58 protein-coding genes (1 of these 58 cut by a window edge) are annotated in these 54,829 nt (G+C 75.1%); 33 read left to right on the top strand and 25 right to left on the bottom strand.

Annotated features, from left to right (window positions below):
* The 3 genes from ABTW95_RS21910 to ABTW95_RS21900 all read right to left on the bottom strand — a co-directional run.
* Positions 1-485, bottom strand: the 5' portion of a protein-coding gene (locus tag ABTW95_RS21910; protein WP_500227235.1) for a response regulator transcription factor. Its footprint begins 262 nt before the window's first position; only the first 485 of its 747 coding nucleotides appear in the window; it begins with the start codon at positions 483-485; its stop codon lies beyond the left edge, outside the window.
* A gap of 85 nt (positions 486-570) precedes the next feature.
* Positions 571-2,010, bottom strand: a complete 1,440-nt coding sequence (locus ABTW95_RS21905; RefSeq protein ID WP_500227234.1) for a hypothetical protein — start codon at positions 2,008-2,010, stop codon at positions 571-573.
* A gap of 88 nt (positions 2,011-2,098) precedes the next feature.
* Positions 2,099-2,398 carry a hypothetical protein gene (locus ABTW95_RS21900; protein ID WP_500227233.1) on the bottom strand — a complete coding sequence of 100 codons (300 nt, stop codon included), beginning with the start codon at positions 2,396-2,398 and terminating at the stop codon, positions 2,099-2,101.
* 318 nt (positions 2,399-2,716) lie between these two features.
* On the opposite strand from ABTW95_RS21900, the gene rsgA reads away from it, so the two are divergent.
* Positions 2,717-3,871, top strand: a complete 1,155-nt coding sequence (rsgA, locus tag ABTW95_RS21895; protein WP_500227232.1) for a ribosome small subunit-dependent GTPase A — start codon at positions 2,717-2,719, stop codon at positions 3,869-3,871.
* A gap of 69 nt (positions 3,872-3,940) precedes the next feature.
* Here the strand turns inward: rsgA and ABTW95_RS21890 are convergent, their stop codons facing one another.
* Both ABTW95_RS21890 and ABTW95_RS21885 read right to left on the bottom strand, forming a co-directional pair.
* The gene (locus ABTW95_RS21890) at positions 3,941-4,774 is read right to left on the bottom strand and encodes an ABC transporter permease (protein WP_500227231.1); all 834 of its coding nucleotides are present in this window, start codon (positions 4,772-4,774) and stop codon (positions 3,941-3,943) included.
* Positions 4,771-5,772, bottom strand: coding sequence for an ATP-binding cassette domain-containing protein (locus tag ABTW95_RS21885; protein ID WP_500227230.1), 1,002 nt, complete (start codon positions 5,770-5,772; stop codon positions 4,771-4,773). Before ABTW95_RS21885 ends, ABTW95_RS21890 begins: the two co-directional genes overlap by 4 nt.
* A gap of 96 nt (positions 5,773-5,868) precedes the next feature.
* Between ABTW95_RS21885 and ABTW95_RS21880 the strand changes: the two genes are divergently transcribed.
* The 5 genes from ABTW95_RS21880 to ABTW95_RS21860 all read left to right on the top strand — a co-directional run bounded on the left by ABTW95_RS21880 (position 5,869) and on the right by ABTW95_RS21860 (position 9,132).
* Positions 5,869-6,606 (top strand): TetR/AcrR family transcriptional regulator, encoded by a 738-nt coding sequence (locus ABTW95_RS21880; RefSeq protein WP_500227229.1) that lies wholly within the window; start codon positions 5,869-5,871, stop codon positions 6,604-6,606.
* A 73-nt stretch (positions 6,607-6,679) separates the two neighbouring features.
* The gene (locus ABTW95_RS21875) at positions 6,680-7,123 is read left to right on the top strand and encodes a helix-turn-helix domain-containing protein (RefSeq protein WP_396453833.1); all 444 of its coding nucleotides are present in this window, start codon (positions 6,680-6,682) and stop codon (positions 7,121-7,123) included.
* Positions 7,116-7,484, top strand: a complete 369-nt coding sequence (locus ABTW95_RS21870) for a DUF4180 domain-containing protein (protein ID WP_396453834.1) — start codon at positions 7,116-7,118, stop codon at positions 7,482-7,484. The genes ABTW95_RS21875 and ABTW95_RS21870 overlap by 8 nt, the downstream gene beginning before the upstream one ends.
* Before the next feature lie 225 nt (positions 7,485-7,709).
* The gene (locus tag ABTW95_RS21865; protein ID WP_500227228.1) at positions 7,710-8,663 is read left to right on the top strand and encodes an alpha/beta hydrolase; all 954 of its coding nucleotides are present in this window, start codon (positions 7,710-7,712) and stop codon (positions 8,661-8,663) included.
* 154 nt (positions 8,664-8,817) lie between these two features.
* Complete coding sequence (locus ABTW95_RS21860; protein ID WP_500227227.1) at positions 8,818-9,132, top strand: hypothetical protein; 315 nt, start codon at positions 8,818-8,820, stop codon at positions 9,130-9,132.
* Positions 9,133-9,197: 65 nt separating this feature from the next.
* On the opposite strand, the gene ABTW95_RS21855 is transcribed toward ABTW95_RS21860, so the two are convergent.
* From ABTW95_RS21855 to ABTW95_RS21845, 3 genes are all read right to left on the bottom strand, one after another.
* Positions 9,198-10,856 (bottom strand): DUF885 domain-containing protein, encoded by a 1,659-nt coding sequence (locus ABTW95_RS21855; RefSeq protein ID WP_500227226.1) that lies wholly within the window; start codon positions 10,854-10,856, stop codon positions 9,198-9,200.
* A 66-nt stretch (positions 10,857-10,922) separates the two neighbouring features.
* Positions 10,923-11,630 (bottom strand): LysE family translocator, encoded by a 708-nt coding sequence (locus ABTW95_RS21850; RefSeq protein ID WP_500227225.1) that lies wholly within the window; start codon positions 11,628-11,630, stop codon positions 10,923-10,925.
* 99 nt (positions 11,631-11,729) lie between these two features.
* On the bottom strand, positions 11,730-12,530 hold the full coding sequence (locus tag ABTW95_RS21845) for a hypothetical protein (protein WP_500227224.1): 801 nt from the start codon (positions 12,528-12,530) through the stop codon (positions 11,730-11,732).
* 256 nt (positions 12,531-12,786) lie between these two features.
* Here ABTW95_RS21845 and ABTW95_RS21840 point away from each other — a divergent pair, with 256 nt between their 5' ends.
* From ABTW95_RS21840 to ABTW95_RS21805, 8 genes are all read left to right on the top strand, one after another.
* The gene (locus ABTW95_RS21840; RefSeq protein ID WP_500227223.1) at positions 12,787-13,803 is read left to right on the top strand and encodes an AAA family ATPase; all 1,017 of its coding nucleotides are present in this window, start codon (positions 12,787-12,789) and stop codon (positions 13,801-13,803) included.
* Entirely contained in the window at positions 13,800-14,834 is a 1,035-nt protein-coding gene (locus ABTW95_RS21835; RefSeq protein ID WP_396449531.1) for a DUF58 domain-containing protein, read from the top strand. Before ABTW95_RS21840 ends, ABTW95_RS21835 begins: the two co-directional genes overlap by 4 nt.
* Positions 14,831-15,778 carry a VWA domain-containing protein gene (locus tag ABTW95_RS21830; RefSeq protein WP_500227222.1) on the top strand — a complete coding sequence of 316 codons (948 nt, stop codon included), beginning with the start codon at positions 14,831-14,833 and terminating at the stop codon, positions 15,776-15,778. Before ABTW95_RS21835 ends, ABTW95_RS21830 begins: the two co-directional genes overlap by 4 nt.
* A 14-nt stretch (positions 15,779-15,792) precedes the next feature.
* The gene (locus ABTW95_RS21825; protein ID WP_500227221.1) at positions 15,793-16,407 is read left to right on the top strand and encodes a class I SAM-dependent methyltransferase; all 615 of its coding nucleotides are present in this window, start codon (positions 15,793-15,795) and stop codon (positions 16,405-16,407) included.
* The gene (locus ABTW95_RS21820; RefSeq protein ID WP_396449534.1) at positions 16,404-16,973 is read left to right on the top strand and encodes a TrmH family RNA methyltransferase; all 570 of its coding nucleotides are present in this window, start codon (positions 16,404-16,406) and stop codon (positions 16,971-16,973) included. Before ABTW95_RS21825 ends, ABTW95_RS21820 begins: the two co-directional genes overlap by 4 nt.
* A 166-nt stretch (positions 16,974-17,139) precedes the next feature.
* Positions 17,140-17,484 carry a TraR/DksA family transcriptional regulator gene (locus tag ABTW95_RS21815; protein WP_500227220.1) on the top strand — a complete coding sequence of 115 codons (345 nt, stop codon included), beginning with the start codon at positions 17,140-17,142 and terminating at the stop codon, positions 17,482-17,484.
* Positions 17,481-18,308 carry a rod shape-determining protein gene (locus ABTW95_RS21810; RefSeq protein WP_500227219.1) on the top strand — a complete coding sequence of 276 codons (828 nt, stop codon included), beginning with the start codon at positions 17,481-17,483 and terminating at the stop codon, positions 18,306-18,308. The genes ABTW95_RS21815 and ABTW95_RS21810 overlap by 4 nt, the downstream gene beginning before the upstream one ends.
* 95 nt (positions 18,309-18,403) lie before the next feature.
* Complete coding sequence (locus ABTW95_RS21805; RefSeq protein ID WP_500227218.1) at positions 18,404-19,039, top strand: SAM-dependent methyltransferase; 636 nt, start codon at positions 18,404-18,406, stop codon at positions 19,037-19,039.
* Positions 19,040-19,043: 4 nt separating this feature from the next.
* On the opposite strand, the gene ABTW95_RS21800 is transcribed toward ABTW95_RS21805, so the two are convergent.
* The gene (locus tag ABTW95_RS21800) at positions 19,044-19,265 is read right to left on the bottom strand and encodes an EF-hand domain-containing protein (protein WP_500227217.1); all 222 of its coding nucleotides are present in this window, start codon (positions 19,263-19,265) and stop codon (positions 19,044-19,046) included.
* 102 nt (positions 19,266-19,367) lie between these two features.
* On the opposite strand from ABTW95_RS21800, the gene ABTW95_RS21795 reads away from it, so the two are divergent.
* On the top strand, positions 19,368-20,177 hold the full coding sequence (locus tag ABTW95_RS21795) for a glycerophosphodiester phosphodiesterase family protein (protein ID WP_500227216.1): 810 nt from the start codon (positions 19,368-19,370) through the stop codon (positions 20,175-20,177).
* 21 nt (positions 20,178-20,198) lie between these two features.
* Here ABTW95_RS21795 and ABTW95_RS21790 read toward each other — a convergent pair whose 3' ends face one another.
* Positions 20,199-20,471: a type II toxin-antitoxin system Phd/YefM family antitoxin gene (locus tag ABTW95_RS21790; protein ID WP_396449540.1), complete on the bottom strand. Its 273-nt coding sequence runs from the start codon at positions 20,469-20,471 to the stop codon at positions 20,199-20,201.
* Positions 20,472-20,647: 176 nt separating this feature from the next.
* Between ABTW95_RS21790 and ABTW95_RS21785 the strand changes: the two genes are divergently transcribed.
* The 3 genes from ABTW95_RS21785 to ABTW95_RS21775 all read left to right on the top strand — a co-directional run bounded on the left by ABTW95_RS21785 (position 20,648) and on the right by ABTW95_RS21775 (position 22,349).
* Entirely contained in the window at positions 20,648-21,241 is a 594-nt protein-coding gene (locus ABTW95_RS21785) for a ClpP family protease (RefSeq protein ID WP_396449558.1), read from the top strand.
* Positions 21,238-21,843 (top strand): ATP-dependent Clp protease proteolytic subunit, encoded by a 606-nt coding sequence (locus ABTW95_RS21780; protein ID WP_500227215.1) that lies wholly within the window; start codon positions 21,238-21,240, stop codon positions 21,841-21,843. The genes ABTW95_RS21785 and ABTW95_RS21780 overlap by 4 nt, the downstream gene beginning before the upstream one ends.
* A 107-nt stretch (positions 21,844-21,950) precedes the next feature.
* Positions 21,951-22,349, top strand: coding sequence for a helix-turn-helix domain-containing protein (locus ABTW95_RS21775; protein WP_396449542.1), 399 nt, complete (start codon positions 21,951-21,953; stop codon positions 22,347-22,349).
* Positions 22,350-22,361: 12 nt separating this feature from the next.
* Here the strand turns inward: ABTW95_RS21775 and ABTW95_RS21770 are convergent, their stop codons facing one another.
* Together ABTW95_RS21770 and ABTW95_RS21765 are read right to left on the bottom strand one after the other, a co-directional pair.
* Positions 22,362-22,967 (bottom strand): ClpP family protease, encoded by a 606-nt coding sequence (locus tag ABTW95_RS21770; RefSeq protein ID WP_396449559.1) that lies wholly within the window; start codon positions 22,965-22,967, stop codon positions 22,362-22,364.
* 2 nt (positions 22,968-22,969) lie between these two features.
* Positions 22,970-23,593, bottom strand: coding sequence for a ClpP family protease (locus tag ABTW95_RS21765; RefSeq protein WP_396449543.1), 624 nt, complete (start codon positions 23,591-23,593; stop codon positions 22,970-22,972).
* Between the two features lie 635 nt (positions 23,594-24,228).
* Here ABTW95_RS21765 and ABTW95_RS21760 point away from each other — a divergent pair.
* On the top strand, positions 24,229-25,797 hold the full coding sequence (locus tag ABTW95_RS21760; RefSeq protein WP_500227214.1) for a TROVE domain-containing protein: 1,569 nt from the start codon (positions 24,229-24,231) through the stop codon (positions 25,795-25,797).
* Positions 25,798-26,020: 223 nt separating this feature from the next.
* Positions 26,021-26,365, top strand: coding sequence for an RNA polymerase-binding protein RbpA (locus ABTW95_RS21755; RefSeq protein WP_067802035.1), 345 nt, complete (start codon positions 26,021-26,023; stop codon positions 26,363-26,365).
* A 74-nt stretch (positions 26,366-26,439) separates the two neighbouring features.
* On the opposite strand, the gene ABTW95_RS21750 is transcribed toward ABTW95_RS21755, so the two are convergent.
* Positions 26,440-27,102, bottom strand: a complete 663-nt coding sequence (locus tag ABTW95_RS21750) for a response regulator (RefSeq protein ID WP_500227213.1) — start codon at positions 27,100-27,102, stop codon at positions 26,440-26,442.
* On the bottom strand, positions 27,099-28,103 hold the full coding sequence (locus ABTW95_RS21745) for a sensor histidine kinase (protein ID WP_500227212.1): 1,005 nt from the start codon (positions 28,101-28,103) through the stop codon (positions 27,099-27,101). The genes ABTW95_RS21750 and ABTW95_RS21745 overlap by 4 nt, the downstream gene beginning before the upstream one ends.
* Before the next feature lie 136 nt (positions 28,104-28,239).
* Between ABTW95_RS21745 and ABTW95_RS21740 the strand changes: the two genes are divergently transcribed.
* Genes ABTW95_RS21740 through ABTW95_RS21730 form a run of 3 tightly spaced genes read left to right on the top strand, consistent with a single transcriptional unit; the run spans position 28,240 to position 31,441 of the window.
* A complete protein-coding gene (locus ABTW95_RS21740; protein WP_500227211.1) occupies positions 28,240-29,169 on the top strand; it encodes an ABC transporter ATP-binding protein in 930 nt (309 codons plus the stop codon).
* Positions 29,166-30,605, top strand: a complete 1,440-nt coding sequence (locus ABTW95_RS21735; protein WP_500227210.1) for a DUF1349 domain-containing protein — start codon at positions 29,166-29,168, stop codon at positions 30,603-30,605. Before ABTW95_RS21740 ends, ABTW95_RS21735 begins: the two co-directional genes overlap by 4 nt.
* 50 nt (positions 30,606-30,655) lie before the next feature.
* Entirely contained in the window at positions 30,656-31,441 is a 786-nt protein-coding gene (locus tag ABTW95_RS21730) for an ABC transporter permease (protein WP_396449550.1), read from the top strand.
* Between the two features lie 26 nt (positions 31,442-31,467).
* Here the strand turns inward: ABTW95_RS21730 and ABTW95_RS21725 are convergent, their stop codons facing one another.
* The 6 genes from ABTW95_RS21725 to kamD form a co-directional block, all read right to left on the bottom strand.
* Positions 31,468-31,998: an FxsA family protein gene (locus ABTW95_RS21725; protein ID WP_396449551.1), complete on the bottom strand. Its 531-nt coding sequence runs from the start codon at positions 31,996-31,998 to the stop codon at positions 31,468-31,470.
* A 106-nt stretch (positions 31,999-32,104) separates the two neighbouring features.
* Positions 32,105-32,851: a polyprenol monophosphomannose synthase gene (locus ABTW95_RS21720; RefSeq protein WP_396453841.1), complete on the bottom strand. Its 747-nt coding sequence runs from the start codon at positions 32,849-32,851 to the stop codon at positions 32,105-32,107.
* A gap of 5 nt (positions 32,852-32,856) precedes the next feature.
* Entirely contained in the window at positions 32,857-34,575 is a 1,719-nt protein-coding gene (lnt, locus tag ABTW95_RS21715; protein ID WP_500227209.1) for an apolipoprotein N-acyltransferase, read from the bottom strand.
* Positions 34,576-35,169: 594 nt separating this feature from the next.
* On the bottom strand, positions 35,170-35,565 hold the full coding sequence (gene kal / locus ABTW95_RS21710; RefSeq protein WP_396449554.1) for a 3-aminobutyryl-CoA ammonia lyase: 396 nt from the start codon (positions 35,563-35,565) through the stop codon (positions 35,170-35,172).
* The gene (gene kamE / locus ABTW95_RS21705) at positions 35,558-36,421 is read right to left on the bottom strand and encodes a lysine 5,6-aminomutase subunit beta (RefSeq protein WP_396449555.1); all 864 of its coding nucleotides are present in this window, start codon (positions 36,419-36,421) and stop codon (positions 35,558-35,560) included. The genes kal and kamE overlap by 8 nt, the downstream gene beginning before the upstream one ends.
* Entirely contained in the window at positions 36,418-38,034 is a 1,617-nt protein-coding gene (kamD, locus tag ABTW95_RS21700; protein WP_500227208.1) for a lysine 5,6-aminomutase subunit alpha, read from the bottom strand. Before kamD ends, kamE begins: the two co-directional genes overlap by 4 nt.
* A 272-nt stretch (positions 38,035-38,306) precedes the next feature.
* Here kamD and ABTW95_RS21695 point away from each other — a divergent pair, with 272 nt between their 5' ends.
* Together ABTW95_RS21695 and ABTW95_RS21690 are read left to right on the top strand one after the other, a co-directional pair.
* Entirely contained in the window at positions 38,307-39,071 is a 765-nt protein-coding gene (locus tag ABTW95_RS21695) for a bestrophin-like domain (protein ID WP_396449557.1), read from the top strand.
* Positions 39,068-39,649, top strand: coding sequence for a hypothetical protein (locus ABTW95_RS21690; RefSeq protein ID WP_500227207.1), 582 nt, complete (start codon positions 39,068-39,070; stop codon positions 39,647-39,649). The genes ABTW95_RS21695 and ABTW95_RS21690 overlap by 4 nt, the downstream gene beginning before the upstream one ends.
* A 172-nt stretch (positions 39,650-39,821) precedes the next feature.
* Here the strand turns inward: ABTW95_RS21690 and ABTW95_RS21685 are convergent, their stop codons facing one another.
* The gene (locus ABTW95_RS21685; RefSeq protein ID WP_396446797.1) at positions 39,822-40,622 is read right to left on the bottom strand and encodes an SAM-dependent methyltransferase; all 801 of its coding nucleotides are present in this window, start codon (positions 40,620-40,622) and stop codon (positions 39,822-39,824) included.
* Between the two features lie 99 nt (positions 40,623-40,721).
* Between ABTW95_RS21685 and ABTW95_RS21680 the strand changes: the two genes are divergently transcribed.
* Positions 40,722-42,314 carry a PP2C family protein-serine/threonine phosphatase gene (locus tag ABTW95_RS21680; protein WP_500227206.1) on the top strand — a complete coding sequence of 531 codons (1,593 nt, stop codon included), beginning with the start codon at positions 40,722-40,724 and terminating at the stop codon, positions 42,312-42,314.
* Between the two features lie 20 nt (positions 42,315-42,334).
* On the opposite strand, the gene ABTW95_RS21675 is transcribed toward ABTW95_RS21680, so the two are convergent.
* Positions 42,335-43,666, bottom strand: a complete 1,332-nt coding sequence (locus tag ABTW95_RS21675; protein WP_396446795.1) for a DUF2252 domain-containing protein — start codon at positions 43,664-43,666, stop codon at positions 42,335-42,337.
* 52 nt (positions 43,667-43,718) lie between these two features.
* Complete coding sequence (gene kdd, locus ABTW95_RS21670; protein ID WP_396446794.1) at positions 43,719-44,774, bottom strand: L-erythro-3,5-diaminohexanoate dehydrogenase; 1,056 nt, start codon at positions 44,772-44,774, stop codon at positions 43,719-43,721.
* A gap of 139 nt (positions 44,775-44,913) precedes the next feature.
* Between kdd and ABTW95_RS21665 the strand changes: the two genes are divergently transcribed.
* From ABTW95_RS21665 to ABTW95_RS21640, 6 genes are all read left to right on the top strand, one after another.
* A complete protein-coding gene (locus tag ABTW95_RS21665; protein ID WP_500227205.1) occupies positions 44,914-46,308 on the top strand; it encodes a KamA family radical SAM protein in 1,395 nt (464 codons plus the stop codon).
* A gap of 63 nt (positions 46,309-46,371) precedes the next feature.
* Positions 46,372-47,541: a cytochrome P450 gene (locus ABTW95_RS21660; RefSeq protein WP_500227204.1), complete on the top strand. Its 1,170-nt coding sequence runs from the start codon at positions 46,372-46,374 to the stop codon at positions 47,539-47,541.
* 61 nt (positions 47,542-47,602) lie between these two features.
* Positions 47,603-48,670, top strand: a complete 1,068-nt coding sequence (locus ABTW95_RS21655; protein ID WP_500227203.1) for a DUF3616 domain-containing protein — start codon at positions 47,603-47,605, stop codon at positions 48,668-48,670.
* 109 nt (positions 48,671-48,779) lie between these two features.
* The gene (locus ABTW95_RS21650) at positions 48,780-49,997 is read left to right on the top strand and encodes an acyl-CoA dehydrogenase family protein (RefSeq protein WP_396446789.1); all 1,218 of its coding nucleotides are present in this window, start codon (positions 48,780-48,782) and stop codon (positions 49,995-49,997) included.
* A gap of 157 nt (positions 49,998-50,154) precedes the next feature.
* The gene (locus ABTW95_RS21645; protein ID WP_396446788.1) at positions 50,155-50,694 is read left to right on the top strand and encodes an FHA domain-containing protein; all 540 of its coding nucleotides are present in this window, start codon (positions 50,155-50,157) and stop codon (positions 50,692-50,694) included.
* Between the two features lie 204 nt (positions 50,695-50,898).
* Positions 50,899-51,801 carry a TIGR03619 family F420-dependent LLM class oxidoreductase gene (locus ABTW95_RS21640; RefSeq protein ID WP_500227202.1) on the top strand — a complete coding sequence of 301 codons (903 nt, stop codon included), beginning with the start codon at positions 50,899-50,901 and terminating at the stop codon, positions 51,799-51,801.
* Here the strand turns inward: ABTW95_RS21640 and ABTW95_RS21635 are convergent.
* Together ABTW95_RS21635 and ABTW95_RS21630 are read right to left on the bottom strand one after the other, a co-directional pair.
* Entirely contained in the window at positions 51,798-52,238 is a 441-nt protein-coding gene (locus ABTW95_RS21635) for an Lrp/AsnC family transcriptional regulator (protein WP_396446786.1), read from the bottom strand. The genes ABTW95_RS21640 and ABTW95_RS21635 overlap by 4 nt on opposite strands.
* A 72-nt stretch (positions 52,239-52,310) precedes the next feature.
* Positions 52,311-53,330 carry a LacI family DNA-binding transcriptional regulator gene (locus ABTW95_RS21630; RefSeq protein ID WP_396446785.1) on the bottom strand — a complete coding sequence of 340 codons (1,020 nt, stop codon included), beginning with the start codon at positions 53,328-53,330 and terminating at the stop codon, positions 52,311-52,313.
* A 146-nt stretch (positions 53,331-53,476) separates the two neighbouring features.
* Between ABTW95_RS21630 and ABTW95_RS21625 the strand changes: the two genes are divergently transcribed.
* On the top strand, positions 53,477-54,715 hold the full coding sequence (locus ABTW95_RS21625) for an ABC transporter ATP-binding protein (RefSeq protein WP_396446784.1): 1,239 nt from the start codon (positions 53,477-53,479) through the stop codon (positions 54,713-54,715).
* The last annotated feature ends 114 nt before the right edge of the window (positions 54,716-54,829 follow it).

Raw genomic sequence — 54,829 nt, 5'->3', positions numbered from 1 at the left:
TCGCGGGTGAGGGTGTCCATGCGCAGGTCGCCGAACGCCAGCACGGCGCCGGTGCTCCCGGCGGCGGCTCCGGCGGGGGTGGGCGCGGTGTTCATGGCGGCGCGGCGCAGCAGGGCGCGGACGCGGGCGAGCAGCTCGTCGAGTTCGAACGGCTTGGCCAGGTAGTCGTCGGCGCCGGCGTCCAGGCCGGTGACGCGGTCGCCGACCATGTCGCGGGCGGTGAGCATCAGCACCGGCATGGTGGCGCCGAGGGCGCGCAGCCGGCGGCAGGCGGTCAGGCCGTCCATCCGCGGCATGAGGACGTCCAGGACGACCAGGTCGGGGGCCCGCCGTTCGACCTGGTCGAGCGCCGCGACGCCGTCGGCGGCCCCGGCGACCAGGTATCCCTCGAACTCCAGGCTGCTGGTCAGCGACTCGCGGACGGCGGGTTCGTCGTCCACGACCAGGATCCGCGCGGGCCCGGCTCCCCGGGTGTCGGGCTGCATGCACACACGGTAGACAGTGCCGGTGGGCGGCCCGTCCGCCGGAGGCGGTTTCTCATGGTTCTCTCAGAATGTTCTGAGCGCCGTTTCAGGACCCGGGCGGCGTGTCCGCCCCCGCGCCGGCCCCTGCGCCGGCCCCTGTGCGGGCATCTGTGTCGGCCTGGGTCTCCGCGGTGATCTCCACGGTGGCGCGAGCGGTGGCCTCGGCGGTGGCCTCGGCGGTGGCCAGGGCCCAGGGGTCCCCGGTCGCGGAGGCCGTGCCGACCGCGGCTCCGGCGGTCGTGACGGTGGTCTCGGCGGTGGCCAGCGCCCACACGTCGCCCTCGACGACGGTGGCCCTGACGGTGCTCTCGACCGGGGCGGTGCCGGGGGCGGGGCGGGTCGCGGCGGTCCAGGTGGTCTTGGCGACGTCCACGACGACGTCGCGGGAGACGTCGAGGATCATGCCGCGCAGCCGTTCCCGCATGGCGAGTTTGAGCGCGTCGCGCAGCAGTTCGCGCAGGACGGCCTCCATCGCGGCGGCGGCGGTGCGGGACGCGGCGCGGGCGGCCAGGTCGCGGGCGGTGCGGGCGACGGCGCTGCCCGCGGCGGCGGTGAGCACGCCGGCGGCGGTGCGGGCGGCCTCGGACCCGGCGGCGCGGGTGGCGAGCCCGGCGGCGGCGCCGGCGAGCGGTTCCAGCTCGGCGGCCAGGCCCGTCTCGCGGGCGGTGTCGCGGGCGGTGTCGCGCAGGGCGGCGGCGACGTCGCGGGCGGCCTGCTCGGCGGTCTCGCGGACGACCCGGGCGACGACGTCGCGGGCGGCGGTCATGGCGGCGTCGGCTGCGGCGCCGGCGACGGTGTCGATCGCGGCGTCCACGACGAGCCGGGTGGCGGCCTGCACGACGGGCGCGGACGCGGTGCGGCCGGCGACGTCGCGGGCGGTGTCCAGGGCGGTGGCGGTGGCGGCGCGGGCCAGCGGGCTCTCGGCGGCGAGGCGCCGCGCGGCGGCCGCCACGGGGTGCCGGGCGGCCTGCTCGGCGAGCTGCTCGGCGAGGGTCATGGCGGTGGCGGCGGCCTCGAACGCGCCGGCGGCGGCGGGGTTGGCGGCCGCGGCGGCGCGGGCCTCGGCGACGGCCCGCTCGGCGGCGGCGCGCGCGGCGCGGACGGCGGCGTCCCGCGCGGCGCCCTCGATCGCCTTCATGGCGGGGGTGCCGGCCACCTGCTCCAGGATGCGGTCGGCGGTGAGCGCGGCGGCGTCCCGCGCGGCGTCGCGGACCGGCTGCCCGGCGTGCGCGGCGGCGCGCGCGGCGGACGCGGCGGCCGGGGCCAGCCCGTCCCAGATCTCCTCCAGCAGCTGCGCGGCGTCCCGGTCGGCGCGCCGGGCCCGCTCGGCGAGCCCCGCCTCCGGCCGGTCGGCGCCCGGCCGCTCCTCGCGGCGGTCGTCGCGCCGGTCGTCCTGCCGGTCGTGCTCGCGCCGGTCGTCCTGCCGGTCGTCGTGCTGGTCGTCGTGCTGGTCGTCGTCGTGCCGGTCGTTGTCGTCCACGGCCATGCCCCTCATCGCGATGCGCCCCCCAAATCACCATAACTTCCGTCCGGCGCCGTCACTCCCCCGGCCGCGCGGCCGGCGGTGTCGGCGGTCACCGCCCGCAGGCGCGGCACGGGCGGCGGGTGCGGCGGGCGTAGCCGCGGGCGGCGGCGGCCATCCCGGCGCCCCAGGCCAGGTAGGCGGGGACGGCGACCCAGAAGAACGCCTCGGGAAGGTCCAGGCCGCCGCCGGGCGGGAACGGGTCGCGGCCGTGCAGCCGCTCCCAGATCATCTGCAGCAGCCCGACCCCGAAGTAGACGGTGAGGCCGCCGGAGATCGCGGCGGCGGTCAGGCGCCGCCCGGGGGGCGGCGCCGCGGGGGCGCGGGTCTGCGCGGGCGGTGCGGCGGCCATGGCGACGATGCTGCGCCGTCTCGGCGGGCGGCGCCTCCCCGCCGCGGCCGATCCCCCTCCCCCGCGCGGGTGATGCCGCCCGGCCGGGCCGCGGTGCGCACGTGCGCGGGTTAATGGTTGGCGCGGCGGCGGGGCGGGCGGGTAGTGTCGCGCGTGAGCGTGAAGGAGGTGGGGACGCATGGCCGTCGTCTCGGTCGCTGCTGCGCGCAGCGCTCAGCCAGTCCCCATCCCCGGGGCCGCCGGCTGACCTGATCCCGCACGTACGGTGCGGCGTCCTCACGCCGGGGTCCCCTTTTTCACGCAAAGGGTTCCAAACCAGTGTCTTCTTCTTTCTCGGGTCCGTCCCTTCTGGCCGCCTACGGCTGGGACGAGGCCCTGGACGAGGTGTTCTCCTCTTATCGCGCGGCGGGTCTGGTGCCCGCGCGCGTGGCCGCGGTGGACCGCGGCCTGTGCGACGTGGTCGCCGAGGACGGCCCGGCCCGGGCGTCCACGGCCGCGCTGTCCACGACGGCGCTGTCCACGACGGCGCTGTCCACGACGGCGCTGTCCACGGCGGCCGTGCCGGGTGATCCGCCGGCGGCGCCGTGCACGGGCGACTGGGCGGCGCTGCGCCCGGACGGGCCGGGCGGGCGCCCGGCGGTGGCGGCGCTGCTGCCGCGCCGGACCGCGATCGTGCGGGCGTCGGCGGCGCGCGATTCGCGGGGCCAGGTGCTGGCCGCCAACGTCGACACCGTCGCGGTGACGGTGCCGCTGGACGCCCGCCCGGCTCCGGGGCGGATCGAGCGGCTGGTGGCGCTGGCCTGGGAGAGCGGGGCGCGGCCGGTGGTCGTGCTGACCAAGGCCGACCGTGCGCCCGGCGCGGCCGGCGCGGCGGCCGAGGCCGCCGCCGCGGCGCCGGGCGTTCAGGTGGTGGCGTGCAGCGCCGCGACCGGCGCCGGCGTCGACGCGGTCCGCGCGGCGCTGACCGGGACGGTGGCGCTGGTCGGGCCGTCGGGCGCGGGCAAGTCCACGCTGGGCAACGCGCTGCTGGGCGCCGAGGTCCTGGCGACCGGCGCGGTGCGCGAGAGCGACGGCAGGGGCCGGCACACCACGGTGCGGCGGGAGCTGCTGCCGCTGCCGGGCGGCGGTGTGCTGATCGACACGCCGGGGCTGCGCGGTGTCGGCCTGTTCGGTGCGTCGGAGGGCCTGGAGCGGACGTTCGCCGACGTGGAGGAGCTGGCCGCGGGGTGCCGGTTCGGCGACTGCGCGCACCTGTCGGAGCCGGGCTGCGCGGTGCTGGCCGCGGTCGAGGACGGGACGCTGCCGCGCCGCCGCCTCGACAGCTACCGCCGGCTGCTGCGCGAGAACGCGTGGGCGGCGTCGCGCACCGACGCGCGGCTGCGCGCCGAGCGGGAGAACCGGTGGAAGTCGGTCAGCAGGGCGCAGCGCCGCATGTACCGGGACCGCGACCGGGGGCGGGGGCGGGACCGGTGAGGCGGCCGGCCGCGCGGGTGTGAGGGCACCCCGCGGCCCGCGGTCTGGGCGTCCGCGGGCCGCGGGGTGTCACCGGTCGCGGTGCCGGTAGGTGCGCACCGACAGCGGCACGAACACCGCGAGCAGCAGCAGCGCCCACCCGGCGGTGGCGGCGACGGGGTGGGCGATCGGCCATGCCTGGCCGGCGGCGGCCGCGCCGGGGTTGCCGAACAGGTCGCGCAGGGCGGCGGTGAGGGCGCTGACGGGGTTCCAGTCGGCGACGACCTGCAGGGCCGTGGGCATGCCGCCGGTGGGGACGAAGGAGTTGGACAGCATGGTGACGGGGAACACCAGCGGGAGGAGCTGGTCGGCGGTCTGCTCGTTCTTGACCACCAGGCCGAGGTAGCAGCCGGCCCAGCTCAGCGCGTACCGCATGAGGCCCAGCAGCGCGAACGCCTCGACGGTGGGCCAGATCCCGTTGTGGGCGCGCCAGCCGACGATGAGCCCGGCGGTGGCCATGATGACCATGCCGAGGATCCCGTTGAGGATCTCGGCGCCGGTGTGCCCGAACGGGACGGCCGAGCGGGCCATCGGCATGGAGCGGAACCGGTCCATGACGCCGCGGGAGGCGTCGGTGGCGACCCGCATGGCGACCGCCATGGTGGCGGTGAAGGTGACCATGGCGAACAGGCCGGGCATGAGGTACTCGCGGTAGTCGCCGCCGCCGGGGACGGCGATGGCGCTGCCGAACACGTACCCGAACAGCACGACCATGACGGCGGGGAAGATCAGCGCGGCGATGAGCTCGCCGGGTTCCTGGCGGATGCGCGACAGCTCGCGCCCGATGAGGGTGAGGCCGTCGGCGAGGGTCCAGCGCAGCCGCCCGGCGCGGGTGGGCGGGGCGGGCGCGGTGAGCGCGGTCATCGGACGGTCTCCTTCTCCCGGTGTTCGCCGGCGGCGCCGGTCGCGGTGGCGCCGGTGCCGGCGGCGGCGTCGGAGGCGGTGAGGCGCAGGAACACCTCGTCGAGGGTGGGGCGGCGCAGCCCGGCGTCGGCGGCGGCGACGCCGGCGCGGTCGAGTTCGCGGACGACGTCGGCGAGCCGGACGGCCCCGGCGGGCAGCGCGACCGAGAGGCGGTCGCCGTCCAGGACGGGGTGGGCGCCGGCGAGGGAGCGCAGGACGGCGGCGGCGGCGCCGGCGTCGGCGGGGTCGTCCAGGACGACGTCGAGGCGGTCGCCGATGGAGGACTTCAGCTCGTCGGGGGTGCCGGTGGCGATGACGCGGCCGTGGTCGACGACGGCGATGTCGTCGGCGAGCCGGTCGGCCTCGTCCAGGTACTGGGTGGTGAGCAGGACGGTGGTGCCGTCGGCGACCAGGCCGCGGACGGCGTCCCAGATCTCGCCGCGGCTGCGGGGGTCCAGGCCGGTGGTGGGCTCGTCCAGGAACAGCACCTGGGGCCGCAGGATCAGGCTGGTGATCAGGTCGAGGCGGCGGCGCATGCCGCCGGAGTAGCCGGCGACCTGCCGGTCGGCGGCCTCGGCCAGCCCGAACCGCTCCAGCAGCTCGTCGGCGCGGCGGCGGGCCTCGCGCCGCGGCAGGTGGTAGAGGCGGCCGAACATGCGCAGGTTGCCGCGGCCGGTGAGCTTCTCGTCGACGTCGGCGTGCTGCCCGGCCAGCCCGATGCGGGCGCGGACCTCGTCGGGCCGGCGGGCGACGTCGTACCCGGCGACGCGGGCGCGGCCGGAGTCGGCGTCGGCGAGGGTCGCCAGGATCCGCACGGCGGTGGTCTTGCCGGCGCCGTTGGGGCCGAGGAGCCCGCAGACGGTCCCGGCGGGGACGGCGAGGTCGAGGCCGTCCAGGGCCTGGGTGGCGCCGTAGCGCTTGCGCAGCGCCTCGGCGGCCACGATCGGTTCGTCGGTCACGACACCCTCCTCTGGGTACGGTGTACGCAGACCACGGTAGACAACCGGGTACGGTGTACGCAACTAGGATGCTCATGAAGACGACGAGGAGGTCCGGTGGCACGCGCCGAGCGGCAGGTGAGCATCTGGTCGATCCCCGAGCGGCAGGGCCGGGGGCCGAGCCCCGCCTACAGCCGCGCCCAGATCACCGAGGCCGCGGTCCGCATCGCCGACGCCGACGGCCTGGAGGCCGCCTCGATGCGCCGCATCGCCGCCGAGCTCGGCACCGGCGCGATGTCGCTGTACCGCTACGTGCCCTCCCGCGACGACCTGCTGGACCTGATGGCCGACCACGTGCTGCTGGAGGCCGACCTGCCCGAGCGGCCCTCGGGCGACTGGCGGGCCGACCTGAGGCTGATCGCGGAGAGCACCCGCGAGATGTGGCTGCGCCACCCCTGGCTGGCGGACCTGCACCGCCCCACCGCCACGCTCGGCCCCAACCGGCTGCGGCTGCTGGAGTTCGCGTTCGGCGCCCTGGACGTCGGCATCCCGATCGACGAGATGGTCACCCTGCTGGACATGCTCACCGGCTACGTCGAGCGCGTCGTGCGCGGCGAGATCGAGTGGCGGCGCGAGATGCGCGAGCACGGGATGACCCCCGAGCGCTGGATGATGCAGAGCGCCCCCTACGTCCGCACGCTCATGGAGACCGGCCGGTACCCGATGTTCGAGCGCATCGTCAAGGACGCGCGCATACCCCACATGACCAGCGAGGAGCAGTTCCGCTACGGCCTGGAGCGCGTCCTGGACTGCATCGCCGGCGCCCTCCCCGACGCCCCGCGGCCCCGCGCCTGACCCGGCCCCGCCGACCCCGCCCGACTCCCTAAACCTCCCTATCGGTCCCATTCGTAGGGTAGTTTGGGGAGTGATGGCGGAGAGAATGTACTCGGTGGAGGAGGTCGCGGACCTTCTCGGGCTGCACGTGCGGACGGTGCGCGGCTACATCCGGGACGGCCGGCTGAACGCCGTGCGGATCGGCAGGCAGTACCGGATCGCGCCCGCCGACGTGGAAGCCCTGACCGGGCGCCCGGCGCCGCCCGCCGCGCCGGCGGTGGAGGTGTCCAGCATCGTGCAGGTCGACGGGGTCGGGCCGGACGCGGCCGCCCGGCTGGCCACCCTCGTGCAGGCGGCCGCGAACACCGGCGGCCCCGCGCGGGCGCTGCGGCTGCAGGTCGTCCACGACGCCGAGCGGCGCCGGATGAAGATCGTGGTCCTGGGCGGGGCCGCCGCGACCGCGGACCTGCTCCGCCTGCTGGACGAGGTGATCGGCGGCGGGAACGCGCTGCTGGAGGGGGAGCGGGCCGATGGCTGACCAGATCCAGGAGCTGGGCGGCACCAGGGTGCTGGTGTGCGACCCGGACGGGCCGCCGATCGCCACCGAGCGCGACGCCCTCGACCTGATCGGCGCGACCTACCTGGGCGCCGAGGCGGTGGCGGTTCCGGCGTCCCGGCTGGACGAGCGGTTCTTCGCCCTCGGCACCCGGTTCGCCGGGGAGGTCATGCAGAAGTTCGTCAACTACCGGGTGCGGCTGGCCGTCGTCGGGGACGTGTCCGCCCATGCCGCCGCCAGCCCGGCGCTGGCGGCGCTGGTGCGCGAGTCGAACGCGGCCGGCCACGTGTGGTTCGTCCCCGACCTGGACGCCCTGGAGTCCCGCCTGCGCGCCGCCGGCTGACCGCGCGGCCCGCCGAGCGGGGGGCGGCTGAGCGGGGGCCGCTGAGCGAGGAGGCGGCGCCCGGTTCCGGGCCGCTGCGCGGGACCCCGCCCCCAGGGTGACGCGGGGACGGGATCCGCGGCGGCCGCATGATCAGAGTGCCTCCGCCGCGCCGCGCGCCGCAACGGCTTTTCCCGCCGCGCCGCCCGCCCGGGACGCCCCGCTCAGGTCGGTAGGCTCCCGGGTGTGACGGGACGCGATCCGGAGTACCTGGCGTTCCTGCGCCGCCGCCTCGCCGACCCCGCCGAGACCGGCGAGTCCGGCGGGACGGTCCAGGACGCGCGGCGCGAGCACGCCGCCGACCTCGCCCGCTCACCCCGCCCGCCCGTGCGCACCGTCCGGGACCTGACCGTCGACGGCCCCGCCGGGCCGCTGCCCGCACGGCTCTACCTGCACACCCCCCGCACCCCCGCGCCGCTGCTGGTGTACTTCCACGGCGGCGGATGGGTGCTCGGCGACGTCGACTCCTACGACCCGGTCGTGCGGGCCCTCGCCGTCGCCAGCGGCGTCGCGTGGCTGTCGGTCGGCTACCGGCGCCCGCCCGAGGACCCCTTCCCCGCCGCCGTGGACGACGCCGTCGCCGCCGTCCGCTGGGCCGTCCGCAACGCCGACCTCCTCGGCGCCGACCCCGCGCGGATCGGGGTGGCCGGCGACAGCGCCGGAGGGCAGATCGCCGCCGCGGCCGCCGGGATCCTGCGCGCCCCCGGCCCCTGCCGGCCCGCCCTGCAGGTGCTGCTGTACCCGGCGCTCGACCTGCGGGCCGTCCCCCCGCCGCTGCCCGACCCCGACGGACTGGAACTGCCCCGCTCCGGCGTCGACCGCGCCCTGCGCGCCTACCTGCGCGGCACCGACCGCACCCGCCCCGACGTCTCCCCGCTGCTGGACCCCGACCCGGCCGGCCTGCCGCCCGCGGTCATCGCCACCGCCGAGCACGACCGGCTGCGCCCCCAGGCCGAGCGGCACGCCGCCCGGCTCCGCGCCGCCGGCGTCCCCGTCACCCTCGTCCCCGGCACCGGGCTGGACCACGGCTTCCTCGGCTGGGGCGCGTTCGCGCGCCGCCCCGCCGAGGGCATCGCCGCGATCGGCGCGGCCGTCCACGACGCCCTCACCGGCGTTCCGGACCGCCCGCAACACCGGTGACATCGACCTTAAAGCCCCTTGCCTCAGCCGTTTAACCGGCTTGACGTGGGAAATCACAGACTCACAAGCGTTTTCCGGAACGCGCGGACGGCGGGCCGGCGAAGCGCCGGAGGCCGAGGGGGTCAGGACCGTGCAGAAGACGCATGAGATGCGGATGGTACGGACCGCGGGGTCCGGGCTGGAGGAATGGGCCTGCCCCACCTGCGGCCGCCGCATGCTGCTGCGGTGGCCTCCCCACTACGTCAAGCACGTCCTCGACGACGGCGACGAGCGGGCCTGCCACATCGCCCGCACCCCCGACGACCCTCCGGCCGGCACCACCGACTCCGACTCCGGCACCGACTCCGGCACCGGCAGCGACTCCGCGGCGACCCGCCGGACCGGCGGCGGCGAAGCGCACCTGGGCGCCCGCCGGTGGCTCCGCGAGACCGGCGCCGCCGCCCTCGCCCGCCCCTCCGAACCCGTCTGACCTCCCGCCCCCCGGGTCCGCCCCCCGGGTCCGTCCTCCGGTCCGTCGTGTCCGGTCCGCCGGACTCAGACGCGCTCCAGCTCGGCGCGCAGCAGGTCCAGGCCCATCGGCCCCAGATCCAGCGCCCTGCGGTGGAACTCCTTCAGATCGAACGCCGCGCCCGCCCGCCGCCGCGCCGCCTCACGCGCCTCCAGCCACACCCTCTCCCCCAGCTTGTAGGCGATCGCCTGCCCCGGACGCCCCAGGTACCGGTCGATCTCGAACGCCACCACCGAATCGGGATCGGGCCCCTTGCGGGACCGCAGGAACGCGAACCCCAGCTCCGGCGTCCACCGCTCCCCCTCGTGGAACCCCGCCCCCGCCGGGATCGGCAGCTCCAGATGCAGCCCGATGTCCAAGATCACCCGCGCCGCCCGGAACCGCTGCCCGCCCGCCAGCATCCCCAGCCGGTGCGCCGGATCGGCGTAGTACCCCAGCTCGTCCATCAGCCGCTCCGCGTACAGGCCCCACCCCTCCGAATGCCCCGGATGCAGCTCGCTCGACACCCGCTGGAACCGGTTCAGCCGCGGGTTCAGCGTCGTCACCCCCAGCTGCAGGTGATGGCCCGGCACCCCCTCGTGGAACATCGTCGTCGGCACCGTCCACGTCACGATCTCCGCCGCCGGGTCCTGCACCGTCCACCACACCGTCCCCGGACGCGACAGGTCCTCCGCCGGCGCCAGATAGTAGATCCCCGACTCCACCGGCGGGATCCGGCACTCGATCCGCCGCAGCGGCTCGGGGATGTCGAAATGCGCCCCGTCCAGATCAGCGATCGCCCGGTCCGCCAGCTCCTGGATCCACCCCCGGAACGCCTCCGCACCCGCCACCCGGTACGCCGGATCGGCGTCCAGCGCCGCCATCACCGCCGGCAGCGGCTCCCCCGGCAGGATCTCCGCCGCCGCGTCCGCCATCTCCGCCTCGATCCGCGCCAGCTCCTCCCAGCCCCACGCGTACGTCTCCGCCAGATCCAGCTCCGTCCCCAGGAAGTCCCGCACCCCCAGCCGGTACCGGTCGGCGCCCAGCGCGTCCCGCTCCGGCGCCCGCGGCGCCAGCGTCCCGGTCAGGAACGACCCGAACTCCGCCAGCGCCGCCGACGCGCCCCGAACCGCCGCCGCCAGCTCCTCCCCCGCCGCGCCCGCGGGCGCACCGGCGCCCCGCCGCGACGCCAGGCCCGCCAGATACGCCGGGAACTCCGCGCACTCGCGCGCGTTGCGGACGACCTGCCGCCGCGCCGCGACCCGCCCCTTCGCGCACGCCCGCTCCAGCGACACCCGCAGCCCCGCCAGCGCCCCCGGAAGCGCCCGCAACCGCGCGCACAGCGCCGCCCAGTCGGTCTGCGGCCCCCGGTCCAGCAGCTCCACCGCCATCCGCAGCCGCTGCACCGGCCCGTCGGTGGTGTCCAGGAAACCGTCGCGCACCCCCGCCTCGTCCAACGCCACCTCGACCTCGAGCCGCTCGCGCATCACCGCCGCCGCGACCCGCCCCGCCTCGCCCTCCACCGGCACCCGGCCCAGCTCGGCCAGCGTCCGCCGCACCAGCTCCGCCCGCGCCGCCACCCCGTCCGGGCCGTAGTCGGTCAGCCCCGCGTCCTGCCCCGCGATCCCCATCAGCGCCGCCAGGCACGGATCCAGCGCCGCGAACTCGTCGGCGTACCGGCCGGCCAGGTCATCCAGTGCGGTCATCGCCCCAGGCTACGACCCGCCCCCACAAAAGTGATCATGGAAATGTGCCAAAACGCCCGGCGGGACTCAGCGCGCCTCCACCGCCAGCCGCACCCCCAGGCCCACCAGCACCACGCCCGACACCTGCTCCAGCCGCCGCCGCACCGCCGGCCGGCCCAGCACCCGCCGCGCCGCCCCCACCAGCCACACCACCACCGTGTACCACGCCAGGTCGATGAACGCCCACAGCACCGAGAACCCCACCAGAACCCACACCACCGGCCACCCGGCCGGCACGAACTGCGGCAGGAACGACACCGCGAACACCCCCGCCTTCGGGTTGGCGAAATTCGTCACCAGCCCCAGCCGGTAGTACCGCCACCCCGGCAGCCCCGCGCCGCCCTCCGGCTCCGCCCCCGCCCCGCCGGACGGGCCGCCGGACGGGCCGCCCGACACCTCACCGGACGCCTCACCGGACGCCTCACCGGACGCCTCACCGCGCCGGCCGCCGCGCCGCGCCTGCAGCAGCGCCCGCACCCCGAACCACACCAGCACCGCCGCGCCCGCGACGCGCAGCCCGTCGTACGCCAGCCGCGACGCCGCCAGCAGCGCCGACAGGCCCACCGCCGCCGCCAACCCCCACAGCAGCACGCCCGTCTCGTTGCCCAGCACCGTCGCCAGGCCGCAGCGCCGCCCCGACCGCATCGACTCCCGCATGATCACGACCGTGCTCGGACCCGGCACCATCGCGACCAGCACCGCAGCACCCACGAACGCCAGCAGACTCTCCACCATCCGCCCATCCTCACCGCCCGCGCCCCACCCGCGCAACGGGAATTCACCCGCCGGCGGCCCCCGCGGCCCGCAATCAGCGCACGGCCACCCGCGCGCCCGTCACAGCGGCGGGCCGTCGTCACCGCCGCCGCTGCCCGACGGCGAACCCGACGGCGACGGGCTCGGCGCCGGCGTCGACGGCCCCTGCGACGGCGACGGGCTCGGAGTCCCCGGCCGCGGCGACCGCGGAGCCTGCGGAGGCTGCGGGAACGACGGCGTCGGCTCCGGCGGAGCAGGCGGCGGCTCCTCCACCTCCGGCCGGCACGCGAACAGCACCGCCAGCAAGAGCACCAGCACCAGCAGCCCCGCCGCCAGCCCCAAGACCCCCGCCACCAGGTTCCGCTCCGGCGCACGCTCCCCCACCGGGGCCGGAACCGCCGGCGCCGGCCGCGGCGGCTCCTCCAGCGCCGGCTCCCCCGACCCCAGCCAGTACGGCTGGAACTGCGGCCCCCGCCGCCGCCCGCCCCACCACGTGCGGCCCGACCCCTGGAACACCACCGGCTCCAGGAAACGCTCGGCCCCCGCCCGATCGGCCTCGTACAGCGTCGCCACCCACGGCGCCGGCCCGTCCGGCTGCGCCGCCACCACCGGCGCCGCACCCTCCGGCCCGGCCGCCGGTCCACGGCCCGGCCCGACCCCCGCCCGGCCCGCCGCCGGAACCGCCGCGTTGATCGCCGCACGGAACCGGTCCCGCGCCGCCGCGTCGCCCGCCGCGCCGCGGTTCAGCACCGCCACGCTCGCGCGCCGCCCCGCACCGTCCACCCCGAGGAACACGATCCCCGCGGCGGTCTCCGACAGGCGCGCCGACAGACGGAACGGCCCCAGCTGAACGGGGTCACCCGGCGGCAACGGCCTCGACATGGCCGCAACACTAACAACCGCGCCCCCCCGGCCGCGCCCCGGCGACCACCCCCGCCGACTACGCCCGCCGACTACGCCCGCCGACCGGGCCGCCCCCAGCGCACCCCCATGGAACGCCCCTGAACCGATCATCGCCCGCGCGCACGTATCCCGAACGAACGGGTACAAGTGATCGCGTAGGGTCGTAACACACCCACCCGGCACACGACGGACAGGCCCGCCAGCGGCCACCAGGGACAGCGAGGGGACTCCCACCATGACCATCCCCGCCACCGACGTGGACGAGGCCGCGGAACTCCTGCAGAACACCCTCGCGGAGGTCAAGAAGGTCATCGTCGGCCAGGACCACATGGTCGAACGCATGATCGTCGCGCTCCTCGCCCGCGGCCACTGCCTCATCGAAGGCGTCCCCGGCGTCGCCAAGACCCTCGCCGTCGGCACCCTCGCCGACGTCGTCGGCGGCACCTTCGCCCGCCTCCAGTTCACCCCCGACCTCGTCCCCTCCGACATCGTCGGCACCCGCATCTACCACCCCTCCACCGAGCAGTTCGACGTCGAGCTCGGCCCCGTCTTCGTCAACTTCGTCCTCGCCGACGAGATCAACCGCGCCCCCGCCAAAGTCCAGTCCGCCCTCCTGGAGGTCATGGCCGAACGCCAGGTCTCCCTCGGCGGCAACACCTACCCCCTCCCCAGACCCTTCATCGTCCTCGCCACCCAGAACCCCATCGAGTCCGAAGGCGTCTACCCCCTCCCCGAAGCCCAGCGCGACCGCTTCCTCATGAAGATCGACGTCCACCACCCCGCCGCCCACGAGGAACTCCAGATCCTCCAGCGGATGAGCGTCGACCCGCCCGAAGCCGCCCAGATCCTCGACACCGACCGCCTCGCCGGCCTCCAGCGCGCCGCCGAAGAGGTCTCCGTCCACGAACTCATCGCCGACTACATCGTCCGGCTCGTCATGGCCACCCGCGAACCCGACCAGTACCGCCTGCCCGACCTGCGCAGCGTCATCGAGATCGGCGCCAGCCCCCGCGCCACCCTCGGCCTGGCCTCCGCCGCCCGCGCCCTCGCCCTGCTGTCCGGACGCGACTACGTCCTGCCCGACGACGTCCGCGCCGTCGCCCGCGACGTCATGGCCCACCGCCTCGTCCTCACCTTCGACTCCCTCGCCGACGGCATCGACCCCGGCGACGTCATCGCCCAGATCCTCACCGCCGTCCCCCCGCCCCGCGTGGTCTGGAACCACGGAGCGGCGGCGGTGACGACCGCATGACCACCCGCCCCACCCCCGGCAGGCGGCGGCGCGGCGGCAAGCTCGCCCACCTCGCCCCCGAACGCACCCTGCGGCGGCTGGAACTCCAGGTCACCCGCCGCCTCGACGGCCTGCTCAACGGCGAGCACCTCGGCCTCATCCCCGGCCCCGGCACCGAACTCGCCGAAGCCCGCCTCTACCAGCCCGGCGAGGACGACGTCCGCCACATGGACTGGGCCGTCACCGCCCGCACCACCACCCCGCACGTCCGCGACCTCGTCGCCGACCACGAACTCGAGGCCTGGGCCCTGGTCGACCTCACCCCCAGCATGGACTTCGGCACCGGGACCATGATCAAACGCGACCTCGCCGTCGCCGCCCTCGCCGCCGTCGGCTTCCTCACCGTCCGCCTCGGCGACCGCGCCGGCGCCTACCTGCTGCACGCCGACGGAATGCGCCGCTGGCCCGCCCGCACCGGCAAAGCCGCCCTCTACGCCCTCCTGCAGGCCGTCCTGGACGCCCAGTCCGTCCACGACGGCGCCCACCGCGCCGACACCGCCCGCACCGCCGCCGCCCCCCGCGACCTCGCCGCCGCCATCACCTCCCTGCACCGCGGCCAGACCCGCCGCGGCCTCCGCGTGATCATCTCCGACTTCCTCGCCCCCGACGGCGCCGACCCCGCCCCCGCGGGACAGGACGGCCGCCCCGACTGGGAACGCCCGCTGCGCCGCCTCGCCGCCCGCCACCAGGTCCTCGCCGTCGAGATCATCGACCCCCGCGAACTCGACCTCCCCGACGTCGGACTCGTCGAGATGGCCGACCCCGAGACCGGGACCGTCCACGAGATCGTGCTCAGCCGCCGCGTCCGCGAACGGTACGCCGCCGCGGCCGCCGCCCAGCGCGAGCGCACCCGCGCCGCCCTGCGCCGCTGCGGCGCCCACCACCTGGTCCTGCGCACCGACCGCGACTGGATCGCCGACGTCGCACGCTTCGCCCTCCGCCAGCGCCGCGCCGCCGGCCGGCCAGTCACCACAGCGGGAGTGCGCCCATGACCTTCCTGTCACCCGAACGCCTCTGGCTGCTCGGCCTCCTGCCGCTGCTCGCCGCCGCCTACGTGCTCGTCCAGCTGCGCCGGCAGCGGTACGCCGTGCGCTTCACCAACCTCGCGCTGCTGTCGCAGGTCGCCCCGAAACGGCCCGGCTGGCGCCGGCACGTCGCCGCCGTCCTGTTCCTCGCCATGATCACCCTGATGATGGTCGGGTTCGCGCGGCCCGCGACGTCGGTGAAGGTGCCCCGCGACCGCGCCACCATCATGGTCGCCGTGGACGTGTCGCTGTCCATGATGGCCAGGGACGTCTCACCCAGCCGGTTCGAGGCGGCCAAGGCCGCCGCCAAGAAGTTCATCGGCGACCTGCCCGCCCGCTTCAACGTCGGCGTCGTCGCGTTCGCCGGCAGCGCCAACCTCGTCGCCGCGCCGTCCGCCGACCGGGAGGCCGCCATCGCCTCCCTCGACCAGCTCGTCCTGGCCAAGCGCACCGCCATCGGCGAGGCCGTGTTCACCTCCCTGCAGGCCGTCCGGTCGTTCGACGCCGAGGCCCGGCAGGACCCGCCGCCCGCGCACATCGTGCTGCTGTCCGACGGGGACAACACCACCGGCCGGTCCGTGCAGGAGGCCATCGACGCCAGCCGCGTCGCCCACATCCCCGTCTCCACCATCGCGTTCGGCACCCCCTACGGCACCGTCGACATCGAGGGCGAGACCACCAGCGTGTCGGTCAACAAGGAGACGCTGCGGACCCTCGCCGACAGCACCGAGGGCAAGGCCTACGAAGCCGCCGACGCCGGGCAGCTCGACGACGTCTACCGCAACATCGGCAGCTCCCTCGGATTCAAGACCGAGCACCGCGACGTCGCCGCCCGCTACACCGGCATCGCGCTGCTGTTCGCCTTCGCCGCCGGCGGCGTCTCCCTGGTCTGGTTCTCCCGCCTGCCCTGATAGCGTCGGCGGCCGTGGGGGATCACTACTTCACCGAGCGGCCGGGCGCCGCCGCCAGGCGCCGCACCGTCGACCTCGTCCTGCCCGACCTGCACCTGCGGCTCGACACCGACAGCGGCATGTTCTCCCCCGACCGCGTCGACCCCGGCACCCGCGTCCTGCTGGAGACCGTCCCCCCGCCCCCGCAGGACGGCGACCTCCTCGACCTGGGCTGCGGGTACGGGCCCATCGCGCTCACCCTCGCCAAGCGCTCCCCTTCGGCGATGGTCTGGGGCGTTGACGTCAATCGGCGGGCGTTGGAGATCGCCGAGAGCAACGCCAAAACCGCGGGCCTTGACAATGTAAGGTTCAGGTTGGCGGACGAGATCGACCCCGCGCTGCGGTTCGCCGCGATCTGGTCGAACCCGCCGATCCGCATCGGCAAGGCCGCCCTGCACGATCTGCTCCTCGCCTGGCTCCCCCGCCTCTCCCCCGGCGGCCTCGCCCACCTCGTCGTCCAGAAGCACCTCGGCTCCGACTCCCTCCAGCGGTGGCTGACCGGCCAGGGCTTCCCCGCCGAGCGGATCGCCTCCCGGTCCGCCTACCGCGTCCTGCGCGTCTCCACCAGCACGGAAGGCCCCGCCCGATGAGCAGCAGCACCCCCGGTCCCGCGAACACGCCGCAGCAGGGCCGCCGCCAGCTGCGCGCCACCGACGTCAAGCGCCTCAACCGCGACTGGCGGCGCCGCACCGGCGCCCGGCTCGGCCTGCTCGTCGAGTCCGTCACCCAGCCGTACAACATGGGCTCGATCATCCGCAGCGCCGCCGTGTTCGGCGTCGAGCACCTGTGGCTCGCCGGCAACGCCACGCCCCCCACCCACCGCGGCGTCGCCAAGACCGCCCTCGGCACCGACCGCCTCGTCCCCTGGGAGCACGCGGGCACCCCCGCCGAGGCCGCCGCCGCCGTCCGCAAGGAGGGCCTGCGGCTCGTCGCCGTCGAGCTCGCCACCGACGCCGTCCCCCTGCACGAGGCGCCCCTGGACGGCGACGTCTGCCTCGCCGTCGGCGGCGAGGACCACGGCTGCTCCCCCGCCCTGCTCGCCGCCGCCGACGCCGTCGCCTACATCCCCCAGATCGGGCGGGTCGGCTCCCTCAACGTCGCCGTCGCCACCGCCATCGCCCTCGCCGAGGCCCGCCGCCGCGAATGGAGCGCCTGACTCCCGGAGCGCACCTCCCGGAGCGCCCGCCCGTCGAGCGCACCGCCCGTCTGCACCCTCGAACTTCCCGGAATGGGTGTCAGCCCCCATAGCAGGACACGCCCCCTTGCCGCATGGTGGAGGTTCGCCACGTATTTTCCCCGGCGACCGAAGGGAGCCCATTGCGATGACGGTCAACAGCGCGGTCAACGGCGCGGTCGGCGACGCCCTCGGCGGCGACCCGCCCGGCGGCGCGAAGGCCCGGCAGGCCCGCGAGCTGCTCCAGCGGGAACGCCAGACCCACATCGCAGAGCTGGAGCTCCTCGCCGGCCAGAGCGCCCCCGACGAGGCCGTCATGGCCCGCCGCGGCACCCTGGAGAGCAACCTGGAGGAGATCGACGCCGCCCTCGTCCGCCTCGACGAGGGCACCTACGGCCTGTGCGAGGACTGCCGCAAGCCCGTCCCCGAAGGCCGCCTGGAGATCATCCCGTACGCCCGGCGCTGCGTGAAATGCCAGCAGCGGCGACGGTGACGACCGCCTCCACGGCGCGACGGGACGGCACGCCCGGCGGCACCCGCGGCGGCCCGCGCGCCGCGCTCGACCTCGGCAGCAGCCGCGTCCGCGCGAGCGTGCCCGCCCTGGACGTGATCATCGACCGCCCGTCCACGATCGGCGGTCCCGCCCCGGCCACCGGGCGCCGCCGCGCCCGCGGGGCCGCACGCCCCATCGAGCACGGCATGGTCGCCGACGCCGGCGCCTGCACCCGCCTCGCCCGCCTGACGCTGCTGGAGGCCGACCCCGGCCTCCGGCTCCGGCAGGTCCTGCTCGCCGTGCCCGCCGCCGCGAGCGGCGCCCAGCTCGGCCGCGCGGCCAACGCCGTCCGCGCGGCCGCCGGGTGCCCGGTCCGCACCATGGAGGCGCCGCTCGCCGCCGCCATCGGCGCCGGCATCGACATCGACGACCCGCGGCCCCGGCTCATCCTCGACATCGGCGCCGGCATCGCCGAGACGGCCGTCGTCATGCGGGGCCGCGTGCACTCCGCGCGGTCCGTGCGGTACGTCCAGGACCGGCAGGTCGGGCACAACGCGCCGCGGCTGCCCGAGCACGTCCGGGAGCGGCTCGCCGCCGGCGTCCACCACCTGCTCGCCGACCTGCCCGCGCCGCTGCGCCGCACCGCCCGCGAGGGCGGCCTCCTGCTCACCGGCGGCGGCGCCCGGCTGCCGTCCCTGCCGGGCCGCCTCACCGCCGAGATGAACCTCGCCGTCACCATCGCCCCGGACCCCGCCCGCGCCACCATCCGCGGCCTCGCGCACGCCTGCCGGTCCCCCGGCGCCTGGCGCCTCACCAGCGCCTGACCGGACGCGCCCCCCGCCGCCGCGCGAGGGGGGCCTGTTTGCCAGGACGGCAACGCGATTGGCGGTTCCGGAAACCGGCGGCCCATCATCGGGGCATGGACGACACCATGAGCAACGAAGAGTTCTGGGAAGCCCGCTACGCCGAGCACGACCACGTCTGGAGCGGCAAGCCCAACGCCATCCTCGTCCAGGAGATCGCCGGGCTGGAACCGGGCACCGCCCTGGACCTCGGCTGCGGCGAGGGCGCCGACGCCATCTGGCTCGCGGAGCGGGGCTGGCGCGTCACCGCCGCCGACATCTCCCGCAACGCCCTCCAGCGGGCCGCGCGCCACGCCGAGGAGGCGGGCGTCGCCGACCGCGTCGACTGGCAGCGGCACGACCTCGCCGCGACCTTCCCCGAAGGGGCCTACGACCTGGTCACCGCGATGTTCCTGCACACCCCCGCCGAGGGCATGCCCCGCGAGGCCGTCCTCCGCTCGGCCGCCGCGGCGGTCGTGCCCGGCGGCGTCCTGTTCGTCGCCGGGCACGCCGGCCCGCCGCCCTGGGACCCCGGCGCCCACCCCCACGTCCACCTGCCCACCGCGGAAGAGGTCCTGAAGTCCCTCGACCTCGCGGACGGCGAATGGGAGGTCCTGCACATCGGCGAGCACGAACGCGTCCAGACCGCGCCCGACGGGCGGTCGATGACCCGCACCGACAACGCCCTCAAGATCCGCCGCCGCCCCGCCTGACCGGTCAGCCGCGGGACGCCCGCTCCATCAGCGAGGTGAACTCCTCCAGCGAGATCTTCCCGTCCCGGTTGGCGTCGGCGGCCACGACCACCTCGACCGCCCGCGTGTCGGTGATGTCCTGGCCGAGCCGGCTCATCAGGTTCTTCAGCTCGGCCGTCGAGATGTAGCCGTCGCCGTCGACGTCCACGAGCTCGAACGTCGCCCGGTAGTCGTTCACGTCCGCCATCGGTGCTCCCTCGTTGATCGATCGAGGGGCGACGGTAGCACCGCCACGCTCCTTTACATAGTAAGGTCAGGCTTGATCGCGGGGTCCGCCATAATCGGAGGGGTGCGCCACTCGCATGAGTTCCTCGACCATCCCGGGCCGATCCCCTTCGCCCACCGCGGCGGAGCGGGCCGCCCGGAGAACTCGATGGCCGCCTTCCAGCACGCCACCGACCTCGGCTACCGCTACCTGGAGACCGACGCCCACGCCACCGCCGACGGCGTCGTGGTCGCCTTCCACGACCGCACGCTCGACCGGGTCACCGACCGCACCGGCGCGATCTCCCGGCTCCCCTACGCCGAGGTCGCCAAGGCCCGCATCGCCGGGACCGAGCCCATCCCCCGCCTGGAGGAGGTCCTCGGCTCCTTCCCGGACGCCCGCGTCAACATCGACCTCAAGGACGCCCACGTCATCGGGCCGCTCGCCGCGACGCTGCACCGCACCAGGGCCTGGAACCGGGTGTGCATCACGTCCTTCTCCACCCGCCGGCTGGCCCAGATGCGCGCCCGCCTCCCGCTGTTCACCGACCACGACGTGTGCACGGCCCTCGGCCCCCGCGGCCTGATGGCGCTGCGCGCCCGCTCCTACGGCGGCCCCGCCGCCAAGCTGGTCCGCCTGGCCGCCACCGGCGTCGCCTGCGCCCAGGTCCCCTACGGTCTCGGCCCCGTCCCGTTCGTCACCGAGGCGTTCATCGACCACGCCCACCGGCTCGGCCTGCAGGTCCACGCCTGGACGGTCAACGACCCCGCCGCCATGAAGCGCCTGCTCGACCTCGGCATCGACGGCATCATGACCGACGAGCTGCTGACCCTGCGCCGGATCATGACCTCCCGCGGCCTCTGGCACGCCCCGAGCCCCTCCCCCGCCTCCTGAGGCCCGCGAGAGGCGCACCGGTCAGCGGTTGAAGCCGGGCGGGCGGTAGCGGGCCGCGATGCGCATCGGCGGTGACGGCTGCGGCCGCTCGGCGGGCTGGGACGGCTGCCCCGGCGGGACCGTCCCGCCGACCTGGAGGTCGAGGCGCTGCGCGCGGATCGCCTCCAGCAGTTCCAGATCCTCCGGGGAGACGAGGGCGGCCATCACCTTGCCGCGCCGCGTGAGCTTGACGGGCTCGCCGGTGTAGGCCACCCGGTTCACCAGATCCGCGAACTGGGCACGTGCTTCGGTCACCGGAACATCCACGTGATTCATCGTATAGCGAAACGCACAATCCACTCCTGGCCACTCGTCTCATCCCACACTAGCCTCCATGATGTACCTAGCGTACGTACTGTACAGATGATCGAGGAGGGCACGTGAGCGGTTTGCCCAGGCAGTGGGACGGCGAGCGGCGGGCGGAGACGTTCGTGGGGAGGTCGCGGGCCAAGGTGACGGAGCTGCCGCAGCTCGCGGACGCGCAGCTGTACGAGCGGCTCCTCGCGCAGCGGATCGTGTTCCTCGGCAGCGAGATCGACGACCGGCTCGCCAACCGGGTGAACGCGCAGCTCCTGCTGCTCGCGGCGCAGGACCCCGAGCGCGACATCACGATCTACATCAACTCCCCCGGCGGCGTCGTCGACGCGGGGATGGCGATCTACGACATGATGCAGTTCGTCCCGAACGACATATCCACCGTCGCGATGGGCATGGCGGCGTCCATGGGGCAGACGCTGCTGTGCGCGGGGACGCGGGGCAAGCGGTACGCGCTGCGGCACGCGCGGGTCATGATGCACCAGCCGCACGGCGGCATCGGCGGCACCGCCTCCGACATCAAGATCCAGGCCGAGCAGTCGCTCTACCTCAAGCGGACCCTGGCGGAGCGGACCGCGTTCCACACGGGGCAGCCGCTGGAGCGGATCGAGGCCGACGGCGACCGGGACGCCTGGTTCACCGCCGAGGAGGCCCGCGACTACGGCTTCGTCGACCACGTCATCGACAGCACCGACCGGGTGGGCACATGACACGAGCGGAACGGCGCTACCTCGTCCCCGAGTACGAGGAGCAGACCAGCTACGGCCGCAAGGACACCAACCCCTACAACAGGCTCTTCGAGGACCGCATCGTCTTCCTCGGGGCGCCGGTGGACGACACCAGCGCCAACGACGTCACCGCGCAGATGCTGGCGCTGGAGGGCATGGACCCCGACCGGCCCATCTCGCTCTACATCAACTCGCCGGGCGGGTCGCTGACGGCGATGATGGCGATCTGCGACACGATGCGCTACGTCCGGCCCGAGGTCGAGACCACATGCGTCGGGCAGGCCGGATCGGCGGCCGCGGTGCTGCTGGCGGCGGGCTCGCCGGGACGGCGGCAGGCGCTGCGCGGCGCGCGGATCCTGCTGCACGAGCCGGAGATCGAGGTGTCCCGCGGCTACGCCACCGACCTGGACATCCAGGCGCGGGAGGTGCTGCGGCTGCGGGAGCAGACCGAGGCGATCCTGGCCGAGGCCACCGGGCGCGCCCCCGAGACGGTGCGGCGCGACCTGGACCGCGACCGGTACTTCACCGCCGAGGAGGCCAAGGACTACGGGCTCGTCGACGCGGTCCTCACCAGCCGCGCCTGACTGTGCGCCGAGGGCGAAAAGCACTGGCCCGCGCGGGGCGCGGCGGATAGGCATGAAGGTGTTCGCCGGGCGGGAGGGCCGCCCGCCTGCTGTGAGACGAGGACCCGATGACGAACATCGCCGCCGACGGACCGGGCCGGCGCCCGCGCGCGCTGCTGCGGTCGCTGCTGGGCGCCGCGCTGCGCCGGATCCGGCGGACGCAGGGCCGCACCCTGGCGGACGTGGCGGTCGCCGCGCGGATCTCCATGCCGTACCTGTCGGAGATCGAGCGGGGCCGCAAGGAGGCGTCGTCGGAGGTGCTGGCCGCGGTGTGCGACGCCCTCGACGTCGAGCTGGCCGAGCTGCTGGCGGCGGTCGTGCACGACCTGACCCGCGTCGACGCCGCCCGCGTCGAGGGCGGGGTCGTGCGGGCGATGCCGGTGCGGCGGGCCGCGGCGCCGCCCGTGGCGCCCCCCGCCTCGGGTGCGGGCGGCGCCACGGTGTCCGTGCTCGCCCTGGCCGCCTGACCGGGGGCCCTGCTACGCGGCGGCGATGACCTGGTCGGCGATCCCGTAGGCGACGGCCTCCTCGGCGCCGAAGGTGCGGCGCCGGTCGATGTCGGCGTGGATCTTGGCGACGGGGTGGCCGGTGTGCCGGCTGAGGATCCGGTCGGTCTGCGCCCGCACCCGCGCGACCTCGTCGGCCTGGACGGCCAGGTCCGGCAGGGTGCCGCGGCCGGCCTCGAACGACCCCTCCTCGGTCGAGGGCTGGTGCAGCACCACCGTGGAGTGCGGCAGCACCGACCGCTTCCCGGCCGTCCCGGCCGCCAGCAGCACCGCCGCGGCCGAGGACGCCTGCCCCACGCACAGGGTCGCGATGTCGGGCCGGATGTACTGCATGGTGTCGTAGATGGCGGTCAGCGCGCTGAACGAGCCGCCCCGCGAGTTGATGTACAGCTCGATCGGCAGGTCGGCGTTCTCGGACTGCAGGTGCAGCATCTGGGCGATGACGACGTTGGCGACGCCGTCGTCGATCTCGGTGCCGAGGAAGATGATGCGGCCCGACAGCAGCCGCGAGTAGACGTCGAAGGCGCGGTCGCCGCGCGGGGACCGCTCCACGACGGTCGGGATCGTGTACTGCCCCATGGTCACAGCCCCGCCTTCCGCGCGGCCGGGCGCACGTCGTCGAGCTGCTCGACGATGTGGTCGATCATCCCGTAGTCGAGGGCCTCCCGCGCGCTGAACCAGCGGTCGCGCAGGCCGTCGCGGGCGATGGTGTCGGCGGTCTGCCCGGTGTGCTCGGCGGTCAGCGACGTCATGATGCCGCTGACGCGGCGCAGCTGCCCGGCGTAGATCTCGACGTCGGCGGCGGTCCCGGCGAGGCCGGCCGACCCCTGGTGCATCAGGATCTGCGCGTGCGGCAGCGCGTACCGCTTGCCGGGCGTCCCCGCGCACAGCAGGAACTGGCCCATGGACGCGGCCAGGCCCATCGCCAGCGTCGAGACGTCGTTGGGGATGAGGCGCATCGTGTCGTAGATCGCCAGGCCGGCCAGGACGGACCCGCCGGGCGAGTTGATGTACAGGCTGATGTCGCGGCGCGGGTCCTCGGCCGACAGCAGCAGGAGCTGCCCGCACAGCCGGTTGGCGATGCGGTCGTCGACCTCGTCGCCGAGGACGAGGATGCGCTCCTGCAGCAGCCGGGCGGTCAGCTGGTCGTCGAGCGTGCCCAGTGACGCGGACGCGGCGGCCGGCGCGGCCGTGAGCGTGTTCACCGTGGTGTCCCTCCCTGCGGATCGCGGGGCCGGTCCGTCCGGCCGCCGGTTCCCACGGTGGCCCCGCGCCGCGCCCGGGCGGCGGGAAATCTGCCGTCAGCGACTTAGCGGACGGCAGAGCGCGCCGAAACCTCACGATCGCTACGCCATGCGCGAATGGCGTTAATTCAGTTGAGTTCGACCGCCCCGGACTGATCTCCTTATGGCATCGCCCTTCCGGTGCGAAGGCCGCGGGTTACTTCTCTGCAAAAGAAATCCACCCGAGGCCGCCTCCGATCTCGGAAGGGCTCGACAACCGAATACGCACCTCCCGGTGCGCAGGTGAACGGATACTTCACGGGTTCGATTCCCATCGCCGGCGGCCAGACCTCCGCTCGCGACGCCCATATCGGGGGCGACCCCGTGCACCGACTCAGATCTCGGGAGGGAGCACATACTTCGCGGGTGCCCGGTGCGCAGGCCACGGATACTTCTTGGATCCGGGGGGCGTGGGTTCGAATCCCACCACCGCCTTCGGGGCGGTGTAGCTCAGCCCGGGAGAGCACCGGACTCGTCATTCCGTAGCCGACTCCTGATCTCGGGCATCTCCGCGGAACGCAGGGCTCCCTCTCCCTTTGCGGAAGGGAGCCTTTCTCATGGCGAAGTTCAACCGCGGCAGCGTCCGCCCGGCCGTGTCCAGCCCGGTCCGCGGCGAAGCGGCGCCGTCCGGCCGCACCCACGAGGGCGCGCCCGGCCACGCCCGCGACGCCAAGAGCGAGCTGTTCCTGCTCGCGGTCGCGAACATGGTCGGCGAGGACGGCTTCTACGAGAGGGCCGGCGACCGCGACGCACGGTTCCGCGACCTGGTCCGCACGGTCGCCGTCGCCGACGGCGAGTGGACGGCCGGGTTCCTGCCGTGGCTGCGCACCGAGGCCGGCATGCGCTCCGCCTCGCTCGTCGCCGCGCTGGACGCCGTGAGGGCCCGCCTCGACGCCGGGCTGAACGGCGGCAACCGCGGGCTCGTCGCAAGCGTCCTGCAGCGCGCCGACGAGCCCGGCGAGGCCCTGGCCTACTGGACGTCCGCCTACGGCCGCACCGTGCCCAAGCCCGTCAAGCGCGGCATCGCCGACGCCGTCCAGCGGCTCTACACCGAGCGGTCCCTGCTGAAGTACGACACCGGCTCCAAGGGCTTCCGCTTCGGCGACGTGATCGACCTGGTCCACCCGAGCCCGGACCCTGCCAAGCCGTGGCAGGGTGACCTGTTCGCCCACGCACTCGACCGGCGCCACAACCGCGGCACCGCACCCGACCCGGACAGGCTCGGCACCCTCGCATACAACGGGACGTTCCTTGAGGCCGCGGCCGAGCGGCCCGAGCTGCTGCTCGACGCCGATGCGCTCCGCCGTGCGGGACTCACGTGGGAGAACGCGCTTTCGCTGGCGGGGGCGAAGGTCGACAAGGCGCGCCTGTGGGAGGCGCTGATCCCGTCCATGGGGATCTTCGCCCTGGTGCGGAACCTGCGGAACTTCGACCAGGCCGGTGTGTCCGACGATGTCGCGCAGCAGGTGGCGGCCGAGCTCGCCGACCCCGAGGTGATCGCCGGGAGCCGCATGCTCCCGTTCCGGTTCCTCGCCGCGCACCGGGCCGCGCCGTCGCTGCGGTGGGCGTGGCCGCTGGAGCAGGCGCTGAACCACTCGCTGGCCGGCGTCCCGGCCCTGGCCGGCCGGACGCTGATCCTGGTCGACCGGTCCGGTTCGATGTTCGGGCCCGTCTCGCAGAAGTCGGGGCTCAACCGCGCCGACGCCGCCGCGGTCTTCGGCGCCGCGCTGGCCGTCCGCGCGGCGCACGCCGACCTGGTCGAGTTCGGCACCGGCCACCGGCCCGTCCGCTTCGGCCAGGGCGAGTCGCTGCTGAAGGTCCTGGAGCGGTTCCACGCCATGGGCGGCACCCAGACCGCCGAGGCGGTCCGGGCGCACTTCCGCGGCCACGACCGCGTCGTGAGCGTCACCGACGAGCAGGCGTGGGGCGGCCCCCGCGGCGCCGACCCGACCGCGCAGGTCCCGGCGCACGTGCCCGTCTACACCTGGAACCTGGCCGGCTACCGGTACGGGCACGGCCCGTCCGGCACCGGGAACCGGCACGTCTTCGGCGGCCTGTCCGACGCGGCGTTCCGCGCCGTCCCGCTGCTGGAGGCCGGGCGCGACGCGGCCTGGCCGTGGCTGTAGCCGGCCTGGCCGTGGCTGTAGCGGGGCCCGCCGGCAGGTCGCGGCCCGCCGGCGGGCCCGCCGCACCGGCCCGGCGGATCCGCCGGACGCGCCGGAGTTTCCGCGCCGGCGGCCCGGTGCGGCCGCAAACAGCAGGGTTGGATCACCCCGGGCGCGGGAATCTTGTCACGGTGTTCAGCGTTGGTCAGGGCAAGACCGCAAGCCGTCTGGGAGGCACGTGACGATGGCCGAGCGCGCACTTCGCGGCACCCGACTCGGAGCGACGAGCTACGAGAACGATCGCAACACCGATCTGGCCCCTCGGCAAGAGGTGGACTACACCTGCACCAAGGGCCACCGGTTCACCGTGACGCTCGCAGCCGAGGCCGAGGTGCCGATGACCTGGGAATGCCGCAACTGCGGCGCAACGGCCCTGCGGGTCGACGGGGAGCTGCCCCAAGCCAAGAAGGGAAAGCCGCCGCGGACCCACTGGGACATGCTCATGGAGCGCAGGACCGTCGAGGACTTGGAGGAGGTCCTCGCCGAGCGCCTGGAGATCCTGCGGGCGGGGCGCAGGAAGTCCGCGTGAGCGACTGAGAGTTTTTCGGGTGACGGGCCCGCACCGGACGACGGTGCGGGCCCGGCCTGTGTCCGGGCCCGCCGTCAGCCGCCGGAGCGGGGCCGGACGAGACCGCTCTCGTAGGCGGTGACCACGGCCTGCACGCGGTCGCGGAGCCCGAGCTTGCGCAGGATCCGGCTGACGTGGGTCTTGACCGTCTCCTCCCCCACGACGAGCCGCGCGGCGATCTCGGCGTTGGACAGGCCCCCGGCGAGCAGGCGCAGCACCTCCGTCTCGCGCGGCGTCAGGGCGTCCAGCACGTCCGGTTCCGGCGGGCGGGGCCGCAGCCGGGCGAACTCGCCGATGAGGCGGCGGGTCACGGCCGGGGCGAGCAGCGCCTCGCCCGCGGCGACGACGCGGACGGCGTCGAAGAGCCGCTCGGCCGTGACGTCCTTGAGCAGGAACCCGCTGGCGCCCGCGACGAGGGCGTCGTAGACGTGCTCGTCGAGGTCGAACGTGGTCAGCATCAGCGCGCGCGGCGCGTCCGGCCCGGCGGTGACGCGGCGGGTGGCCTCGATGCCGTCCAGGACGGGCATCCGCACGTCCATCAGCACCACGTCGGGCCGGTGCTCGCGGCACACCTCGACGGTCTCGGCGCCGTCGGACGCGGTCGCCACGACGGCCAGGTCCGGCTGGGTGCCGAGCAGCGCCCCGAACCCGGCGCGGACGACCTCCTGGTCGTCGGCGACCACCACGCGCACGGTCACGGCGCCTCCAGCGGCAGCGTCGCCTCGACGACGAACCCCCCGGCCGGGCCGGGCCCGGTGCGCAGGTCGCCGCCCGCGGCGGCGGCGCGTTCGCGCATCCCGAGCAGCCCGTGCCCGGCCGGGTCGTGCCCGCCGGGTCCGTGCCCGCCGGGTCCGGGGCCGTTGTCGCGGACGGTGAGGCGCAGCGCGTCCGGCGCGTAGTCGATCTCCACGTCGACCGCGGCGCCGGGCGCGTGCCTGCGCACGTTGGTGAGGGCCTCCTGCGCGATCCGGTAGGCGGCCAGCTCCAGGCCCGGGTCCAGGGCGGCGACGTCCCCGCGGACGATCAGCCGGGCCGCGCCGGCGCCGGACGCGCGGGCCTCGTCGACCAGGTCGAGGAGCTGCTGCAGGCCGGGCTGCGGGCGGCGGGTCGGCTCGGCGCCGGCGTCCTCGCGCAGGACGCCGAGGAGGCGGCGCATCTCGGTGAGCGCGGTGCGGGCGGTGTCGCCGATGGCCAGCAGCCGCTCGGCGCCCTCGGCGGGCATGCCGGGGACGGCGAGCCGCGCCGTCTCGGCCTGCACGGAGATCATCGAGATGTGGTGGGCGACGACGTCGTGCAGCTCGCGGGCGATGCGGGCCCGCTCGCCCCGCGCGGTGTGCTCCAGCAGCGTGCTCTGGAACGCGCGGCGGGAGGCGTCCAGCGCGGCGGCCCGCGCCTGGCGCCGCGCCACGCGCCGCCGCACCAGCTCGGTCCAGACCGCCGCGAGCGCGACGAGCGCCGCGACGGCGGCCCCGCCGTGCAGGACGCACGCCGCGGCCGCCGCGACCGTGATCGCGGCCGCGGCCGCGGTGATCCGGTCGCGGGCCAGGGCGAGCGGCAGTGTCGCGCACACGTCCACCACGATCGCCAGGGACGGCACCGCCCCGGAGCCGTGCGTGCGCAGGACCGCCTCGGCGGCGCCGGCGGCGGCGAGGCCGGCGCCCGCCGCCGGCCACAGCGCCCGCCCGTCGATCTCCCCCACGGACGCCATTGTGGCGCGGCCGGCGGCCCGGCGGCGTCCCTCCCGCGGGGGATGCCCCGTCCCCCGTCCACCGCCCGCGAAGACGCCTCCGCGGCGGGACGACCCGGCGCCGCCGCCGCCCGTAGGGTCCCGGGGCATGGAGGCAACCATCGAAGTGCGGGGGCTGCGCAAGCGGTTCGGCGCGGCCGTCGCCGTGGACGGCCTGTCGTTCACCGCCGGGCCCGGGCAGGTCACCGGGTTCGTCGGCCCGAACGGCGCCGGCAAGTCCACCACCATGCGGATGATCATGGGCCTGGACCGGCCCGACGCCGGGACGGCGCTGGTCGGCGGGAGGCCCTACCGGTCGCTGCGCACGCCGCTGTGCCGGCTCGGCGCGATGCTGGACGCCTCGGCGGTGCATCCGGCGCGCCGCGCCCGCGACCACCTGCGCTGGCTCGCGCACGCCAACGGGCTGCCGGCCAGGCGGGTCGACGAGGTGATCGAGCTGACCGGGCTGGCGGGCGCGGCGCGGCGCCGGGCGGGCGGGTTCTCGCTCGGCATGCGGCAGCGGCTCGGGATCGCCGCGGCGCTGCTCGGCGACCCGCCGGTGCTGATGTTCGACGAGCCGGTCAACGGCCTGGACCCCGAGGGCATCACCTGGATCCGCGGGCTGCTGCGGTCGCTGGCCGCCGAGGGGCGGGCGGTGCTGGTGTCCAGCCACCTGATGAGCGAGCTGGAGGGCGGCGCCGACCACCTGGTGGTGATCGGGCGGGGCCGGCTGATCGCCGACACCAGCGTCGCGGACCTGCTGGCGGCCGCGTCCGGCGGGCGGGTCGAGCTGCGCACCGCCGAGCGGCAGGAGGCCATGACCGTGCTGGCCCGCGCGGGCGCCACCGTCACCGCGACCGGGCCGGACGCGGTGACGGTCGCCGGCCTGCCGTCCGAGCGGATCATCGCGCTGCTCACCGGCGCCGGGGTCGCGTTCAGCGGGATCGCCGAGCACCGGGCGGCGCTGGAGGAGGCGTACATGGAGCTGACCCGGGACGCGGTGGAGTTCCAGGCCCTGACCCGGCAGGAGGCCCCGTGACCGCCGGGAAGGTCTACCGGAGCACCGTCCAGGCGCAGGCCCGGGACGGGTTCGGGCGGCTGCTGCTGGCCGAGTGGACCAAGCTGCGCACCGTCCCCCGCTGGACGCTGACCCTGCTGGCGGCGGTGCTGCTGACGGTGCTGGTGGCGCTGCTGTCGGCGGCGGGGACCCAGGCCACCGGCTCGGGGGACGCGCCGTCCGACCCCGCCCGCCTCCACAAGATCGACCTGGGCCACTTCACCTACCTGCCCCTCGCGGGGGACGGCTCGGTCGTCGCCCGCGTCGCGTCCCGGGACGGCGGCGGCGCGTGGGCGAAGGCCGGGCTGATGATCCGGGGCAGCGCCGAGCGCGGCACCCCGTACGCGGCGCTGATGGTGACGCCGGGGCACGGCGTCCGGCTGCAGACCGGCTACGAGCGCGGCGGCGCCGGCGGCGGGACCGCGGACCTGCCGCGCTGGCTGAAGCTGACCCGCTCCGGCACCGCCGTGACCGGCTACGACTCCCCCGACGGCCGGACCTGGCACCGCGTGGGGTCGGTCCGCCTGGACGGGCTGCCCGAGCGGGCGCTCGCGGGCATGTTCGTGGCCGCCCCCGACGAGATGGCGGTGGAGCGGCGGTTCGGCGGGGAGACCGTGTCCGGGCGTCCTTCCGCCACCCGCGCGACGTTCGACCACGTGTCGGTGTCGCCGGCGCCGCCGGGCGCGGCGTGGCGGGACCGGGGCGCGCCGGGCGGCCCGGCGGCCGCCGCGGACGCCGACGGCCGCACGCTGTCGGGCGGGACGTTCACGCTGAAGGGCTCCGGCGACATCGGCCCCGACGAGTTCGCCGACGACATCACCAAGACCACCCTCACCGGCGTGCTGATCGGGCAGGCGGCGGTCATCGCGCTGGCGGTGCTGTTCGCGACGGCCGAGTACCGGCGCGGCATGCTGCGCACCACGTTCGCGGCGTCCCCGCGCCGGGGCCGGGTCCTGGCCGCCAAGGCGGTGGTCGTCGGCGCGGCGTCGCTGGCGGCCGGGCTGGCGGCGGCGTTCGGGGCGGTGCTGCCCGCCGGGCCGGTGCTGCGCTCGCACGGCATGTCGCCGCCGCCGGTGTCGGACGGCGCGGTGCTGCGGGCCGTCCTCGGCACGGCGGCGCTGCTCGCCGTGGTCGCGGTGTTCTCGCTGGCGGTCGCGGTGATCGTGCGGCGCAGCGCGCCCGCGATCACGATCGTGCTGCTGCTCCTGCTCGTCCCGCAGATCGTGGCGACGGGGCTGCCGCTGTCGGCGGCGCGGTGGCTGGAGCGCCTCACCCCGGCGGCCGGGTTCGCGGTCCAGCAGACGGTGCCGCGGTTCGACCAGGCGATCGGCCCGTGGGCCGGGTTCGGGGTGCTGTGCGCCTACACGGCGGCCGCGCTCGCGGCCGCGGCGTGGCTGCTCCGAAGGAGAGACGCGTGAGCGGAGCGGGCCGGGGGGCGCCTGGGGCCGTCTCCCCGCCGCGGACATGCGTGAGGGCGGTGCACGCGGAGTGGACGAAGCTGCGGACGCTGCCCAGCACCTGGTGGGTGCTGCTGGCCCTGGCGGGGCTGACCGCCGCGGTGGGCGCGGCCGTGACCGGCTCCGTCGACACCTCGCACTGCACGAGCCCGGCCGGCTGCATGGAGGACACCCCGAGGCTGGCGCTGTCGGGTGTGCGGATCGGGCAGGTCGCGGCGGTGGTGCTCGGCGTCCTGGCCGTCGGCGGCGAGTACGCCACCGGGACGATCGCGGCGACGCTGGCGGCCGTGCCGCGCCGGGCGGCGGTGCTGGCCGCCAAGGCCGCCGTGGTCGCGGGCGCCGCCGCCGCGGCCGGGACGCTGGGGGTGCTGGCGTCGCTGGCGGCCGGGCGGGGCCTGCTGCCGGGCAACGGGTTCACCGCGGCGAACGGCTACCCGCCGCTGTCCCCGCTGGACGGCCCGACGGCGCGCGCCGCCGCCGGCACCGTCCTGTACCTGGTGCTGGTGGCGCTGCTGTCGCTCGGCGCGGGGGCGGCGCTGCGGGAGCCGGCGGCGGCGATCACCGCGGTGCTGGCGCTGCTGTGGGCCGTCCCGGCCGTCACCCGGCTGGCCGGGGACGGGGCGTGGCAGGAGCGGCTGGAGAAGGCGTCGCCGATGCCCGCGGGCCTGGCCGTGCAGGCGACGCGGAACCTGGACCTGCTGCCCATCGGGCCGTGGCAGGGCCTCGCCGTGCTCGCCGGCTACGCGGCGGCGGCGCTGCTGGCGGGCGGTGCCGTGTTCGCCGTGCGGGACGCCTGAGCGCGCCGCCCGGGGCCGCCGCGGGGTCAGGCGCGGGAGGCGGTGTCGTCGTCCTCGTGGACGACCTCGCCGCGGACCACCGGTCCGGGCGGGGTCTCCACCCCCTCGGGGCCGGGCCTGCGGCCGAGCGGGCCGAACCCGGCGCCGCCGGCGCCGGGCGGGAACACGGTCGCGGCCCGCTCCTCGGCGGCCCGCATCCGCCGCGCGGCGAACGACGACAGGGACCGCCGGACGAGCGGCCGGGTGAACGGCAGCACGAACAGCAGCCCGAACACGTCGGTGACGAAGCCGGGGAACAGCAGCAGCAGCCCGCCGGCCATGGTGAGCGCGGCGTCGCCGAGCTCGCGGTCGCGCAGGACGCCGGTGCGGACCGTGTCGTGGAGCGCGCCGTAGGCGCGGCGGCCCTCCCGCCGGACGAGCCAGGCGCCGAGCACGGTCTCGGCGACCAGCAGCCCCACCGTGGGCCAGGCGCCGATCGCGGCGCCGACCTGGATGATCACGAAGATCTCCAGCGCGGGCAGCAGCAGGATTCCCAGGACGATCAGCAGCGGCAGCATGGCCCCATTTCCGGGTCGGAAAAGCCTCTCCCCTGTCAACGCCGGGACGCCGCCGATCGTTTCCCGCGGGGCGTCCCGGTCGCGGCGGGTCTCAGCGCGGCGGGTCTCAGCGCGGCGGGCGGAGCCTGCCGACGCGGTCGCTCATGCCCCACTGGGTGATGCGCAGCGCCGCCTCGGCCATCACGTCCCGGCTCATCTTGCTGGTGCCGTGCTCGCGCTCGACGAACGTGATCGGCACCTCCACCACGCGCAGGCCCTGCCGCAGCGCGCGCAGCGCCAGGTCGATCTGGAAGCAGTAGCCGCGCGAGTCGACCTCCTCCAGCCCGATCTTCGCCAGGGTCGCGGCGCGGAACGCGCGGTAGCCGGCGGTGGCGTCGTGCAGCGGGATGCCGAGCATCAGCCGGGCGTAGGTGTTGGCGCCGCGCGACAGCGCCTCGCGCCGCTTCGGCCAGTTCCGCACCTTCCCGCCGGGCACCCAGCGGGCGCCGATGACCAGGTCGGCGTCCTCCAGCGCGGACAGCAGCCGGGGCAGCTCCTCGGGCTGGTGGGAGCCGTCGGCGTCCATCTCGACCATGACGTCGTAGCCGTGCTCGGCGGCCCACCGGAACCCGGCGATGTAGGCGGGGCCGAGCCCGTCCTTGCCCTGCCGGTGCAGGACCTTGATCTGCTCGTCCTTCTCGGCCAGCGCGTCGGCGACCTCGCCGGTGCCGTCGGGGCTGGCGTCGTCGACCACCAGGACGTCCACCGACGGGACGGCCTCGCGCACCCGCCCGGCGATGCGCTCGATGTTGTCCCGCTCGTTGTAGGTCGGGATGATCACGAGCACCCGGCCGAGGTCGGCTGGGATCTCCATCGGTGTCAATTCCCCTCGTTCTTCCTGGCTGTCCATGCCGCCGCGAGGACCGCGCCGAGCCCGAGCAGGGCGAGCGCCCACTCGGGGACGGCCCCGAGCCGGTCCGACAGGGTCCGCTGCGTGCGCGCCGGGACGGTGCGGACCTGGATGTCGGGGACGAACTCGCGGGACTCGGCGAGCATCCGGCCGTCCGGGGCGACGATCGCGCTGATCCCGCTGGTCGCGGCAACCAAGATCGTACGGCCGTGCTCGACCGCGCGCAGCCGCGACATCGCGATCTGCTGCGGCGGGAGGCTGGTGCGCCCGTAGGTGGCGTTGTTGGTCTGCACGACCAGGATGTCGCCGGGCGCCACGTCCCGGACCTCCTTGTCGTAGGCGACCTCGAAGCAGATCACGTCGCCGATGGTGACGGGCCCGAGCTTCATCACGCCCGAGCGGGTGCCCTTGGCGAAGTCGCGCGGGATCCGCTCGAACCGGGTGATCAGCTTGGTGAGGATGTCGCGGAACGGCAGGTACTCCCCGAACGGGACGGGGTGCCGCTTGACGTAGTAGTCGCCGGGCCCGGACTCGGGGTCCCAGACGATGCCGCGGTTCTCGACCTTCTCGCCGTCGGGGGTGTCGGTGAGCGCGCCGACGAGGACGGGGACGCCGACGTCCCGCACGGCGCCGTCGATGGCGGTGTAGGCGTCGGGTTCGCGGTAGGGGTCCAGGTCGCTGGCGTTCTCCGGCCACACCACCAGCTCGGGCCGGGGCACCTGGCCCGCGCGGACCTTGGCGGCGAGCTCGTGGGTGGCCTTGACGTGGTTGTCCAGGACGGCCTTGCGCTGGCCGAGGAAGTCCAGGCCGAGGCGCGGCACGTTGCCCTGGATCACCGCGACGGTGACGGGCCGGCCTGACGCCGGGGTGGGGATGAGCAGCCCGCCCCCGGCGACGGCGGCGATCAGCGCCAGGGCGGCCGCGGCGGGCGCGAGCGCGCGCGGGGTCGAGACGGCCCCTCCGGCGGCACCCTCGGCGGCCTCATCGGAGGCTCCGCCGGGGGCCGGGCCGGCGGTCGCGGCCCGGTCGCGGCGGGACGCGCGGGCGCGGTGCGCGGCCACGGCGGCGTAGGCGAGCAGCCCGCCGGCCAGCGCGGTCAGGAACGTCACCAGCGGTGCGCCGCCGTAGGACGCGTACGGGGTCAAAGGCGTGGCGGTCTGGCTGAACGCCAGCCGCGCCCAGGGGAACCCGCCGAAGGGGACGCGGCCGCGGACCAGCTCCTGGGCGACCCACAGCGCGGCCGTCCACACCGGCCAGCCGGGCAGCCGGGCGGCGACCGCGATCCCGGCGCCCATCGGCAGGAAGTAGGCGGCCTCGACGAGGCTGAGGACGATCCAGCCGTCCGGGCCGATGCGGGAGATGCCCTGCAGGGCGGGGAGGAAGAACGCGGCGCCGGCGACGAACGCGAGCCAGGCGCCGGTGCGGGGCCGCACCCCCCGCACCGCGAGCGTGAGCATCGCGACGCCGACGGGCGCGAGCGGGGTGAGGTCGAGCGGCGGGAACGCCGGCCACATCACCAGCCCGCCGGCCACCGCCAGCAGGGTGCGGGGCCAGCCGGCTCGGCCGCCGCGGCGCAGTCCGGCGCGCAGCCGGCCGAGCCGCCCGTGCGGCGCCTCGCCGGCGGGTGCGCCGGCGTGCCCTCCGGGGCCTGCGGCAGACGACCGGTCCGGGAGGGTCTCCTGCGCCACGTCCCACCTCGTTCGCTCGTTCCTTCCCGGAACGCTACCGGCCGCGGGCACCCGTGGCGACCGCGGACCGGCGCCGGCCCGGACAGAGGCCCGGACGCGGGCCCGGACGGAGGCCCGGACGGAGGCGGGGCCGCGGGCGGGACGGGGCGGGCACGCCGACACGGAAGAGGGCCCGCGACACCCGTCGGGCCGGAGTCGTCCCACAGGCGGTGAGAACGAGGCTCCGTTTTCTACTGGATGTCCGGGCCCTTCCCGGGTCCAACCCCCCGCGCGATCGGGCGGCTCCGCCCGGGCCCGCTCCCGGATCACCGCACTGGCTGAGGCGGGCACGATGCCGACCACTCTCGTGATCCCCGTCCCCGTCGTGGTGCGATGCCCGGCGGCGCCTCGGGCGGCCGATCGGTGAGTCCCGTGCTGGACTGCTGCAAAACTACCGGCTTCCGGCCCGGTGTCAACCGCGCCATGTTCTGCGGCGACACCCTCTTTCCCCAGCTCAGCACCATGATCAGCGGCCCCGGAATTCGGTCCCGGACGATCGGCGATCATGGCGTGGCGGGAGGCGGGCGCCGGACGGCCGGTGCCGGAGGGCCGGTGTCAGCCGCCGGGCGCGGCGACCACCACCGTCCCGGTCGCGGTGACCGCGACGATCGGCTCCGGCAGCACCTCGGCGGCCGACTCGCCCTTGTCCGGGCGGCCCCGGCACACCACGCGCGCCTCGAACTCCATCACGCGGCTGCGGGTGCCGGCGCGGGTCAGCACGGCGGTGGTCTCCAGCACGTCCCCGGCCTTGACCGGCGCGCGGAACTGCACGTCGGCGTAGGAGGCGAACAGGCCCTCGTCGCCGTCGGTGCGGATGCACAGCTCGGTCGCCGCGTCCCCGAACAGCCCGAGGACGTAGGCGCCGTCCACCAGGTCGCCGGCGTAGTGGGCGTGGGAGTAGGGGATGTAGCGGCGGTGGGTGACGGTCGTCCCCTCGCGCGGGTCACTCATCGTCGGCCTCTCCTTCGGTGTCGCGGGCCCCGCCGGGCGCGTGGGCGGGCAGCAGGGCGTGGACGAGGTAGCTGGCGACCTCGGCGGGGGTGGTGCCCTTGCCGAAGATCCGGTCGACGCCGAGGTCGGCCTCGGTGACGGTGTCGAACCGGGGGCCGCCCACCACCAGCAGCGGCCGCCCGATGCCTCCGGCGACGGCGGTGGGGTACTCGGCGTGGAACGCGGCGGCCATCTGCTTGGTGTTGTGCAGGTGCGCGTTGCGCTGGGTGACGACCTGGGAGACCAGCACCGCGTCGGCGTCCTCGGCCTTGGCGCGCTCCACCAGCTCCTCGACGGTGACCTGGGCGCCCATGTTCACGACCTGGATCTCCCGGTAGTACTCCAGGCCCTTCTCCCCCGCGAACCCCTTCACGTTCAGGATCGCGTCGATGCCGACGGTGTGGGCGTCGGTGCCGATGCACGCGCCGACGACCACCAGCCGCCGGTTCAGCCCCTCGCGGATCGCCAGGTTCACCTCCTGGGAGGTCAGCAGCGGGTAGGCGCGCTCCTCCGGGACGGGGATGGACGCGTAGTCGATCAGGTGCCGCACCTTCCCGTACACGATGAAGAAGGTGAAGTCGGGCCCCATCGGCTTGGCGTGCACGACGCTGGCGGGGTCCAGGCCCATCTTCCCGGCGAGTTGCAGCGCGGCGGCCTCGGCGCGCTTGCCGGCGGGGACGGGCAGCGTGAACGACATCTGCACCATGCCGTCGCCGGTGGTGTCGCCGTAGGGACGGATGACCTGCCGGGTGTCGGCGGGCTCCGCGGGGGTCTCAGCGGGGGCCCGGGTCCCGGTCCTGCTGCTCTCGGCCGTCATGCCGGCACCTCCTGGGCGTCCGCGCGGGCGGCGTGCGGGTCCTCGGAGTCGAGGATCTCGATGGCGGGGTTGAAGTAGCCGTCGGCGCGGGGCACGACGCCGTCCAGGCCCTTGCCGCCGTCGGGCGGGCGGCGGGTGACGCCGAACGTGCCCTCGGCGATGGCGTTGAGCAGCCCGTCGTCGGCGATGCGGCCGAGCAGGTCGACCGACTCCGACAGGACCTGCTTGGCCCGCTGGACGACCATCCCGTCCGGGCGGGGCATGAAGTCCTCGGCGAGGTTCCCGCAGGCGTCGCGGACGTAGCGGACGTTCTCCAGCGCCAGGTCGCGGTCCGACAGCCACGGGGTGTGGATGCCCTCGGTCATCATCCCGATCAGGATGATCGACTGGCCGGTCATCACGCCGGCGAGGTTGAAGAAGGCGTCCAGCAGGTAGCCGGCGAAGATGTTGCCGGTCATGTGCTTGGTCGGCGGCATGTACTTCAGCGGCGCGCCGGGGAACAGCTCCCGGACGAGCTGGGCGTGCGCGAGCTCCAGCCGGAACGACTCGGGGATCGCCGGGTTGATCTCGAAGGCGTGGCCGAGGCCGAGCTGGGCGTCCGTCAGGCCCGCCTCGTGCCCGAACCGCTCGTTGAGCAGCTGGCTGACGATCACCGTGTGCGCGGCGTCGACCGCGTCGGCGGTGGTGAGGTAGTTGTCCTCGCCGGTGTTGATGACGATGCCGGCGCGGGCGTGGATCTGCCGGGAGAACCGCTGGTCGATGAACGTCCGGCGCGGGTTGATGTCGCGGAAGATGATCCCGTACATGCAGTCGTTGAGCATCATGTCCAGGCGCTCCAGCCCGGCGAGCGTCGCGATCTCCGGCATGCACAGCCCGGAGGCGTAGTTCGTCAGCCGCACGTACCGGCCCAGCTCGCGGGAGACCTCGTCCAGCGCCGAGCGCATCAGCCGGAAGTTCTCGCGGGTGGCGTAGGTGCCGGCGTAGCCCTCGCGGGTGGCGCCCTCGGGGACGAAGTCCAGCAGCGACTGCCCGGTGGAGCGGATCACCGCGACGACGTCGGCGCCCTCGCGGGCCGCGGCCTGCGCCTGCGGTATGTCCTCGTAGATGTCGCCGGTCGCCACGATCAGGTACACCAGCGGGCGCGGCGGGTCGGCGGTGTCCGGGGCCGGCAGCTCGGCCAGCAGCCGGTCGCGTTCGGCGCGGCGGCGGTCGATGCGGGCGATGCCGCCGCGCGCGGCCTCGCGGGCGGCCTCGCGGGCGCGGCCGGCCTCGGCGCCGGACGGCAGCCGGAACGAGACCCGCCCCCGCGCGGCGGCCTGCGCCAGGTCGCCCAGATCGGCGTACGGGCCGTTCAGCAGGGCGTCCCAGACGGGCAGGGCGAGGCCGTGCTCCAGGCCGACCTGGTCGCGGACGGCGTCGGCGAGGTGGTTGACCCACGGGCGCCCCCCGTCGTCGGCGCCGGTGAGGCCCGCCAGGCGCAGCAGCGCCCGCTCGACCGACACGGTCGTGTGGGAGCGGGCCATGCCGATGATCGGTTCCGCGGCCCGGGCGGCGAGCCGCCGGGCGGTCCGCACCACCTCCGGGTCGAGGTCCAGCTTTCCCTGCGGCGCCATTGCCGTCTCCCCTCACACCGCCGCCCCTGCCGGGCCGGCCCGAACAATCGTCCTTCACACCGGGTTCTCTACGGGAGATCTTCCGGCATGAACACCGTATTTCACAAGAACTGGCAGCAGAACTCCCCGTCCTTCCTCCCCCACACCGATCACCTTCCCTGGCCGGGCGGTCACGTCACCTCCAGGTGACGGTCATCGCGAAACCCGCCGGTAGCAACGGTCCGTGAAAATACACTCACCCGAAGTGATGACGGCCCGATGCCGGGAGGGGCATGATCGTTTACTGTGCGGCCGCGGCCTGCGCGATCGGCGTGGTACTGCTGGCGAGCCGGCTCGTCCGGCGCTGGAGGGGCGTGGACGACCCCGACCCCGACGGCCCGACCACCGCGCACAGCGGGGCGATGCTGTCGGCGCTGTTCCTGCTGGCGTTCGCCATCGCCATCGTCGTGCCGTGGACGACGATCGACGCGGCCCGCTCCAACACCTACGCCGAGAGCCACGCGATCTCCGAGGCGTACTGGGCCGCGAGCCGGCTGCCGCCGCCCGACGCGCGGCACGTCCAGGCGGGCCTGACCCGGTACGTCGCCCTGGTCCGCGGCCCCGAGTGGCGGCTCATGGAGCACGGCCGCCTCAGCACCCGCGGCCGGGACGAGCTGGACGGCCTGCGCCGCGACGTCATCGCCGTCAACGCCGGCACCGACGAACTGAAGGACGCCCGCACCGCCGTGCTCGACCACCTCGCCGAGATATCCGCCGCCCGCGAGCAGCGCGCCATGGACGCCCGCACGACCCCGCCGCCGGGGCTGCTCGCCGTCACCGTCCTCACCGGCCTCGCCGTCCTGCTGCTGCCGTTCACGTCCGGGGCCCGGCCGCGCGGCGCGACCCTGGTCCCGCTGTCGATGATGGCCGCGCTGCTCGCGGCCGGCACCTACCTCACCGTCGACATCTCGCACGTGTTCACCGGCGCCCTGGCCGTCCGCCCGGACGCCTACACGAGCCTGCAGGCCCAGCTGCAGCACATCTCGGGAGGTGGGTGAGCGTGCGCGCCCGCCTCGCCGTACCCGCCCTGCCCGCCGCGGTCGCGGGCGCCCTCGCCCTCCCGGCGGGCGCGCTCGCGGCCCCCATCCCGCCGCCCGGCGTCACCGTGTGCGTCGACATCCGGATCGGGCCCGGCGCCGGCGCCGACGGCTGCGCCGAGCCCCCGCCGCCCGGCACGCCGGAACCGCCGCCGCCGGAGCCTCCCCCGCCCGCGGAGCAGCCGCCCCCGGCCGAGGCCCCCGAGCCGCCGGCCGAGGCCGTCCCGGCCGAGACCGTCCCGGCCGCGCCGCCCCCGCGGCGCCCGCGGCCCGCGGCGGCGCCCGTGCTGCCGCCGCCCCCGCGGACGCGCCCGCCCGAGCCGTCGCGCGTGCAGCCCCCGCCGCCGCGGCCCTCGCCCGCGCGGCCCTCGCCGCCGGAGCGGACGACGCCGGAGCAGACGACGCCGGAGCCCGCGCACACGGCGCCGCGCGCGGTCCAGACACCGCAGCGGCGACGCAACCCGCTGAGCACCTCGCTGGTCCTCGTCGTGATCGCGGTCGTCGTCAGCGCCGGCACCGCCATCGCCTTCGCCCGCTGACCACCGCACCCGCCCACCGAGCACCCGCCCGCCGCACGCCCGGTCGGGCGGGCACCCGACCAGGCGAGCCGCCGATGCGGCGAGGCACCAGTCGGGCAAGCGGCCGACCAGGCGAGGCGCAGGCCGAGCGGGGTGCGGGGCGGGCGAGTGGGCGGGCGGGGGAGGCGGCGGGTCAGGTGAGGCGGGCGACTCCGCCGAACACGAGGAAGCGTTCGGGGTCGTCCACGGCGTCGCCCTCGTCCGGGCGCCACAGCGGCACGTACACCAGACCGGGGTCGAGCAGCTCCCAGCCGTCGAAGAAACGCAGGATCTCCGCGTGCGACCGGGACACCGCCGGGGAGGTGGCCCGGTCGTACAGCTTCCCGATCGCGGCGGTCTTGCCCGGCTGCGCCTCGTGGGTCAGATGGGAGATCACCAGGTGGCTGCCGGGCGCGGCGGCGTCGCGGAGCGCCGCGACGATGCCCTCCGGGTCCTCCTCGGGCTTCACCAGGTGCAGCGCCGCCACCAGCAGGAACGCCACCGGCTCGGACAGGTCGACCAGGCTCTTCAGCTCCGGCGCGGACAGGATGTCGGCCGGGCGCCGCATGTCGGCCTGCAGGACGGCGGTCCGGTCGTCGCCCGCCAGGATGGTGCGGCTGTGCGCGACGGCGACGTCGTCGTTGTCGACGTACACGACCCGCGCGTCCGGGTTCACGCCCTGCGCGACCTCGTGCACGTTGCCCTGCGTCGGGATGCCCGACCCGATGTCGACGAACTGGGCGATGCCCGCCCCGGCCAGCGTGCGGACCGCGCGGCGCAGGAACGCCCGGTTCGCCTGCGCCAGCTCCCGCGCCTGCGGCTCGACCCGCAGCAGCCCCGTCGCGAGATCACGATCGGAGGCGAAATTGTGGGCTCCGCCGAGCAGATAGTCGTACACCCGTGCGACGCTTGGTCGTTGACTGTCGACTTCGGGTGGGATCCACTCGGAGTCCATGCATCGTCTCCCTTGTGACCGAGGCGTGCCGTCCGCGGAGCGCAATCAGCGTAACGCGGCCGCGCCGGAAAGCCCCTGCGAACGGGACAGTGAAGACCGATGTCCGATCGACCCGCCCGGCCGGGACCGGTGACCGTCCTGCTCGACCCGGACGGCAGGATCACCGGATGGAGCGAGGGCGCCGCGCGCCTGTTCGGCCACGACGCGGCCGCCGCGGCCGGCGCTCTCCTGCCCGAGCTGCTCGGCCGGCCCCACGCCGCCGGGCACCTGGCGTCGGCGCTGAAGGCGGCCGTGTCCGGCCACCCCTGGAGCGGGGTGCTGCCGCTGTCGGACGACGGGCTGTCCGTCTCGTGCGAGGCGATCGCCCACGCCGACGGCGGCACCCTCGTCGCGCTGACCGTGTCGCCGCCGTGGGCCGGCGGCCTGGAGCTGCTGAACGAGGCGGGCCGCCGCATCGGCTCCACCCTCGACCTGCACCTCACCGCCCGCGAGATCGTCGCCGTCACCGTCCCGCGGTTCGCCGACGCGGGCGCCATCTACGTCCTGGAGCGGCTCCTCGCCGACGACGACCAGCCCGCCGCGGAGGCCGACGGCTCCGCGGTCGTGCGGCGCCTCGCGGTCGCGTTCGCCGAGGACGACCCGCGCGAGTGGTCCCGCGAGTTCCCCGTCAACGAGGTCATCGTCTACCCGCCGTCCACCCCCTACGCCCGCTGCCTCACCACCGGCGCCATGATCGAGTTCGGCGGCGACGCCATCCAGGACACGATGGCGCGGCAGACCGGCCGCGTCATCGACGGGCTGCTCGACCACGTGTCGCTGCTGGCGGTGCCGCTGGTGGCGCGCGGCCGGTCGCTCGGCTTCGCGGTGTTCAGCCGCAAGCGCGGCCGGCTGCCGTTCACCGCCGCCGACACGGCGCTGGCGTCCGAGCTCGCCGCGCGCGCCGCCACCTGCGTCGACAACGCCTGCCTGTACCGGCGCGAGCACCGCACCGCGACCGCGCTGAAGGCCGGGCTGCTGCCCGCCGGGGTCGCCGCCCCGCCCGGCCTGGAGATCGCGCACCGCTACCTGCCGGCCGCCAGCGGCGTCGGCGGCGACTGGTACGACGTGGTGCCGCTGCCCGCGGACAAGGTCGCGGTCGTCATCGGCGACTCGGTCGGGCACGGCGTCACCGCCGCCGCCGCGATGGGCCAGCTGCGGGTCGCCGCGCACACCCTGGCCAGCTGCGAGTTCCCGCCCGCCGAGGTGCTGCGGCGGCTCGACTCCATCGCCCAGGGCCTGGACGCGGCCCAGTTCGCGACCTGCCTGTGCATGGTCTGCGACCCGGCGACGCTGCGCTGCGAGCTGGCGTGCGCCGGGCACCCGCCGCCGCTGCTGGCCCTCCCCGACGGGACGGCGCAGCGCTTCGCGCTCCCGCACGGCCTGCCGCTCGGGGTGTCCGACCCCGCGCACCCGCCCGAATACGAGCAGGCGGCGGCCGAGATCCCGCCCGGCGCCACCCTCGCCTTCTACACCGACGGCCTGGTCGAGAGCCGCATGCGCAACGTCGACGAGGGCATCGCGCGGCTGGCGTCCGCCCTGGTCGCCTCGCGGTCCGCCACGCTGGAGGACACCGCCGACGGCGTCCTGGCCCTGCTGTCCGACCAGCAGGGCCACGACGACATAGCCCTCCTCCTGCTCCGCCCCGCGGGGTGACCCGGGCCGTGTGAGCGGGCCTACAGGCCGGGGATCTCGTGGTTGCGGAAGGCGTCCACGAAGAGCGCGTGGTCGTTGCGGACGATCGCGGCGTACTCGGTGCCGAACGCGACCATCGCCTCGACGAACGCCGACTCGTCCGGGCCGATCGCGGCGTGGATGGCGTCCTCGACCTGGAAGCCGACCAGGGTGTGGTCGGAGTCGGTGTCGGACACGCAGTGCACCTTCGCGGTGGCGCGGCCCAGGTCGTCCAGGACCGACAGCATGTCCTCCGGCTCGGTGAGGCCGCCCCAGTCCAGGTCCTCCTCGTAGGGGGACAGCTCCTGGACGACGTACCCGACGCCGTCGATCTGCGTGTGGCCGAGCCACGGGTCGCTGTTGGCCTGCAGCGCGCGGCGGGACACCGCGGTGCGGTGGCCGTGGTGCTGGAAGTACTCGCGGATGCGGGGGTCGTCGACGACGCGGCTGGGCGCGGCGACGTTGCCCTGCTTCATCGACAGGATGACGTCGTTCTCCAGCGCCTGGGTGCTGCCCTCGACCAGGATGTTGTAGGCCGACAGCCCGGCCGAGCCGATGCCGAACCCGGACGCGCCCACGACGTCCTTCACCTGGTAGGTGAGGCTGCCGAACCGCTTCTCGGCCGGGATCGTCGTCAGGTACTCCTGGTAGGCGGCCTCGACCTTGGCGCGCTCCGCCTCCCCCAGGCGGCGGACGCCGGGACGGTCGCGGAAGCGGCGGTCGGGGCCGTCCACGACCGTCATGCCCTCCAGCAGCCCGATGCGGGTGCCGCCCATCGCGGCGACGAGCACGTCCCGGACGTACCCGTCGGTGGTGTCCAGGGTCAGCGCGAACTTCTCGTCGCCCTCGTGCGCGGCGAAGTGCCGGACCTGGTCGACGTAGGCGCGCACGTAGGTCTCGATGAGCCGGCGGATGTCGGCGTCGGAGATCGCCTTCTGCCAGGCCAGCAGCGCCAGGCTCGCCACGAACCGCTTGACGTCCCAGGTGAAGTGGCCGACATAGGCCTCGTCGTAGTCGTTGACGTCGAAGACGAACACGCCGTCGTCGTTCATGTAGGTGCCGAAGTTCTGCGCGTGCAGGTCGCCCTGGATCCACACGCGGGACGTGCGCTCGTCGGCCCACGGGTCGGCGTCGTGGACGATGTCGGCGTAGAACAGGCAGGCGCTGCCCCGGTAGAACGCGAACGGGTCGGAGGCCATCTTGCGGAAGCGGCGGCGGAACTCGGCGGGGCTGCGCTCCATCAGGTCCGAGAAGGCGTCGACCAGGACGTCGACGATCTGCGCCCGGCGCTCCTTGGGGTCCCGGCCGCGCAGTTCCTCGGTGATGCTCGCCATTCTGTCTCCCTCGATGATCGGGTGATCCCCGCCGCTGCCGGGGCGTTCCCGGTCATTCTGCCGAAACCGGCCCGGTCCGGGAGGTGAACAGCGCGCGCACGGCCGGTTCCGTCCGCACCAGGTCGAGCGCGGCCTCGGCGTGCCCGGGGACGTAGCCGTTCCCGATGAGCATCGTGACGTCCGCCGCGAGGCCCTCGGCGCCGAGCGCGGCCGCCGGGAACGACGTCGCCATCGAGAAGAACACGACGGTGCCGCCGGCGGCGGTGGCGAGGATCGCGCCGTGCTCGCAGCCGGGCACGTCCACGCACACGACGGTGACGTCCACCGGCTCGCCGATCGCGGCGGCGACGGCCACCGGGTCGCGGGCGTCGGCGCGGACGACCGCGTCGGCGAGCCCGGACGCGGTGAGCCGCTCCTCCTCCTCGGCGGTCGGGACGAGCCCGATCACGCGGGACGCCCCGGCGCGGCGCGCGGCGGCCAGCGACAGGCACCCGGACTTGCCGGCGGCGCCCAGCACCGCGACCGACGGGGCCGGCCGCGCGGCGACGACCCGTGCGGTGAGGGCGGGCGCGCCGCACACGTCCATGACGGCGAGGGCGAGCGGCACCGGCATGTCGTCCGGCAGGACGGCGGCGATGGACCGGGCGAACAAGATCGCGTGGCCGCGCGCCGGGACCTGCTCCGACAGCCCGTCCCAGCCGGCCAGCCCGTCGCTGACCGCCAGCGGGGTGAGGGTCAGCGAGACCAGCGTGGCGACGCGGTCGCCCGGCTTCAGCCCGAGCGGAGACTCCGGCCCCGCCTCCTCGACGACGCCGACGAGCATGCCGCCCGACCCGGTCACCGGGTTGTGCATCTTGCCGCGCTCCCCGATGATCCGCAGCACCTCGGCGCGGATCGCGTCCGGGTCGCCGCCGTGCGCGGTGTGCAGCTGCCGGTAGGACGCGGCGTCCAGGTTGAGGCGCTCGACGGCGATGCGGACCTCGTCGGGCCGGATCCGCGGGTCGGTGTCGAGCCGCCGCGCGGCCTGCGGCAGCACGCCCGCGGGCTCCAGCACCCGGTGCAGGCCCACCGCCGTCCCCGTGCCCGGAGCCGTCCGCCCGTCGGTCATCGCCGTCCCGCCTCTCTTCCGAAAACAGATGGTGTAGCGCAAGATGTACAGGGCACCACTAGTTTCATCGAAAGTCTTCCCGTAACGTCGGGCTCACACAAGAGTTTTGCGCGATCAATGTGAGGCTAGGAGGCGGTCGATGATGACCACTGCCCTGCACCCGGACGCGGCCCTACCCGGCGGAGCGTCCGACGAGACCGCACGCCAGCCGTACGCCTACCGGCGACGGCCCCTGGAGGAGCCCGACTGGCGGCGCCTGCCGGGATGGCGCGACGTCACGCGGGAGGAATGGGAGTCGGCGCAGTGGCAGCGCGCGCACTGCGTGAAGAACCTGCGGCAGCTCCGCCAGGTCATGGGCGACCGGCTGGACGAGTCGTTCTACGCCGACCTGGAGCGCGACCAGGCCGAGCGCGCCACGATGTCGATGCTCCTGCCGCCGCAGATGCTCAACACGATGGACTCCTCGTCCACGGCCGCCTTCTACGCCGACCCCGTGCGCCGCTACATGCTGCCGGTGTTCAGCGACCGGCGCACCGACTGGCCGTCCCACCCGCACGCCTCCCGCGACTCCCTGCACGAGGCCGAGATGTGGGCCGTCGAGGGCCTCACCCACCGCTACCCCACCAAGGTGCTGGCCGAGATCCTGCCGACCTGCCCGCAGTACTGCGGCCACTGCACCCGTATGGACCTGGTCGGCAACTCCACCCCGAACGTCGACAAGCACAAGTTCACCATCAAGCCGCCGGACCGGCTCGGCGCCATGCTGGACTACCTGCGCCGCACCCCCGGCGTCCGCGACGTGGTCGTCTCCGGCGGCGACGTCGCCAACATGCCGTGGGCGCGGCTGGAGTCGTTCGTCGACGCGCTATTGGACATCGACAACATCCGCGACATCCGGCTGGCCAGCAAGGCGCTCATGGGCCTGCCGCAGCACTGGCTGCAGGACGACGTGCGGGCCGGCATGGAGCGCCTCGCCGCCAAGGCGCACGGGCGCGGCGTGCAGATCGCGATCCACACCCACGTCAACGCCGCCCAGTCGGTGACGCCGCTGGTCGCCAAGGCCGCCCGCGCGATGCTCGACACCGGCATCCGCGACGTCCGCAACCAGGGCGTGCTGCTGCGCGGCGTCAACGACACCCCGGACGCGCTGCTCGACCTGTCGTTCGCGCTCCTCGACGAGGCCGGGATCATGCCGTACTACCTGTACATGTGCGACATGATCCCGAACAGCGAGCACTGGCGGCTCGCGGTCTGGGAGGCGCAGGAACTGCAGCACGCGATCATGGGCTACCTGCCCGGCTTCGCCACCCCGCGCATCGTCTGCGACGTCCCCTACGTCGGCAAGCGCTGGGTGCACCAGCTCGCCGAGTACGACCGCGAGCGCGGCATCTCCTACTGGACGAAGAACTACCGCACCGGGCTGGAGCTGTCCGACCCGGACGCGCTGACCCGGCGGTACGAGTACCACGACCCGATCTACACGCTGCCGGAAGAGGGCCGCGAGTGGTGGCGGGAGCGGGTCGAGGCCGCGTGACGGACGACCGGCCCGGCGCCTTTACGTTGTAGATCAGTAAGGCGGCGGCCTATCCTCGACCCGATGACGACCGAGCCGACCGCCGACCTGACCGCCGCCGACCTGGCGGACGATCCGCACCCGCACCTGGCCCGGCTGCGGGAGCGCGCCCCGGCCGCCCTGGTCCCCGCGCTGGGCGGCTGGCTGGTCACCTCCCGCGACCTGGCGCTGCGGGTGCTGCGCGACGCGGACGCCTTCACCGTGGACGATCCGCGCTTCTCCACCGCCCAGGTCGTCGGGCCGAGCATGCTGTCGCTGGACGGCCCCGCCCACACCCGGCACCGCGACCCGTTCGCGCGCCCGTTCCGCCCGGCGCGGACCCGCGAGCGGTTCACCGCGTTCGTCGAGGCGGAGGCCGCCCGGCTGGTGGACGGCCTCGCGCCCGCCGGCCGGGCGGAGCTGCGCGGCGAACTGGCCGGGCCGCTGGCCGTCGCGGTCGTCGCCGAGGCGCTGGGCCTGGAGGGCGTCGACGCCGCGACCGTCCGGTCCTGGTACGGCGCGTTCGTCGAGGCGGTCTCCGCCATCACCGCCGGCGGCGCCGCCCCCGCCGCGGCGGCCGGGGCGTACCGGTCGCTCACCGCGGCGGTCGAGGAGGCGATCACCGCGTCCCGGCCCGGGTCGCTGCTGGCCGAGGCCGCCGGGGACGCCGCGGCGGGCCTCACCACCGCGGAGGTCGTCGCCGATTCCGCGATCCTGATGTTCGGCGGCATCGACACCACCGAGGGCATGATCGCCAACGCCGCGCTGCACCTGCTCGGGCACCCCGACCAGCTGCGGCTCGTCCTGGACGACCGGGACCTGCTCCCCGCGGCGATCGAGGAGTCGCTGCGGCTGGAGCCCTCCGCGTCGGTCGTGGACCGGTACGCCACCCGCGACGTCGTCCTCGGCGAGGCGCGGATCCGCGCCGGCGACCTGGTGCGGGTGTCGATCGCGGGCGCCAACCGCGACCCGGCGGTCTTCCCCGGCCCGGACCGCTTCGACGTGCGGCGGCACAACGCCGCCGAGCACCTGGCGTTCGCGCACGGCCCGCACTTCTGCTTCGGCTCCCACCTGGCCCGGCTGGAGACGCGCACCGCGCTCACCGCGCTGCTCGACCGGCTCCCCGGGCTGCGGCTCGACCCCGGCCGCCCGGCCCGCCCGCACGGCCTGGTGTTCCGCAAGCCGCCGCGCCTGGACGTCCGCTGGGACCGGTGAAGGCCAGTTCAGGCCCCCTGCGGCGGCCGAACGGGCGCACCGGATATGGGAATATGTCGCAATGATCGTGGAACGCCGAGTCGAGCTGCGCTTCGGGCTGGAGAGCCGGGAAGCCGAGACGCACACCAACCTGTCCGCCGTGCGCCAGGACGGCCGCTGCCTGTGGGTCGCGGGCGACGAGACGGCCACGATCGAGCGGCTCACCGCCGTGCTCGACGGCGACGGGCGCGTGACCGGCTACGACGCGCAGGCCACGGTCGCGCTCGCCGACCTCGTGCGGCTGCCCGCCGGCCCCGGCGAGGAGGCCGACATCGAGGGCCTGGCGCGGGCCAACGGCTGGCTGTGGGCGATCGGCTCGCACAGCCTCAAGCGCAAGAAGATCAAGCCGGGCCAGAGCCCGGCGAAGGCCCGCAAGCGGCTGGCCACCGTCGTCCGCGAGGACAACCGCTTCATCCTCGTGCGGCTCCCCCTGGTCACCGGCGAGGACGGGCTGCCCGCCGTCGTCCGCGAGGACGGCGGCCGCACCGCCGCGGTCCTCGGCCTGGACAAGGACTCCCTCACCGACCTGCTGGAGGACGACCCGCACCTCGCGCCGTTCCTGTCCATCCCGAGCAAGGACAACGGCATCGACATCGAGGGCATCGCCGCGCACGGCGACCGCCTCTACATCGGGCTGCGCGGGCCGGTGCTGCGCGGCTGGGCGGTGCTGGTGGAGGTCCGCCCCGGCACCGACCCTGAAGACCCGGGGCGGCTGCGGCTGCTGCCCGTCGGCGGCGGCAAGGACCTCTACCGCACCCACTTCCTGGACCTCGGCGGCCTCGGCATCCGCGACCTGTGCCCGCACGGCGACGACCTGCTCGTGCTCACCGGCCCGAGCATGGACCTGGACGGCCCGGTGCGGGTCGTGCGGTGGCGCGGCGCGGCGAAGGCCGACGCCGCCGAGATCGTGACCGCCGAGGAGCTGGAGACGCTGGGCGTCCTGCCCTACGGCGACGGCGACGACCACGCCGAGGGCATCGCGGTGCTGGACGAGCCCGGCACCCGCCTGCTGGTCGTCTACGACAGCCCCTCCCCCGCACGCCTCACCGCGGACGGGGGCGTCCTCGCGGACGTGGTGTCCCTCGGCTAGCCCCTCCGCCCGCCCCGGACGGAGCCTCCCGCCCGAATAAGCGCTCGCTTGCGCGATCTGCTTGGATGGGCCCTGCAACCGGCAGGAGTTCGAAGGGGCGGGGCAGAGCATGATCGAGTGGTCCGAGGAAGACCTGATGATCCGGGACGCGGTGCGCGGCTGGATCGACGCCGAGGTCCGGCCCAACCTGGACGCCCTGGAATCGGGCGAGCTGCCGCCGTACGACCTGCTCCGCGGCCTCTACAAGACGTTCGGGATGGACGAGATGGCCCGCTCGTCCTTCCACGCCCGGATCGCCCGCGAGAAGGAGGGCGCGCCCGCCGGGCAGGAGGGGGACGGCGCGGAACGGCAGGGCGGCGGGAACGCGGCGATGGCCATGATCCCGGTCATCGAGCTGTGCAAGGTCGCGCCCGGCCTGGTGTCGGCGATGGGCGTCGGGCTCGGCCTCGCCGCCGGGACGATCATGAAGCGGGGCACCCCCGAGCAGAAGGAGCGCTGGGCGCTGCCGCTGCTGACCATGGAGAAGGTCGGCGCCTGGGCCATCACCGAGCCGAACTCCGGGTCGGACGCGTTCGGCGGCATGCAGGCCACCGCGAGGAAGGTCGGCGACGAGTACGTCATCAACGGCAGCAAGACCTTCATCACCAACGGCCCCTACGCCGACATCATCGTGTTCTACTGCAAGCTCGACGACGGGCGCGACCCGCGCGACCGCGAGATCCTCACGTTCGTCCTCGACCGGGGCATGGAGGGGCTGGAGCAGAGCAAGCCGCTGCGCAAGATGGGCCTGCACTCCTCCCCCACCGGCGAGCTGTTCCTCACCGACGTCCGCGCCGGCGCCGACCGCCTCCTGGCGTCCGGCTCGCAGGGCGGCAAGGAGTCGGCGAAGCAGAACTTCGTCACCGAGCGGGCCGGTGTCGCCGCGATGGCGCTCGGCGTCATCGAGGAGTGCCTGCGGCTGTCGGTCGAGTACGCCAAGACCCGGGAGCTGTGGGGGCAGCGGATCGGCGACTTCCAGCTCATCCAGCTGAAGCTGGCCAAGATGGAGGTCGCGCGGCTCAACGTCCAGAACCTGGTGTTCCGGCACATCGAGATGCAGCGGGCCGGACGCGCGATGACGCTCGCCGAGGCGTCGGCGATGAAGCTGTACGCCGCGCAGGCCGCCAGCGAGGTCGCGCAGGAGGCCGTGCAGCTGTTCGGCGGCAACGGCTACATGAGCGAGTACCGCGTCGAGCAGCTCGCCCGCGACGCCAAGTCGTTCCAGATCTACGCGGGCACCGACGAGATCCAGGTGACGCACATCGCGCGCGACCTGCTGTCGCGCTGACCCCGCGCGCGGCCGGCCCGGACGGCGCCGCCCGCCGCGAACTTTTCCGGCGGACGACCCATCGAACAGGTGGGGGGCGGGTGAGGGCGATCACCCGCCTCCTCGGGCCGACGGCCCTTTCTGGACAGCCGACGATGGGGACTGGATACTCACAGCCATGGACGGTCAGCCCTCATTCCCGGTGAGAGCGTCCGACACGGAACGGGACCGGGCCCTGCGCGTCCTGAGCGACCGCGTGGCCGAGGGCCGGATGTCGAACGACACGTTCGAGCGCCGTGTCGACCAGGTCCTGCGGGCGCGCAGCCAGGCGGAGCTGGCCGGCATCGTGCGCGACCTGCCCCCGCAGAACCGGATGATCGACCGGCTGACCGGGCTGGTCTCCTCGGTGTCGCAGGTGACGGCGCGGATCGAGGCGGCCTGGCGGGCGCCCCGGCTGCCCCGGTTCATGCTGCCGCCGGCCGACCTGAAGCGGATCGTCGTCGGCCGCGCCCCGGCCTGCCAGTTCATCCTCACCGACCTGACGGTCTCGCGGTTCCACGCCGAGATCTACCGGTCCGGCGACGGCTGGATGATCTCCGACCTCGGGTCGATGAACGGCACCCGGGTGAACGGGTGGCGGCTGACCGGCCCGGCCCGGCTGCGGCCCGGCGACGAGGTCGGCTTCGGCAACTCCTGCTTCATCGCCGCCGCGCCCTGAGCCCCCGCCCCCGAGCCCCCACGCCTGAGCCCTCCACCGCGTCGCTCCCGGGACGCACCCGCCGAGCCGCATCCGGATCAACGACGCCGCGCACGCCGCCGGCGCCGGCGCTACCCCGCGCGGGGTAAGGTCTCCGGCGGCGCGCGGGGTATGCACACGGGCTCGCGCCTTGACAAAGTAAGGTGCAGGCGGGAGGGAGCGGCCGTGCTGATCGGGTTCGCGGTTCCGGTGGCGGGGGCCTGGGCCACGCCGGACCACCAGGCGCTGATCGCCGAACGGGCCGAGGAGCTCGGCTACCACTCGGTGTGGACGCTGCAGCGCGTCCTCAACCCCGCCGGCTCGGACGGCACGGCCTACCGCGCGGTCCCCGATCCGCTGGTCACGCTCGCCTACCTCGCCGGGCGGACCCGGCGGGTGCGGCTCGGCGTCGCCGTCGTCAACCTGCCGTTCTACGCGCCGGCGGTCCTCGCCAAGCAGGCCGCCACCCTCGACCGGGTCAGCGGCGGGCGGCTCGACCTCGGGCTCGGGCTCGGCTGGATGCGCGAGGAGTTCGCCGCGGCCGGGGCTCCGATGGAGCGGCGCGGCGCCCGCGCCGAGGAGTTCCTGGCGGTGCTGCGCGGCCTGTGGAGCGGCGGCGCGACCGAGTTCCACGGCGAGTTCTACGACTTCCCGCCGGTGGTGATGGAGCCGCCTCCGGCGCAGTCCCCGCTCCCGGTCCTGCTGGGCGGCGCGGCCGAGCCGGCGCTGCGGCGCGCCGGGCGGCTCGCGGACGGGTGGGTCAGCTCCAGCCGCGCCGACCCCGCCGAGATCGGCCGCTCGATCGCCGTCGTGCGGGACGCCGCCGAGCGGGCCGGCCGGGACGCGTCCGCGCTGCGGTTCGTGTGCCGGGCCGCGGTGCGGATCCGCCCCGCCGGCCGGGAGGGGCGGCGCCCGCTCACCGGCTCGGCCGAGGAGGTCCGCGGCGACCTGGAGGCGCTCGCCGGGCAGGGCGTCACCGAGGCGTTCGTCGACCTGAACTTCGACCCCGAGATCACCGGGCCGGACGCCGACCCGGGCGCGTCCGCGGACCGCGCGCTGGCGGCCCTGGACGCCTTCGCCCCGCGCTAGAGGGGCGGGCGGCGCGCCTCCCAGGGGGTGCTGAGGACGACCGTGGTGCGGGTCGCGACGTTCGCGGCGGCGCGGATCTGCTGCAGCAGGTCCTCCAGCTCGTTCGGGGACGCGACCCGCACCTTGAGGATGTAGCTCTCGTCGCCCGCCACCGAATGGCACGCCTCGATCGCCTGGAGGTGGGCCAGCCGGTCGGGCGCGTCGTCCGGCGCGGCCGGATCGATCGGCTTGATCGACACGAACGCGGTCAGCGGCAGCCCGATCTGCCGGCTGTCCAGCTGCGCGGCGAACCCGGTGATCACGCCGCGCTTCTGCAGCCGCCGGACGCGCTGGTGCACGGCCGACACCGACAGCCCCGTCTCCTTGGCCAGGTCGGTGAAACTCATCCGCCCGTCGTCGGCGAGCAGCGCCAGGATCTGACGATCGATCTCCTCCACGCGGGAAATCTAGCGTGCCGGGGCCGGTGCGTGCGCCCCCATTGATCACGGATCGGGGGTGATCCGGGGGTTTCACCGGCGCGGCGGGCGCAGCGGGCCGCAGCTGCCGCGCACGACCAGCTCGGTCGGCAGCAGCACCGGGCCGCCCCTCCCCCGCCGCGCGGGCTCGCGCAGCAGCAGCTCGCAGGCGCGGTAGCCGATGTCGTGGCCGGAGCGGGCGACGGCGGTGAGCGGCGGGTCGCACAGCTCCGCCCACGCCACGTCGTCCATCATCGCGACCGACACGTCGGCGGGGATCCGCAGGTCCAGCTCGCGGGCGACCAGCACGGCCGCCTCGCCGAGCAGGTGCCCGGCGGCGAGGATCGCGGTGACGTCGGCGCGGCGCTGCAGCAGCCCGGCCGCGGCGGCGTAGGCGGCGTCGCGGGCGGGCCGGGCGGCGACGACGAGGTCCTCCTCCACCGGGACGCCGAGCTGGGCGAGGGTGTCGCGGAACGCGCGCTCGCGCACCCCCGCGGGCGTGCCGGGGACGCCGCCGAGGAAGCCGATGCGGCGGTGCCCGAGCCCGGCGAGGTACTCGGTGAGGGACCGGACGCCGCCCGCGTCGTCGGGGAGCACCGCCGGGATCTCCGGCAGGCCCGGCAGCACCCGGTCGGCGAACACGACGCTGGAGCACACCCGGGCGGCGCCGCGCCAGTCGGCCAGCTCCCCGGCGGGCACCGCGATGATGCCGTCCACCCGCTGCTCGACGAGCCGCTCGACGATCTCGGCCTCGCGGGCCGGGTCGCCGTGCGCGGCGTCGACGATGACGTGCTCGCCGAGGCTGCGGGCGCAGGCGAGCACGCCCGCGACCAGCTCGGCGCGGAACGGGTCGGTGACGTCGGGGACGATCAGCCCGATGCCGCCGCTGCGGCGCAGCTTCAGGCCGCGGCCGAGGGCGCTCGGGCGGTAGTCCAGCTCGCGCGCGGCGGCGAGCACGCGCTCGCGGGTCGCCGCGCTGACCGAGCCGCCGGAGAACACCCGGGACACGGTGGCGATGCCGACGCCCGCCGCCGCGGCCACGTCCTTGATCGTCGCCGACCGCCGCTGCGCCACCCCGTGACCTCCCGTTTCGCACGTTTTCGATGATCTTATCCGGCACAGCGCTCCCATGGAAACGATTCCATGATGTTTACTCCACACAGCGACACAAAGTCCCTGCTCGGCAGGGGATAACGGAAACGTTTCCATGGAGGGTTCGGATGGCCAAGATCGTGCTGGATCGGGTCGACAAGGTGTACAGCGGCGGCGTAAAGGCCGTCGACGGGCTCGACCTGGAGATCCGCGACGGCGAGTTCATGGTGCTGGTCGGCCCGTCCGGCTGCGGCAAGTCCACCGCGCTGCGGATGATCGCGGGGCTGGAGGAGATCAGCGCCGGGAAGATCTCCATCGGCGACCAGGTCGTCAACGACCTCGCGCCCAAGGACCGCGACATCGCGATGGTCTTCCAGAACTACGCCCTCTACCCGCACATGACGGTCGAGCAGAACCTCGCGTTCGGCCTCAAGCTGCGCGGCACGCCGAAGTCGGAGATCAAGGCCAAGGTCCGCGAGGCGGCCAAGATGCTGGGCCTGGAGCAGTACCTGTCCCGCAAGCCCGCCGCGCTGTCGGGCGGCCAGCGGCAGCGCGTGGCGATGGGCCGCGCGATCGTCCGGGAGCCGCAGGCGTTCCTGATGGACGAGCCGCTGTCCAACCTGGACGCCAAGCTGCGCGTCTCCATGCGCGCCTCGCTCAGCCAGCTGCACGAGCGGCTCGGCGTCACCACCGTGTACGTCACCCACGACCAGGTCGAGGCGATGACCCTCGGGTCGCGGGTGTGCGTGCTGCGCGAGGGCGTGCTCCAGCAGGTCGACACCCCGCAGCGGCTGTTCGACAACCCCGTCAACCTGTTCGTCGCCGGGTTCATCGGCTCGCCGGCGATGAACTTCGTGCTCGCCGACCTGACCTCCGGCAACGGCGGCGCGCAGGTCTCCTTCGCCGGGTACACGCTGCCGGTGCCGGCCGCGACGCTCAGCGAGAAGCCCGGCCTGCAGGACTACCTCGGCCGCAAGGTCATCCTCGGGGTGCGCCCGTCGGACTTCGAGGACGCCGCGCACGCCAAGCCCGAGTGGGCGCCGATGCCGGTCCGCAGCAGCGTCACCGAGGAGCTGGGCAGCGAGATCAACGTGATCTTCACGATCGACGCCCCGCCGGTCGAGCACAAGGACACCGCCGCGCTCGCCGAGGACGCCGACGGCGACGGCGACATGGCGATCCCGCTGGTCGACAACAAGGCGCTGTGGACGGCGCGCGTCAACTCCCGCTCGCACGTCCGCCCGGGCCAGAACGTGCAGCTCGCCGTCGACACCCGCCGGCTGCACTTCTTCGACCCGTCCAGCGGCCTGGCCATCGGGCACCCCGACGCCGCGGCCCGGCACGGCGCCGCGAGCCTGCGCAAGTAGCACCGGCGCCGGACGCGGGGGGGGGGGGGCGCCCCCCCCCCGCCGGGGGGGGGGCGGGGGGCGGGGGGCGGGGGCGCGCCCCGCCCCGGGGCCCCCCCCGCCCCCGCCCCCCGC

The sequence above is a fragment of the Spirillospora sp. NPDC127506 genome (assembly GCF_040302145.1).
Classification (GTDB): Bacteria; Actinomycetota; Actinomycetes; order Streptosporangiales; family Streptosporangiaceae; genus Spirillospora.
Note: the sequence above shows the minus strand (reverse complement) of the source record. Positions and strands in the feature narration are given on the sequence as shown.

Coding starts and splice junctions, on each gene's coding strand:
- ABTW95_RS21680 (WP_500227206.1), top strand. CDS start 40,722: ATGTCCGATCGACCCGCCCGGCCGGGACCGGTGACCGTCCTGCTCGAC.
- ABTW95_RS21905 (WP_500227234.1), bottom strand. CDS start 2,010: ATGGCCGTGGACGACAACGACCGGCACGACGACGACCAGCACGACGAC.
- ABTW95_RS21655 (WP_500227203.1), top strand. CDS start 47,603: ATGATCGTGGAACGCCGAGTCGAGCTGCGCTTCGGGCTGGAGAGCCGG.
- ABTW95_RS21820 (WP_396449534.1), top strand. CDS start 16,404: ATGAGCAGCAGCACCCCCGGTCCCGCGAACACGCCGCAGCAGGGCCGC.
- ABTW95_RS21850 (WP_500227225.1), bottom strand. CDS start 11,630: ATGGTGGAGAGTCTGCTGGCGTTCGTGGGTGCTGCGGTGCTGGTCGCG.
- ABTW95_RS21875 (WP_396453833.1), top strand. CDS start 6,680: ATGGCGGAGAGAATGTACTCGGTGGAGGAGGTCGCGGACCTTCTCGGG.
- ABTW95_RS21840 (WP_500227223.1), top strand. CDS start 12,787: ATGACCATCCCCGCCACCGACGTGGACGAGGCCGCGGAACTCCTGCAG.
- ABTW95_RS21805 (WP_500227218.1), top strand. CDS start 18,404: ATGGACGACACCATGAGCAACGAAGAGTTCTGGGAAGCCCGCTACGCC.
- ABTW95_RS21760 (WP_500227214.1), top strand. CDS start 24,229: ATGGCGAAGTTCAACCGCGGCAGCGTCCGCCCGGCCGTGTCCAGCCCG.
- kamE (WP_396449555.1), bottom strand. CDS start 36,421: ATGACGGCCGAGAGCAGCAGGACCGGGACCCGGGCCCCCGCTGAGACC.
- ABTW95_RS21665 (WP_500227205.1), top strand. CDS start 44,914: ATGATGACCACTGCCCTGCACCCGGACGCGGCCCTACCCGGCGGAGCG.
- kamD (WP_500227208.1), bottom strand. CDS start 38,034: ATGGCGCCGCAGGGAAAGCTGGACCTCGACCCGGAGGTGGTGCGGACC.
- ABTW95_RS21770 (WP_396449559.1), bottom strand. CDS start 22,967: ATGGGGCAGTACACGATCCCGACCGTCGTGGAGCGGTCCCCGCGCGGC.
- ABTW95_RS21650 (WP_396446789.1), top strand. CDS start 48,780: ATGATCGAGTGGTCCGAGGAAGACCTGATGATCCGGGACGCGGTGCGC.
- ABTW95_RS21870 (WP_396453834.1), top strand. CDS start 7,116: ATGGCTGACCAGATCCAGGAGCTGGGCGGCACCAGGGTGCTGGTGTGC.
- ABTW95_RS21855 (WP_500227226.1), bottom strand. CDS start 10,856: ATGACCGCACTGGATGACCTGGCCGGCCGGTACGCCGACGAGTTCGCG.
- kdd (WP_396446794.1), bottom strand. CDS start 44,774: ATGACCGACGGGCGGACGGCTCCGGGCACGGGGACGGCGGTGGGCCTG.
- ABTW95_RS21860 (WP_500227227.1), top strand. CDS start 8,818: ATGGTACGGACCGCGGGGTCCGGGCTGGAGGAATGGGCCTGCCCCACC.
- ABTW95_RS21645 (WP_396446788.1), top strand. CDS start 50,155: ATGGACGGTCAGCCCTCATTCCCGGTGAGAGCGTCCGACACGGAACGG.
- ABTW95_RS21835 (WP_396449531.1), top strand. CDS start 13,800: ATGACCACCCGCCCCACCCCCGGCAGGCGGCGGCGCGGCGGCAAGCTC.
- ABTW95_RS21695 (WP_396449557.1), top strand. CDS start 38,307: ATGATCGTTTACTGTGCGGCCGCGGCCTGCGCGATCGGCGTGGTACTG.
- ABTW95_RS21800 (WP_500227217.1), bottom strand. CDS start 19,265: ATGGCGGACGTGAACGACTACCGGGCGACGTTCGAGCTCGTGGACGTC.
- ABTW95_RS21890 (WP_500227231.1), bottom strand. CDS start 4,774: ATGACCGCGCTCACCGCGCCCGCCCCGCCCACCCGCGCCGGGCGGCTG.
- ABTW95_RS21725 (WP_396449551.1), bottom strand. CDS start 31,998: ATGCTGCCGCTGCTGATCGTCCTGGGAATCCTGCTGCTGCCCGCGCTG.
- ABTW95_RS21775 (WP_396449542.1), top strand. CDS start 21,951: ATGACGAACATCGCCGCCGACGGACCGGGCCGGCGCCCGCGCGCGCTG.
- ABTW95_RS21815 (WP_500227220.1), top strand. CDS start 17,140: ATGACGGTCAACAGCGCGGTCAACGGCGCGGTCGGCGACGCCCTCGGC.
- ABTW95_RS21685 (WP_396446797.1), bottom strand. CDS start 40,622: ATGGACTCCGAGTGGATCCCACCCGAAGTCGACAGTCAACGACCAAGC.
- kal (WP_396449554.1), bottom strand. CDS start 35,565: ATGAGTGACCCGCGCGAGGGGACGACCGTCACCCACCGCCGCTACATC.
- ABTW95_RS21660 (WP_500227204.1), top strand. CDS start 46,372: ATGACGACCGAGCCGACCGCCGACCTGACCGCCGCCGACCTGGCGGAC.
- ABTW95_RS21675 (WP_396446795.1), bottom strand. CDS start 43,666: ATGGCGAGCATCACCGAGGAACTGCGCGGCCGGGACCCCAAGGAGCGC.
- ABTW95_RS21780 (WP_500227215.1), top strand. CDS start 21,238: ATGACACGAGCGGAACGGCGCTACCTCGTCCCCGAGTACGAGGAGCAG.
- ABTW95_RS21900 (WP_500227233.1), bottom strand. CDS start 2,398: ATGGCCGCCGCACCGCCCGCGCAGACCCGCGCCCCCGCGGCGCCGCCC.
- ABTW95_RS21845 (WP_500227224.1), bottom strand. CDS start 12,530: ATGTCGAGGCCGTTGCCGCCGGGTGACCCCGTTCAGCTGGGGCCGTTC.
- ABTW95_RS21755 (WP_067802035.1), top strand. CDS start 26,021: ATGGCCGAGCGCGCACTTCGCGGCACCCGACTCGGAGCGACGAGCTAC.
- ABTW95_RS21740 (WP_500227211.1), top strand. CDS start 28,240: ATGGAGGCAACCATCGAAGTGCGGGGGCTGCGCAAGCGGTTCGGCGCG.
- ABTW95_RS21625 (WP_396446784.1), top strand. CDS start 53,477: ATGGCCAAGATCGTGCTGGATCGGGTCGACAAGGTGTACAGCGGCGGC.
- ABTW95_RS21830 (WP_500227222.1), top strand. CDS start 14,831: ATGACCTTCCTGTCACCCGAACGCCTCTGGCTGCTCGGCCTCCTGCCG.
- ABTW95_RS21720 (WP_396453841.1), bottom strand. CDS start 32,851: ATGGAGATCCCAGCCGACCTCGGCCGGGTGCTCGTGATCATCCCGACC.